This window comes from Arthrobacter sp. Soil762 (genome assembly GCF_001428335.1).
Lineage (GTDB): Bacteria > Actinomycetota > Actinomycetes > Actinomycetales > Micrococcaceae > Arthrobacter.
The window spans coordinates 225167-280536 of the sequence record NZ_LMSG01000018.1; the positions used below are offsets into that span (position 1 = coordinate 225167).

The following is a 55370-nucleotide window of genomic DNA, read 5'->3' on the forward strand; positions in this document are numbered from 1 at the left end:
CCTCATCCCCGTGGACGCGCCCTCCGAGGCTGATGCCATCATTTACCTCATGCGCCACATGCACGCCTCGGACCTGCGGTTCCTCGAATCCTTCAGGGATACCGAGGCGGGTAGGTCGGGAACCGTGAACGCCCTTGCCGTGCTGTCCCGTGCCGACGAGATCGGTGCGGGCCGCATTGATTCGCTGCTCTCCGCGGATGACATCGCTGACCGGTACCGCCGGGACCACAGACTGCGGAAGCTGGCGTTGGGGGTGGTCCCTGTGGCCGGGCTGCTGGCGCAAAGCGCACGCAGCATGCGCCAGTCGGACTTCGAGTCCATGCAGGTCCTGGCCGGCATGGAGCGGTCGGCCCGGGAGCGGATGCTGCTCTCGGCGGACAGGTTCATCAGGGCCACTGTCCCGCAAAGCCTGGGCGCCGAAGCCCGCGCCTCCCTCCTTGAGCGGTTCGGGCTGTTTGGGATACGGCTGGGCGTGGTGCTGATTCGGAATGGCTTCACGGAACCCACGCCACTGGCGCATGAACTGGCCCGGCGCAGCGGGCTGGACCCGTTGCTGCACCTTGTGGCCCGGCAGTTCCAGGCCCGCGGAGATGCCCTCAAAGCCCGCACGGCTTTGGTGGGAGTGGAAAGCTTGCTGCGAAGCGCGCCCAGGGAGGGGGTCGGCCGCCTGGCCGCAGCCTTGGAACGCCTTCAGGCCAACGCCCATGAGTTCCGTGAGCTCCGCCTGCTCGCCACTATCCGTACCACGGGAGTATCCCTCAGCGATGAATTGGCGGCGGAGGCTGAAATGCTGGTCGGCGGCTGGGGTGCGGTGCCCGCCCTGAGGATGGGGCTGGCTCCGGATGCCGGACCGGACGAAGTCCTGGCCGAAGCCCGCCGCTTCCTAAACCGGTGGCGGACGGTATCGGAAAACCCGCTGACGGAGCGCTCAGCCGTGGAGGCCTGCCGCGTGGTGATGCGCAGCTGTGAGGGCGTGGTGGCTGAATGCTCGGCCCTGCAGCTCCACCCGCAGTCTGCCTGAGGTGAGCCCTTATTGCCGCGTCCGCGTCGGCCTGACCTGCGCCGACTGGATCCGCGATGCCTTGAGCCACCCGCCCGCCGACGGCACAAAAACCGCCACCAGGCCGAAGGACGCAAGGAGTAGCTGGGCTCCCCAGAGCATCACAACGTAACTGCCGGCGTCGCCCTCGGGGACGAGGAAAGCCGCGGCCACCACCATGACCATTACCTGCCCGGCCAGCAGCGGGATCAGGAGCCAGCGGGACCAGCCGCGGCGCGCTGAGAAAATAGCCAGCGCCGCCGCTTCAAACAGCATCACCAGCAGCAGGGCGCCCAGGCTGCCCCAGAAAACAATGGCCGCGGACGTGGTCACTGCGTCAGGCCCGCCGCCGGGGGACATCTGGTCCACCACGGTGCGGAGCCGCTCCAGGTGTGAGTCGCGGGTCAGGAATGAACCTACAAGCACGGCCAGGCCTGCCACGAAGCTGAACAGCCAGAAGGTCCGCACCAGGCGGACGCTCCGCGGTGTCGGCGGAATGACAACGATGGGCGCCGGCGCGGCGTAGGACAGCCCGGGCCGCGGCGGCGGCAGAGGGGGCGTGGCAGCCCCGGCGGGTGCAACCGGCTGTTGGGATTCTCCGTCGGGGTGCTGGGCCACGTTTTACCTACTTTACGTCGCCGGTATCGTGGGTGTCCGCGTCTCCCGTACTGGCACCGCCGGCTTCGTCGTGGCCGCTCCCATCCTTGCCCCGCGTACCGGCGTTGTCCTGTCCCGTGCCAGCGGGACCGCCGTCGGCCTTGGCGTTCGCCTCAAGGTCATCCTTGAGCTTCTTGAGGCGGGCAGCCTCGGTCTGGTTGCGGCGGCGCGTTTCCAGATTGCGGAGGAAATCGGGATCATCATCCGGGGCGGTGGGATGGCTGCGTGGTTGGCGGACCGGGGCTGAGTCACGCGGACGGCCGATCAGCAGCCACAAGATGGCGCCGAGCACCGGAAGGACAATCATCACCACGATCCAGGCCGGCTTGGAGATCCCGCGGGTGAGGCGGCCGTCAGTGCGGATCACGTCCACCAGGCCATACACAAAGATGACGAGAACTGCGACAGCGAGAACCACACGGAAGAGCATGGCATTAAGTCTATCGTCCGCAGGCCGGGGGCGTTCAGGCAGGGCGGCTAAACTTGAACCGTGGCTTTTCTGAAATACTCCCTGATCCGGCTGGCGCTGTTTGCGCCGCTCTTTGTGCTTTTTATGTTCCTGGAGCTGGGGGCGGTGCTGTCAGTCATCTGCGCAGCGCTGATCGCGTTTGCGGTCAGCTACCTTTTCTTCCAGAAACAGCGCGACGCCGCCGCTGCCGCCATTCACGGCCGGCTCTCCGGCAAGGCCAAGCCGTTGCGAAGTGAAAGCGAGGTGGCCGACGCCGAAGCCGAGGATAGCCTCCTGGACGCCAACCCGGATGTCACCATCCGGAACAGCGGCCCGAAGGCACCCGAAACGAAGGCACCCGAGTCCTAGAGCCCGAGTCCTGGACCCCGCCCCGGTCCGGCCTAGAATCCGTGGCTGAGCAGCAGTCCCAGTGAGAACAGCAGGCTGTAGCCGAGGTTGATCAGGCCGGTCTGCTGCAGCACGGGAATGAGGCTCTTGCGCTTGCGGCCGTTGATCATCAGCCAGGCGGGCATCAGGCAGGCAGGGATGAGCAGCAGCACGATCAGCATCCACGGCCGCCCGGGAGCCAGGATCACCACCAGCAGGATGGCCACGGCGAGCATCAGCACGTAGCTTTCGCGGGCGTGCTTGTCGCCCAGGCGCACGGCCAGGGTCTTTTTGCCGGCCTGGATGTCGGTGGGGATGTCGCGGACGTTGTTGGCCATCAGCAGGGCGCAGGCAATCAGTCCGGTGCCGATCGCGCCGATAACGGCCGGCAGGTTGACCTGGCCGGCCTGGGTGTAGGTGGTGCCGAGCGTTGCCACCAGGCCGAAGAAGACAAACACAAAGACGTCGCCCAGGCCCATGTAGCCGTAGGGGTTCTTGCCGCCGGTGTAGCCCCAGGCGGCCATAACGCAGCCGACGCCCACCAGGATCAGCCACCAGCTCTGGGTGATCACCACCAGCGCCAGGCCGAACAGCATGGCCACGGCGAAGGCACCGAACGCCGCATATTTGACGTGTTCCGGCTGGGCGGCGCCGGAACCCACCAGCCGCAGCGGTCCAACGCGGTCCTCGTCGGTGCCGCGGACGCCGTCGGAGTAATCGTTGGCGTAGTTCACTCCGATCTGCAGCAGCAGCGCCACCAGGGCGGCCAGCACGGCATTAACGGGGCGGAACGAATCCAGCTCGTAGGCCGCGGCGGTGCCGATCAGTACCGGGGCGATGGCGGCCGGCAAAGTGCGGAGGCGGGCGCCTTGGATCCATTGTGCGGCTGTGGCCACGGTCAGTACCTCTGTTGGGTCGGGAGAACGGCGAAACGGTGGTGGCGGCCGCGAACGGGCCGCCGGTGCAGGTCTACTCTACTTTCCCTGATGCAGCGCGTTGAGCCGGTCGATCATCGCGAGGCGGTCCGGCTTGCCGTTGGGGAGCATCAGCAGTTCAGGGCCGGCCAGCACGGTTTTCGGCGCCAGGAGGCCCAGCCGCCGGTGCCATTCCTCCTTAAGTACGACGGCGTGATCCCCTGCTGGGGTGCCCGCGGCGTTGGCGGCGAGCGCAACAAACGCGGCCACGGCCTGGCCCCATTCCGTTGACGGGACGCCGGCCACAAAAGCCGAAACGACGCCGTCGGACTTTTCCAGCTCTTCCTGCACATGCGCGGCGGAGACCTTGACGCCGCCGGTGATGATGACGTCGTCGGCGCGGCCCAGCACGGTGAGCCGGCCGTCCGCGTCCAGCGTGCCGAGGTCATTGGTGCGGTACCAGCGGACGCCGTCCTCCTCGAAAAACGTGTCCGTCGCTTCGGGCGCATCCACATACCCGGCGGCCACGGTGTCGCCGCCCAACAGGATACGGCCGTCGTCGGCCACCCGGACCTGGACACCTTCCAGGGGCACGCCGTCGTACACGCAGCCGCCGCAGGTTTCGGCGGACCCGTACGTGGTGACCACCCTGACGCCGGCCTCGCGGGCGGCGTCCAGCAGCCCGGCCGACGCCGGCGCGCCGCCCAGCAGGATGCCGTTGAACCGCCGCAGGACGGCCAGGGTCTCCGGCGACGGCGCCTCAAGGAGTCGTTGGAGCTGTGTGGGCACCAGCGACGTGAAGCGGAACTTGTCGGTCAGCTCCAGTGCGCCGGCCGTGAATGCTTCGGGGGTGAAGCCGCCGGACATGTCCATGACCCACGGGCGGGTGCCGGCGAACAGCGACCGCACCAGGACCTGCACGCCTGCCACGTACTGCACGGGCAGCGCGAGGAGCCACTGGCCCTCGCCCTTGAGCGCCAGGGCGGTGGCCATGGATGAGGCCGCCAGCGCCTCGACGGTCAGGATGGTGGCCTTCGGCGCGCCCGTCGAGCCGGACGTGCGGACCACCGCCACGGCGTCATCGCAGCCGGGCGTCTCGGTGTGTCCCACCACCAGTTCGCCGTCGGGGCCCGCGGAAAGTTCGACGGCGGGTCCCTCACCGTGGAGGGCGGCGGCCAGGGCTTTGAGCACCGGGTCGATGTCCGTGGGACCGATGGTCTGGGTTCCGAGATTCATGTGCCGTCCTGCCTTTGAAGTCAGCCGGGGCCTGGGGCCGGTCGGCTTGGAAGTTTGTGCCTGGACGTGGTGCCTAGAAGTAGTGCGGGAAGCGGGACCAGTCCGGGTCCCGTTTCTCCAGGAAGGCTTCCTTACCTTCCACCGCCTCGTCCGTCATGTAGGCCAGGCGGGTGGCTTCGCCGGCGAAGACCTGCTGGCCGGCCAGGCCGTCGTCGGCAAGGTTGAAGGCGAATTTCAGCATCCGGATGGCCTGCGGTGACTGCCGGGCGATGTCCGCGGCGTATTCCAGGGCCACCTCTTCGAGGCGCTCGTGGTCCACGGCCTCGTTCACGGCGCCCATGCGGACCATGTCGTCCGCGGAGTACTCGCGGGCAAGGAAGAAGATCTCGCGGGCGGACTTCTGGCCGATCTGGCGGGCCAGCAGCGCCGAGCCGTACCCGGCGTCGAAACTTCCCACGGTGGCGTCCGTCTGCTTGAACTTGCCGTGCTGGCGGGAGGCGATGGTGAGGTCCGAGACCACGTGCAGGGAGTGCCCGCCGCCGGCAGCCCAGCCGTTCACGACCGCGATGACCACTTTGGGCATGGTCCGCATAAGCCGCTGGACCTCGAGGATGTGGAGCCGGCCTGCGCGGGCGGGGTCGATGGTTTCCGTGGTCTCGCCGTCGGCATAGCGGTACCCGTCCCGGCCGCGGATGCGCTGGTCCCCGCCGGAGCAGAAGCTGTGTCCGCCGTCCTTGGGGGAGGGGCCGTTGCCGGTGAGCAGGACGGTGGCGACGTCCGGGGTCATGCGGGCGTGGTCCATGGCGCGGTAGAGCTCGTCCACGGTGCCGGGGCGGAAGGCGTTGCGGACTTCCGGGCGGTTGAAGGCGATGCGGACCGTGGGCAGGTCCCTGGTTATTGTGCCGTCGGTGTCCCGCTCAACCTGCCGGTGGTACGTCATGTCCTGGAAGTCGTCGAATCCGGACACGGTGCGCCAGCGGGTGGGGTCAAAGACGTCGGACACCTTGGCGGGAAGTTGGTTGCTCACCGGACAAGTCTAGTAATCGGGTCAGCTGATGCAGAACTCGTTGCCCTCGGGATCGGCCATGGTGTGCCATTCGTGCGGGCCCTGGCTGGCCGTCCAGAGGAAGCTGGCGCCACGGGCTTCCAGTTCTTGCCGGACGTCGTCCTTGTCCCGGCCATCCAGCCGAACGTCCCAGTGGACGCGGTTCTTGTCGGTCTTTCCCTCCGGCGCAGTCTGGAACAGGATACGGCGGGCAGGGGCGGCTGCCTCGGTTTCCTCCACCGGGCGGATGGCGGAGCCGGTGCTCCACACCAGCTTGCCCTTGTGGACCAGCGTCTCGGCGTCCGTAGCGTAGCCCTGGCTGATCATGGAGCGGATGAAGCTTTCGTCCTGCGGTTCCACCGCCCAGTCCAGGGTTTCGGCCCACCAATCGGCGAGCTCATGCGGGTTCTTGCTGTCCACAACGATCTGGATGTTCAGTCCCATCCCACCAAAATACGACGGCGGGCGGCGGCTGGGTAGGGGTTCCCTGTGGCTGGTGGCTGGCCGCCAGCTGTCAGGGCTGGACCTGCTGCAGTTGCTCAAAGAGCTCTGGCGGGATGGCGTAGATGAAGATGACTGCCAGCAGGTTTTTCGCCGCGTGCACAAAGTAGGAGAACATCAGGTTCTTCCCGGTCCACACATAGACAAAGACCAGCGTGGCGCCCATGGCCAGGTACGGGAGCAGCGCACTGAACGTGATGGCCTCCTGGCCCGCGATGTGGATGCCGGCAAAGAGGACCACGGACAGGGCGCAGCACAGCCAGATGTTGAGCCGGCGGCTGAGCTTGCCGATCAGGAGGTGCCGGAAGATGTATTCCTCCACAAACGGGCCCACCACCACCAGGACCGGCACTATCAGCCAGGCGGGCACCTGCTGCATCAGAGCCTGCAGTCCGGCCTGGTTTGCCGACGTCTCCACTCCGCCGCCTGCCGACACCACAACCGCCGTGAGGATCATCATGGCCACCACCGCCGCGGGCACCATCAGTAGCGTGAACCACGGACGGGTGGCCAGCACGCGCAGGTCCCGGGCCACGACGTGGCGAGCGGCAGCCAGAGCCAGGATCCCGATCGAGCCATAGAAGATGAGGTTAACGGCGTACGATGCCGCGGCCGGGCTGGGAGCCAGCTGGCGGATGAACGGGGCCAGCAGTTCCCCGGCGACGGCGAAGAGTCCGGCCACGGCCACGTAGAGGCCGACGGTGGTGAAATCAAGGCTGGAAAACCGGTACAGCTCGGGCTGCGGCGCGGGTGGTTTCCGGTGTGTGGTGGCCATGTCTTCAGCCTAGCTCCCCGCCTCCCACCCGCTGAGCTATCACTTTTGGTCCCCAAACCGGGGGCAAAGCGACGAAATGTGATAGAGCAACGAGTCGTCCCGATCCATGCCTGGCCAGGTGGAAGCTACGCGATCGGCAAAGCGCCAGTTCAAGCTGCGATAAATCCGCCATATCCCGTTAACGGTCTTGGTTGCCTGGACGCCGGCCCGGTCTCACGATTCATGACGACGGGTCAACTCGCGGAGCGGCTCATGCACCGCTCCGGGTGCTTCCTGGGTCGCGGGTATGCCTGCGATCATTCCCGCCCACAACAGGTCGGTTGTCGCAACGGTCAGGGAGTCGATGGATGTTCCATCCAGGAGGTTGCCCGCGGCCAGTACAGCGGCTCCGTGCAGGCTCACGAAGCAGACGAGCGCGAGCATCTCGCAGTCGCCTGAGGCCAACTCCCCGGCGTCCATTGCTTCAGCGATGAGTGCCCTGGCAACGCGCAGGCCGTCTTCGCCGATGCTGCGCAGCTCATCGCTGGCATCGGGATGGTGCTTGGTGGAGTGCATCACGGCCAACAGGACCGGGTGGGAGACGGCAAAGTCCACATAGGCGCTGGCGATCCGGACAAAGCGTGACCGATGGTCTCCGGCAGCTTCAGACGCTCCGATTATGCGGGCGTTCATGGCGCGGAAGCCGTCAAGGGCGAGGGCGTCCAGAAGGGCCTGCTTGTCACGGAAATGCTTTCCGGGTGCAGCGTGGCTGACGCCCAGGTCACGCGCGAGCTGCCGCAGGGAAAGACCTTCGACTCCTGCTTCTTCGATGGATTCCGTTGCACGGGCGAGCAGCGCCTCGCGGAGCTTGCCGTGATGGTAGGACTGATCGGTCATGCGATCAGTATAACCAGGATGTAGTCATTGACAACAATGTAGCCAATGCCTACTATGTTGGCAGCGACTACATAAGTGGTCGCAATACGGATCGGATTCGAAATGACCACAACCATGACCTACGCCGGAACCACGGCACTCATCACTGGAGCGAGCTCCGGGCTCGGCGCCGAGTTTGCCGCACGATTTGCAGCGCGCGGCGCAAACCTTGTGCTGGTCGCACGGCGGACAGACAGGCTTGAGGATCTCGCCCGGAAGCTGCGCGTTGCCCACGGCATTTCAGTGACTACGCTCTCGAAGGACTTGAGTCGTCCGGGAGCCGGTGCGGAAGTCCGGGACGAGCTCGCCGGCCGGGGCATCCGCATCGACACTTTGATCAACAACGCGGGTTTCGCCACGAGCGGTCCGTTAGTCGAGGAAGACCCGGCGGTCATCGCCTCGGAGATCTCCCTTAACGTGGCCTCTCTTGTTGACACCACGCGGGCATTCCTCCCCGAGATGCTCGCCGCCGGGAAGGGCGCACTTATCAACGTGGCCAGCACTGCGGCATTTCAGCCGGTGCCTGGGATGGCGGTCTACGGTGCAACCAAGGCCTTTGTCCTGAGCTTCACCGAGGCGGTGGCACATGAAACGAAGGAATCCGGCCTTCGTGTGCTCGCGCTCTGCCCCGGGGCTACCCGGACCGAGTTCTTCGAGGTACTGGGGAGCCAGGCCGCCGCGGTGGGCCGGCTGCAGAGCGCCACCGAGGTCATCGACACGGCCCTGCGCGCTCTCGATCGCCGCACCACACCCGTAAGCGTCGTCTCCGGCTGGGGAAACCGCGTGCTTGCCGCAATGGCCCAGCGCCTCCCGCGACACATCTCCCTCGCCATCGCCGGCCGGGCCGTCCAGGACTAGTGCTGGAATCGCATTTCCCTTCGCCCTGTTGGCCGCCACCGCCCCCGTATTTTTACAACCCCTCGAGGATGCACCAATGAATCAGACTTCTGTTGTACTGCGTTATGCCGCCTTTACCACGACCCCTGACGGAGGAAATCCGGCGGGCGTCGTATTGGATGCAACCCATCTCGACGACGCCCAGATGCAGGTCTTCGCGGCCGATGTCGGATACGCGGAAACGGTCTTTGTCACCGAGGCGGCGGTTGGCGGAGACGCCCGTCGAAACCGTGTCCGGTACTTTTCCCCGATTGCGGAGGTGCCGTTTTGCGGCCATGCCACAATCGCTTTAGCCGTCGCCCTGTCGAGGCTTCACGGTACTGGAACGTTTATGTTCGATACGTCGGTGGGGCCTGTCGCGATCGAATCTGCGGGCCAGGGCGCTGCCCTGACGGCTTCCTTTACAAGTGTGGAGCCCCGCGTGGCCGAGTTTCCGGCCGGTGTACTGGACACTCTGCTCGGGTTGCTTGGCATGGGTCGGGACGAGTTGCACGGCGCCTACCCTCCGATGGTCGCCTTCGCCGGAAACTGGCATCCAGTATTGGTCTTCGCTGACCAAAGGAGCTTTGACTCATTCGTGTTCGACCCGGATCGCATGCGTGTGCTGATGGACGCCCAGGGCTGGGCCGGTACCGTGACGACGCTGTGCAAGGTCGGAGCGGCTGAGTTTGATTCGCGCAATCTCTTCCCGGTGGGCACCATCACTGAAGATCCGGCGACCGGTTCGGCTGCCGCCGCTTTCGGTGGATACCTCCGGCTGCTTTCGCTTGTGGAACCACCCAGCCGGGTGGTGGTGCTCCAGGGAAGCCATGTCGGCCGCCCGAGCAGACTCACCGTTGAGATTCCTCCGCTCGGCGGGATTATCGTGCGCGGAGAAGCCGTCGAGATCCGGTCGTGGACTGACCGGAGTTCTACGGTCCCTTGTCCGGATAGTGAACGCGTCGCCGGAATGGCCTGAAGTCGCCTGCGTAGGCCTGCCAGATCTTGTCGTTGATGATTTCACGGGAGGCGGTGAAGTGCCGCAGCGCACGCATCTACTGGCGGGCCCCTCCCCGCCAGCTCACCCCGCTGGGAGGGGTTGACTCAAGCCGCCAGTGCCGCTGTCAGCTCCGTGGAGACTGAAATGCGGCGGAGGCTCACTCGAGCCCAACGGCTAACAGTCACACAACGAGGGGTCGGGAGCGTTGGTTCGGGCGGGCGTCACATTGCGGGGCCAGATCAGCGTCGCGTAGAATGTTCGGTATGCCTAAATTTTTGTTTCGGCGCGCCAAAGTCGCCGCCCGAACCCTCGCCCTTGGATCGGCGGCGTTCCGCGCTGCCGGCGCCGCCGCCGTCGTCGTCGTCCTGTCCCTCTCCCTGACCGCGTGCGGGGGTGCCGCGTCAGGCAACAGCGACAGTGACAAACCGGTGGTCCTGACCACCTTCACGGTCCTGGCCGACGTCGCCCGGAACGTTGCGGGGGACAAGCTCACCGTGGAGTCCATCACCAAGGCGGGCGCCGAAATCCACGGCTACGAACCCACCCCCGGCGACATCCGCAAGGCAGCCAAGGCGGACCTCATCCTGGACAACGGCCTGAACCTCGAAGCCTGGTTCGGGCAGTTCGTGGAGGGCCTGGACGTGCCGCACGCCGTGGTCAGCGACGGTGTGGAGGTCATGTCCATCAGCGAGGACTCCTACCAGGGCAAACCGAACCCGCATGCGTGGATGTCGCCCGTGAACGTGCAGATCTATGTGGACAACATGGTGACGGCGTTCAGCAAGCTTGACCCGGAGAACGCCGCGGTATTCCAAGCCAACGGTGACGCGTACAAGGCCGAACTGCAGGCTGTGCAGGACGAGATGAAGGCAAGCCTCGCCGGCCTCCCGGAGAACCAGCGCGCCCTGGTGACCTGCGAAGGAGCCTTCTCCTACCTTGCCCGCGATGCCGGGCTCAAGGAGGTCTACATCTGGGCGGTCAACGCCGAGCAGCAGGCCACGCCGCAGCAGATCACGCGCGCCATCGAGTACGTCAAGGCCAACCAGGTTCCTGCCGTGTTCTGTGAATCCACGGTGTCCGATGCGCCCATGCAGCAGGTGGTGGGCGCCACCGGAGCGAAGTTCGGCGGCACACTTTACGTGGATTCGCTGTCCGAAGCCGACGGGCCCGTCCCCACTTACCTGGACCTGATCAGGCACGACGCCGATGTCATCACCAAGGCCCTGGCCGGCACGTCCACCGGCGCCTCAGCAGGGGCGAAGTAATGGGCACCCCGGCCATCCTCGTTGAAAACGTCACGGTCCACTACGGCGAGGTCCTGGCGCTCGATTCCGCCTCGCTCACCGTGGACGCCGCCCGGATCTGCGGCCTGATCGGCATGAACGGGTCCGGGAAATCCACCCTGTTCAAGGTGATCATGGGAATGATCAAGCCCGACGCCGGTCGCGTGCTGATCGGCGGACAGTCACCTACCAGCGCGCGAAAGGAGGGCGGGATCGGCTACGTGCCGCAGAGCGAGGATGTGGACTGGCAGTTCCCGCTGTCCGTCCGCGATGTGGTGATGATGGGCCGCTATGGGCACCAGGGTTTCACCCGGCGCCCCTCCAAGGCGGACCGCGCCGCCGTCGATCTGGCGCTGGACCGTGTGGAACTGGGCGAGTACGCGGAGCGGCAGATCGGGCAGCTGTCCGGCGGGCAGAAGAAGCGTGCCTTTGTGGCCCGCGGCATTGCCCAGGGTGCCACCATGATGCTCCTGGACGAACCGTTCGCCGGCGTGGACAAGCGCTCCGAGGCCACCATCACCAGGCTGCTGCGCGAGCTCGCCTCCGACGGCTGCACCATCCTGATCTCCACCCACGACCTGCACGCGCTGCCCAATCTGTGCGACGAAGCCGTGCTCCTCATGCGCCGGGTCCTGATGCACGGCGCCCCGGAACTGGTGCTGCAGCCGGAGAACCTCGCCATGGCGTTCGGCCTGGATGTGCTGAACCGCGACCTCCCGGAACCCGCCCACCCCGCCACCACCGAGAGCAGGGGTTGACCCATGGAACTCCTCGACATCCTGCTCGAACCGCTCAGCTACGACTTTATGGTCCGCGCCATCATCACCACCGCGCTCGCCGCCATCGTCTGTGCCGTGCTCAGCTGCTGGCTGGTGCTGATCGGCTGGTCCCTGATGGGCGACGCCGTCTCCCATGCCGTGCTGCCGGGCGTTGTGCTGGCGTACATTGTCGGCGCCCCGTTTGCCCTCGGCGCCCTGGTGTTCGCGCTGATCGCGGTGACCCTGATCGGCGTCGTCCGCAACACCAGCCGCGTGAAGGAGGACGCCGCGATCGGCATTGTGTTCACCTCGCTGTTTGCGCTCGGCCTGGTGCTGATCTCCGTCACGCCCAGCCAGACTGACCTGAACCACATCATCTTCGGCAACCTCCTGGGCGTCAGCATCCCGGACCTCATCCAGGTGCTGGTGCTCGGCGTCGTCGCGTTCGTCATCCTGATCCTAAAGCGCCGCGACCTGACCCTCTACGCGTTCGATCCCACGCACGCCCACGCGATCGGGCTCTCCCCGAAACGGCTGGGGGCTCTGCTTATGGGGCTGCTGGCGCTGACGTCGGTGGTGGCGCTGCAGACCGTGGGCGTGGTGCTGGTGGTGGCCATGCTCATCATCCCCGGCGCCACCGCCTACCTGCTCACGGACCGCTTCAACCGGATGCTGGTCATCGCCCCGGTGATTTCATCCGTGTGCTCCATCGCCGGCATCTACTTCAGTTACTACCTGGACACCGCCTCAGGCGCCATGGTGGTGCTCACGCAGGGCGTGGTGTTCGCCGCCGTCTACCTGTTCAGCCCCCGGCAGGGACTGATCGGCACCCGGCTGGCGAAGGCCCGCCGCAGGAAGGCTGCCGCACTTCTGGTTGGCTAGGCCCCGCGTTGCCTACCGGGTGGGAACGGGGGAGCGCCGCACGGTGATGTCGCCGTAGGCGCTGCGGGCGCGGATCTCCACTTTGGCGTCCGTCTCGCGTGGCCCGGTGGTGGCATCGAGTCCGTTTCGGACGCGCCCGTACTTGGTGCTGAGGTCCAGCCACGCGGCGCTGCCTTCGCGGACGCCGATGGCCAACGAACCCGCGGCGGTCTGGAGGGTGAGGGTTCCGCGGGCCACCTCGCCGACCGTGATGTCGCCGTTGGAGGCCTTGATGGTGGTGGTGTCGCCGGCGCGTTCCAGGGAGACATCGCCGTTGGCGGCACTGACCTTGAGTTCACCGGCGGCATCCACGATGTACGTGCTGCCGTTGCCGTTCTTGACGCTGGCGGTACCGTCGATTTCCCGGATCCGGATCTTGCCCGAGCCCGTCTTGATTTCGGCCCGTCCCGCGACGCGTTCCACGGTCACGTCGCCCATGCCCGTGTGGACCCGGAGTTCCGTGGAGTGGTCGAGGTGGACGTGGCCCATGTCCGTCTTCAGTTCGGCGGAGCTGAAGTCGCCCTCGCAGCGGAGATCGCCCATTCCGGACTTCAACTCCAGGCTGCAGCCGATGGGCACCTCAACGGTGATATCCACGGCGCCGCCGTCGCTGAACCAGGTGTGGCGGCGCTGGGGTCGCAGCCTTACCTGCAGGCGTCCATCCGTGTAGTCCACGGTGGTCTGCTCCGCGGCCTTAATGTCCAGGGCCCGGGTTGCCTCGCGGGGCCGGATGTTGACTACGGTGTCGGTGCGGTTGCCGGCAACAATCAGAATGTCGGCACGGACGGACACGTCCACCACGACGGCGATTGGTTGGGGGGTCTCGAAGGTTTTCATCAGCGTGCCCATCCTGTGAAGTTCTGCTCGCCGGGATCGCGGCGAATGGTGCGTTGGGTGGATTGGTTCCCGTTGAGGGCGTCCGCCACGGCCCGGATCAGCCAGGAGTTCACGGACAGGCCTTCAAGGCCGGCGGCCTCTTCAACCTGCTGCTTGAGGTGATCCGGAAGGCGGAGTGTCGTGCGGGAGGTGCTGGCGCCGTCGAACTCTTCCGGGGCCTGACGGGAAGGCTGGCTGGACCGTTCCGTCACCGCTTCGAAGTCGCTGGCGGCGGGCGGACTGGTGACCACAAACTCCGGATCGCGGCCCCGGAGCCGTACCTCCACCGACGCCGGGGCCAGCTCGAGGGTGATCTCGCTGGCAGCGTCGGAGAGGGCTTCGAGGAGGACCAGCCGGACGGTGGACTCCAGCGCGGCCGTGAGGCGGTCGCTGAGTTCCCGTGCCTCAGGGCCACCGGCTTCGGCGGCGACGCCCAGCTGATGCTGGACGGCTGATACGTATTGGTTGAGTTGCATGACACCATTCTGACGTCATGCTGGTGTCACGTCAATGCTTTCCGGCGAATGATGGTGTCACCGGTGGTGTCCCGGCTTGACGCTGGGGCTTCCGGCGGGGAAGCTGGACCGATGAAGTCCTGAGCAGCAGCCCGGCATTGCCGGGCTGTTCCCCCGAATCCAGGGCCGCCGTCGAGCACCAGTTCCGGCGGCCACACTGCGGAATCTTGCGAGGACTTGTCTTGACTGAACACCTGAACCTTTCCGGCGTCTCCCATGGCTATGGCGACCGGCTGCTGCTGGACGGAATCGGCCTGGTCATCACGGCCGGCGAGCATGTGGCCATCGTCGGCGAAAACGGCGCCGGCAAGTCCACCCTGCTCCGGATCCTGGCCGGGCTGGAAGCGCCCGACGAGGGAACTGCGGTCAGCCACGGCCGCGTTGGCTACCTTGCCCAGACGCACGGCCTGCCCGAATCCTTCACGGTGGGCGCCGCCGTCGACGCGTCCCTGGCCTCACTCCGCGGCCTCGAAGCCGAGCTTGACCGGCTCGAGGCTGGTCTCGCCGATGCCGAGGACGACGAGCTGGAAACCTACGGCCGGCTGCAGACCGAGTACCAGCTGCGGGAGGGCTACGCCGCGGAATCCCGTGTGGAGGCGGCGCTCGACCGGCTGGGCCTGGGTGGCCTGGACCGGAAGCGGACGCTGGGATCGCTCTCCGGCGGCGAGCAGGAGCGCGTGGCGCTGGCGTGTGTCCTGGCCGATCCGGCGGACATCCTGCTCCTGGACGAACCCACCAACCATCTCGATGCCCGCGGAACCGCCTGGCTGGAGGACCGGCTGGCCGCCCATCGCGGGACAGTGGTGGTGGTGTCCCACGACCGCGTGCTGCTCCGCAAGGTGGCCAGTACCGTGATTGAGGTTGATGCCGAGCGCCGTACCGTGACCCGCTACGGCAACGGCTACGACGGCTACCTCCGCGAGAAGGCCGCCGAACGCCAGCGCTGGGTGCAGCAGTACCATGAGTGGATCGACGCGATGGAGGCGGAGCAGCGGCAGGCGGACACCGTGACCGACAGGATGGGCTATGCCCGCAAGCGCGACAACGACAAGATGGGCTTCGACTTCAAGGCCGGCACTTGGCAGAAAGCGGCCACCAGCAAGGTCCGCAACGCGCAGGAACGGCTCCGGCGGCTGGAAGCGAGCCCCATTGACCGACCGCCGGTGCCGCTGCGGCTTGCGGCGGAGCTCGCCGTGGAACCGGAGGTTCCTTCGGGTGCCTCCGTGGCGGCCACCGAATCCGGGGACGACTCCCTTTTGACCGCGTCGGCGGTCCTCGTTGCCCGCGGCGTCGCGGTTCCCGGCCGCCTGGGCGTTACTGACTTCGCGGCCCGCACGGGTGAGAAGATCCTCATCACCGGCCCGAACGGCGCCGGAAAATCCACGCTGCTCTCCGTGCTGGCGGGAACCCTGGAGCCCGTCGAAGGGTTGGTTCAGCGGCCTGCGCGGATCGGCTACTTACAGCAGGAACTCGAACTGCCGCAACGGCCCACGCTCCGCCTGCTGCCGGCCTTCGCGGCGGGCCTCGGCGGCAACATTGATGAGCACGCCGAGGCACTCCTGCGCCTGGGGCTGTTCCGCACCAGCGAGTTCCACGTCCCGGTAGGCAGCCTGTCCGCGGGCCAGCAGCGCAGGCTTGCCCTGGCCCGCTTGCTGCTGGGCGGCTACGGCACGCTGATTGTGGATGAACCCACGAACCACCTGGCTCCCGTGCTCGTGGAGCAGCTCGAGGAGGCGCTCGCAGGCTTCACCGGGACCCTGGTTATGGTCAGCCACGACCGCGCCCTCCGGGACTGGTTTGCGCGGTGTGCGAAGAAGAGCGACAATTCGCGGACGGACGACGCCGGCCGCTGGATCCGGTACTCGATGGACAAGGGCGTGCTGGCCCCGGCCTGACGCAGGCGTGCAGGGCCCCGGCAACGGTGAGATTTGCGCAAAGGAAAAGTTACGCACCGACCGGCAGGCGGAAACATCGGTGGCGGAAGATAGGCCTATGCCAGTCTCCCGCCGGCCGAAAGGATCTGTCCGTGATCACCAAGAACCTTTTCCTGCAGGGCATCTTCCCGTTTGAGGGCGCGGGGCTGGAAAAACCCGTCCCCATCCATCGCGAACTCTCGCACTACGTTCCGGACGGCGTCATCAACCAAACGCTCTACTTCCGGGGCGGCAATTCCAGCAGTGAACTCATCACCGTGGTGCTGATGCGGAACGGCGTGCCCATGCGCTATTTCCCCATCGGCGCCAAGAGCGATGTCCATGTGCCGCTGCGGGTGGTGGAGGACATCGACGGCGGCTCGGTGGTGGAGCTCTATCTCGCCGCACCGGATGGTGTTGGGGGATCCGTGGTGGTGGACCTGGGCATGGTGGAACACTGATGACCAGCGTGCTGGACCGGCCGCAGGGCAGGCACGCAGGCGCCGCGCCACGCCGTCGGCTGCTGGTGGTGGGCAACGGGATGGCGGGCGCCCGGGCCGTGGAGGAGATCCTGGCCCGCGGCGGCGCCGAGCAGTTCACCATCACCATGTTCGGCGACGAGCCGTACGGCAACTACAACCGGATCATGCTCAGCCACGTCCTCTCCGGCGAGGAAAGTGACGCCGACATCTTCCTGAACGCCCTGCCCTGGTACCGCGAGAACAGCATCACGCTGCACGCCGGGGTCCGTGTTGACCGGATCGACAAGTTCACGAAGCACGTCTTTTCCAATGACGGCCGCGTGACACCGTACGACACCCTCATCATCGCCACCGGGAGCCGCTCCCACATGCCGCCGATGGACGGGCTGTACACACCTGGCGGGTCCGTGAAGCACGGTGTGTTCGGGTTCCGCACCATCGATGACACCCGCCGTATGGTCCAGCATGCGGAGCAGGAGCATCACCGGCGGGCGGTGGTGATCGGCGGCGGCCTGCTGGGCCTCGAGGCGGCCTACGGCCTGAAAAGCCACGGGATCGACGTGGAGGTGGTGCACTCCGGCGGGCACCTCATGAATGCGCAGATGGGACCCGACGGCGGCGCGGTGCTGCGGAGGAGCGTGGAGGCCTTGGGTATCCGGGTGCACACGTCCAGCCGCACCACTGCTGTCCTCGGGGGGGACACGGTCAGCGGCGTCAGCCTCCGGGACAGGGACGACATCGCCTGCGACATGGTGGTGGTGGCCGCGGGCATCCGGCCGAACGTGGACGTGGCTGTGCTGAGCGGGCTGCCGGTGGAGCGGGCCATTGTGGTGGATGACCGGCTGCGGGTCCAGGACGAAGACGATATCTACGCGGTGGGGGAGTGCGTCCAGCACCGCGGCGAGGTCTATGGGCTGGTGGCGCCGCTGTGGGAACAGGCCGTGGTGCTCGCCAACCACGTGACCGGCGTCGACACATCGTCGGCCTACCTGGGCTCCCGGACCGCCACCAAGCTCAAGGTCGCAGGTGTGGACGTGGCTTCCATGGGACTGCACGGCCCGGAACTCGACACGGACGAGCATATTGTCTTCTCGGAGCCCAGCCGCGGTGTCTTCAAGTCCATCGTGGTCCGCGACAACAAAATGGTGGGTGCCACGCTCCTGGGCGACAGCCGGAAGGTGGCCTACCTGACCCAGGCCTACGACCGCGGGCTACCGCTTCCGGAGGAACGGATCGCGCTGATGTTCGACGTCGGCGGGCCGGGTGAGGAGGCGGGCGTGGCCGAGCTCGACGACCGCGCCCAGGTCTGCAACTGCAACGGCGTCAGCAAGAAGGCCCTGGTGGCCGCCGTGAAGGGCGGCTGCACCACGGTCTCCGGCGCCATGGACGCCACCCGGGCCGGCAAGGGCTGCGGCTCCTGCAAGCTCCTGGTGAAGCAGGTGGTGGAGTGGGCCGCCGACGGCGCGGTGGAGGAGGACCCGGCCGCCAGCTACTACGTGCCCGGGATCCCGCTGGACAAGCCGGCCCTGATGGCCGCCATCCGGAAACAGGGCCTGCGCTCCGTGTCCCAGGTGTTCACGGCCCTGGCTCCGGGGAGCGCCGAGGATGCGAAGTCCAAGATGGGCCTGGCCTCGTTGCTGAAGATGATGCTCGCGGACCGGTACATCGACGAACGCGACGCCCGGTTCATCAATGACCGCGTGCACGCCAATATCCAGCGCGACGGCACCTTCTCGGTGGTCCCCCAGATGAAGGGCGGCGTGACGTCGGTGCAGCAGTTGCGCCGCATTGCCGACGTCGCCGAAAAGCACAACGTTCCCCTGATCAAGCTGACCGGCGGGCAGCGGATCGACCTGCTGGGGATCCCCAAGGAGGACCTGCCGCAGGTGTGGGCGGACCTGGACATGCCGTCCGGCTACGCCTACGGCAAGAGCTTCCGCACGGTGAAGACCTGCGTGGGCAAGGATTTTTGCCGGTACGGCACCGGCGATTCCACGAAGCTGGGCATCGAGATCGAGTCCCGGTTCCAGGGCATCGAGTCGCCGGCCAAGCTGAAGCTGGCTGTGTCCGGTTGCCCACGGAACTGCGCGGAATCGCTGGTTAAGGACGTGGGTGTGGTGGCTGTGGAGGGCGGACGGTGGGAGATTTACGTCGGGGGAGCGGCGGGGGCCCACATCCGCAAGGGCGACCTGCTGGCCACCGTGGACGACCCCGAGGAGGTCAAGCTGCTGGCCGGCCGCTTTATGCAGTACTACCGGGAACAGGCCAACTGGCTGGAACGGACGTACTCCTTTGTGCCGCGGGTGGGCATCGAGCACCTCCGCGCGGTCATCGTGGACGATTCCGAAGGCGTCGCCCCGCAACTGGACGCCGCCATGCAGGCATCCGTGGACAGCTACGTGGATCCGTGGAGTGAACGCGACGATCCACTCACGCCGGGCCAGTTCCGCACCTCCCTGCCGCTCACGGTCTTGCCCCAGGTGCCGGTCCGATGAGCGCCGATCCGATCAGCACCGAGCCCGTCAGCACCACCGAGCCCGTCAGCACCACCAGCCACATCCTGGGCCCGGTGGACCAGATCCCGTTTGGCGAAGGGCGTGCCTTCGGGGTGGACGGCGAGCAGGTGGCGGTCTTCCGGCTGCGGGACGGGACCCTGCGCGCCCTGTCCGCGGTCTGCCCCCACCGCGGCGGCCCCATCGCGGACGGCACCATCGACCGGGAGGTGGTGATGTGCCCGCTGCACCAGCACACGTTCAGCCTGGAAACGGGCTGCTCCAGCACCGGTGCCGAACCTTTGCGCACGTACAGCGTCCAGGAGGATGCCGAACAGAACATTGTTCTGAAGTATCCCCAGATTCGTGGCAATAGTTTGGCTTAACCGGGCCCGGGTGTAGCCCGCGTCACGTGCTGCGGTTTGAGTCTTGTAGGATGGAAAGGCCGCGCGAACTTCGACGTACTGTGACTTTCCATACAGAAAATTCCTTGAAACATCAAGAAACAGAATTTTCGGGATGGAGAAGTCCCTGCCAAGAGGTGCCGGCCAATCCCCTACCCACAAGGAATTGTTGTGCCTCAAAGTACCCCCACAGAACTCGTGAGCCCGACGGCGCAATCCGCCGTCGTCGACTCCACCCTCAGCGCCGAGGGCTACAAAAAATCCCTGAGCGGACGCCAGGTCACCATGATTGCCATGGGCGGCGCCATCGGCGTCGGCCTCTTTATGGGTGCCGGCGGACGCCTGGCCTCCACTGGCCCTGCGCTCATTTTCTCCTACGCCATTGCCGGCGTTATCGCCTATCTGCTGATGCGGGCCCTGGGCGAGCTGATCATGTACCGCCAGACGTCGGGTTCCTTCGTCAGCTACGCCGGTGAGATGTTCGGCAAGAAGGGCGCTTACCTGTCCGGTTGGATGTACTTCATCAACTGGGCCATGACCGGCATCGCTGAACTCATCGCGATCGGACTGTACTTCCAGTTCTTCTTCCCCAACGTGCCCGTTGAACTGTCCGCCATCGCCGCGCTGCTGCTGCTCGTGGGCGTCAACCTCATGAGCGTCAAGGCGTTCGGCGAGGTTGAATTCTGGGCCTCCTGCCTCAAGGTCGGCGCCATCGTGATCTTCCTTGCCGTGGGCACCTTCATGGTGGTCACCAACGCCCAGGTGGGCGACGGCAACGCCTCGGTGAACAACCTCTTCGCAGCCGAAGGCGGAATGTTCCCCAAGGGTGCGCTGGTGATGATCCTCGTCCTGAACGCCGTGATTTTCGCCTACAACGGCATTGAACTCGTCGGCATCACGGCCGGTGAAATGCAGGACCCCGCCAAGGAAGTTCCCAAAGCGATCCGCGCCGTCGTCTTCCGCATCGTGGTGTTCTACGTCGGTTCCGTGACGCTCCTGGCGATGCTGCTTCCCTCGGACCAGTACGTGGCCGGCACCTCGCCGTTCGTCACCGTGTTCGGCCAGATGGGCCTCGGCTGGATGGGCGATGTTATGAACATGATCGTCATCACCGCCGCGCTGTCCTCCTGCAACTCGGGCCTGTACTCGATCGGCCGGATCTTCCGGACCATGGCCAACAACGGGCACGCCCCGGAGTGGCTGACCAGGATGTCCAAGAGCCACGTGCCGTACGCCGCCATCCTGGCCATCGGCGCCGTCTACCTCGTTGGCATCCTGCTGAACATCTGGCTGGGCGGCTCACACGCCTTCGACCTGGCGCTCAACTCGGCATCGATCGGCGTGATCTTCACCTGGGGCGCCATCTTCGCCAGCCAGATCGCGCTGCGCCACAAGAAGGGCAAGGTCTCCTCCCTGCCCGCGCCCGGCGGAACCTGGAGCAGCTGGGCCGGACTCATTGCGCTGCTGGCCATCACCGTACTCATCGGCTTCGACACCATGACCAGCAAGACCGGCGAGGTATTCCACCTCGGTCTCTGGACCCTGGCCACCATCCCGTTCTTCGCCCTGGTCCTGTGGCTGGGCTGGCAGAAGGTCAAGCACAACGAGCCCAAGAGCGAGCTCTTCTGCTAGGTCTTTTCGCCTCAGCAGCCGGACGCTCAGCGCCCGGACGCTAAGAAGTCCGACGACGGCGGGTCACCCTTTCGGGGGCGGCCCGCCGTCGTCGTCGGTGGTTAACCCCATCGAGTGCTCCGTAACCGCCGTTATGGGGCCCCAAAAGGGCGCCTACGGAGCAATCGATGGGGGTCGGTGGGCATCCACGCTCTTGAGGTGCCGGGCGAAGTGGTCGTTGATCCGCTGCCAGGCTTCGGGGGAGGACTCCGGGTCGGGGCCGATGCCCATGACCCGCATCAGCGGCCGGAAAACCGCCGGGCCCAGGTCGATTTCATTGAGGAACGCGTGGCCGGCGGTGGGAAATTCCTTGACGCTGTTTTCGATGCCGAGGTTGTCCAAGGCGGTCTCAAGCTTGCCGGCCGCGCCCTTGAGAGTGATGTCGCGGCCGCCGAAGTTCGCCACGATGGGGCAGGCGCCGCGGAGGCTTTCCTCGAGATTGCCGGGCAGGCGGCCGTAGTTGACCGAGGCCGCGTCGAAGCCGTCGCGGGCCACCAGCAGCGCGAATCCTCCGCCCATGCAGAACCCGATCACCCCGGTCTTGCCGGTGGACAGCGGCGAAGTGGCCAGCCAGAAGCGGGCGGTGGCGAGGTCGGTGAACGCGCGGCCGCTCCCCCTGAGCATGCTCCGCATGGTTCCGACCAGGCAGCGGCGCGGGCCGCCGTCGCTGAACAGGTCCACCGCCAGCGTCAGGTACCCGGCTCGGGCCATCCTGTCTGCATGCCCGCGAACGAGGTCGTTCAGGCCGAAGGCTTCGTGGATCATCAGGACCGCGGGAAACGGATCTGGCCCGGATGGCGTGGCGAGATATCCGCCGAGCGAAGGCGAACCGCCGGCAGCGGCACTCTGGGCACTCAGGTCCACATAAGTCATGGGCCAAGGGTAGCCGCCGAGCTCAATCCGTCCACCCACTGCTCCGTAGACGCCCTTATGAGGCCTCAAAAAGGCCCGTACGGAGCAGTCGATCGGCGGACACGAGAACGGCGGCGGATCCCCCATGGGAATCCGCCGCCGTTCGACTGTGGGAGGACTAGTCCTTGAAGGTGTCCTTGACGTTTTCGCCGACCTTCTTGGCGTCAGCCTTGACCTGGTCCGCCTGGCCTTCGGCCCTAAGTTTGTCGTTGTCCGTGGCGTTGCCGGCCGCTTCCTTGGCCTTGCCGCCCAGGTGCTCTGCTTCGTTGCTGATCTTGTCTCCGAGGCCCATGAGTCTGGCCGCCTTTCGTTCCGGTTGATCTGACAATGCTTTTTTAGCCTAACACAAAGCATGCTTACCATTTCGGGGAACCCGATTTTCGGCGGCCTGTCGAATGTCAGAGCCCCCGACTAGGCTCGATGCATGGAACACAGTACAAGCCTGACCCAGCACATTCATGCCACGCCGGAAAAGGTCTGGGCGGTCATCTCGGACATCCCGGGTTCCGCCTCCACCCTGTCCGGCATCGACGCCGTGCAGATGCTCAGCGACGGGCCCTACGGCGAGGGAACGCGCTGGAAGGAAACGCGGACCATGATGGGCCGGGCGGAAACGGTGGAGATGTGGGTGGCGCAGGCCGATCCTCCCCGCAGCACCACGGTCAAGGCCCTCCAGGGCGGCGCCGATTACACGTCGCGCTTCAGCCTGGCCGAGCGCGACGGCGGGACGGACCTGACGCTGACCTTCGGCGCCGACGTCGTCAAGCCCACCCTGCTCAGCAAGGTCAGCATGACCCTCTTCGGCAAGCTGGGCATGAGCATGACACGCAAGGCGCTCACGAAGGACCTGGCGGAAATCGCCGCCAAAGCGGAATCGCTCTAGTGGCGGCAAAGGCCCCCAAGGTAACCGCTCCCCGGCTCTCGCCGGTCAGTCTGGAGGATGTCACGGATGATCCGGCCCCGGACTTCCAGCGTGGTGAAAGGTACGACGGCGTCCGGTACAGCCGGGCGGTCGCCGACGGTCTGGAGCTGAGCGGCACGGATTTTGCCGAGTGTGAGTTCCAGGGCGTCTCCTTTAATGACACCCAGCTCCGCGGGGCCACGTTCCGGGACTGCATCCTGTCCGAGCTGTACGCGCCGGTGTTCCGGGCCGCCCGCTCCACGTGGCGGGACGTGCAGTTGAACAATCCCCGGCTGGGCTCCGCTGAGCTGTATGAGACCGGCTGGCAGTCGGTCCGGATCGACGGCGGCAAGCTGGACTTCCTGAATCTGCGCGGCTCCAAGCTGACGGACGTTGTCATCAGCGACTGCATCATCAACGAATTGGACCTCGGTTCCGCCTCCGGGACGCGCGTGGCGCTCAAGAACTGCACCATCGGCACCCTGGATCTCACAGGCTCGCGGCTGAAGGACTTTGACCTTCGCGGCACGGATTTCCGGACCATCAGCGGCCTCGGCAGCCTGGCCGGCGTGGTGATCGACGACTATCAGCTCAGCCTGCTGGCGCCGCTCCTGGCTGGGCACCTCGGCGTCCTTGTCCTGTGAGTGTAGTCTTTATAGAACGAACGGTCGGTAAATAGGGCGGTCACTGGACGGCCCCGAAGATTCCGGCTCCCTGGCGTAAAGGATTTGTTCTTATGGTCGAGGCTTTTCTTGTTGGCGGCGTCCGCACTCCCGTGGGCAGGTATGGCGGTGCGTTATCGGCGGTCCGTCCTGATGATCTGGCTGCACTGGTGGTCCGGGAGGCCGTGTCCCGAGCGGGCCTGGACCCGGACAGTATCGAGGAAGTCATCCTGGGCAACGCAAACGGCGCTGGCGAGGAGAACCGCAACGTGGCCCGGATGGCAGTCCTGCTGGCCGGGCTTCCCCTCCACATCCCGGGAATCACCGTCAACCGGCTGTGCGCGTCGGGGCTGAGCGCCATCATCCAGGCCAGCCAGATGATCAAGTCCGGCGCTGCGGACGTGGTGATCGCCGGCGGGGTAGAGTCCATGAGCCGTGCGCCGTGGGCCCAGGAAAAACCCGCCACGGCGTTCGCGAAGCCGGGCCAGATCTTTGACACGTCCATCGGCTGGCGCTTCGTCAACCCCCTCTTCCAGAAGGGCGGGCTGGCGCGTGGCGGCAAGATGACTTACTCCATGCCGGAAACAGCCGAAGAAGTGGCCCGCGTGGACGGCATCACCCGCGAGGACGCCGATGCCTTCGCGGTCCGCTCCCACGAGCGTTCCCTCGCCGCCATTGCCGCGGGCCGCTTCAGGGACGAAATCGTGGCCGTGACGGTCAAGTCCCGCAAGTCCGAAACCGTGGTGGACACCGATGAAGGCCCGCGTGCCGGCACCACCCTGGATGTCCTGGCCGGGTTGCGCCCCGTGGTTCCGGGCGGTTCAGTGGTCACGGCCGGGAACTCGTCCACGCTGAACGACGGTGCTTCGGCCATCATCGTCGCGTCCGAGGCCGCCATCGCCCGGCTGGGCCTGACGCCGCGTGCCCGGATCATCGACGGCGCCTCCGCCGGCTGCGAACCAGAAATCATGGGCATCGGCCCGGTCCCGGCGACGCAGAAAGTGCTCGCACGGAGCGGCCTCAGCGCTGGTGACCTGGGCGCCGTCGAGCTTAACGAAGCGTTCGCCACGCAGTCGCTCGCGAGCATGCGCCGGCTCGGGCTGGACCCGGAGATTGTGAATAACGACGGCGGCGCCATCAGTTTGGGGCATCCGCTCGGTTCCAGCGGATCACGGCTTGCCATTACCCTGTTGGGCCGGATGGAACGCGAGGACGCCAAAATCGGCCTGGCTACGATGTGCGTCGGCGTGGGCCAGGGCACCGCGATGCTGCTGGAGCGTGTCTGATGCCCGCCCCGGACGGCGCGAACGGACACTTAAGCACCGTTGCATTCCGCACGCTCCTGGTCGAGGAGCGGGAGGACCGCGTGGTGGTCCTCCTCAACCGACCGGAAGTCCGGAATGCCATCGACCAGCAGATGGTGGACGAACTGCACGTGGTCTGCGCTGCGCTGGAGCAGAATCCCAAAGTCCTGATCATCTCAGGGGTCGACGGCGTCTTCGCCTCAGGTGCGGACATCGCCCAGCTGCGCGAGCGGCGCCGCGATGATGCCCTGCAAGGCATCAATTCCACGATCTTCGTGCGGATCGCCAAGCTGCCCATGCCGGTCATTGCCGCCCTGGACGGGTACTGCCTGGGCGGCGGCGCCGAGCTCGCCTACGCCGCAGACTTCCGGATCGGAACGCCCAGTGTCCGGATCGGCAACCCTGAAGCAGGGCTGGGGATCCTGGCCGCGGCCGGGGCCAGCTGGCGTTTAAGGGAGCTGGTGGGGGAGCCGCTGGCCAAGCAGATCTTGCTCGCGGGCTTGGTGCTCCGGGCGGAGGAGGCCCTGGCTGCCAGCCTCATCACCGAAATCCACGAGGCGCCGGACCTGATGGATGCCGCGCACAACCTGGCGGACCGGATCGGCCGCCAGGACCCGCTGGCCGTGCGGATTACAAAGTCGGTTTTCCACGCCCCGGCCGAAGCCCACCCGCTGATTGACCAGCTGGCACAGGGGATCCTTTTTGAATCCCAGGCCAAGTTTGAACGCATGCAGGCTTTCCTCGACAAGAAATCAGAGAAGAAACCATGACGAACCCGAATCTTCCTTCCACCGTTGGCGTCCTCGGCGGCGGCCGCATGGGCGCGGGGATCGCCCACGCCTTCCTGATCAGCGGGGCCAACGTCTTGGTGGTGGAGCGCGATGAAGCGTCCGCCGTAGCCGCCCGGGAACGCGTGGAATCCGCAGCCGCCAAGAGCATCGAACGTGGAGCTACTGACGGCAACCTGGATGAGATGGTGTCGCGCCTCGCCGTCACGGTCGATTACGACGACTTCAAGGACCGCCAGCTGGTGGTAGAGGCCGTTCCCGAAGACTGGGACCTGAAGGTCACCTCGCTCCGCGGCATCGAGGAGCGCCTGGCCGATGACGCCTACCTGGCCTCCAACACGTCGTCCCTGTCCGTCAACGGCCTGGCCCGCGAGCTCAAGCGGCCGCAGAACTTCCTGGGCCTGCACTTCTTCAACCCCGTCCCCGCCTCCACCCTCATCGAAGTGGTGCTCGGCGAACAGACCTCCCCGGGCCTGGCTGCCGCGGCGAAAAAGTGGGTCGAGGCACTCGGCAAGACCGCCGTCGTCGTCAATGACGCACCGGGCTTTGCCTCGTCACGGCTGGGCGTGGCCATCGCATTGGAGGCGATGCGCATGGTGGAGGAGGGGGTGGCCTCCGCGGCGGACATCGACGCCGCCATGGTCCTGGGCTACAAGCACCCCACCGGCCCGCTGCGAACCACGGATATCGTGGGCCTGGACGTGCGGCTGGGCATCGCCGAGTACCTGCATTCCACGCTGGGGGAGCGGTTCGCGCCGCCGCAGATCCTCAAGGATAAGGTGGCCCGCGGAGAGCTTGGGCGGAAGACCGGCAAGGGATTCTTCGACTGGGCTGAGTAGGATTTCCGGGTGACCCTCTTTGAACCCCTCACTCTGACCGGCCGGCACGTGATTCTTGAGCCGCTGAAGCACGATCACCATGATGATCTGGTGGCGGCCGCACAGGATGGCGATCTGTGGAAGCTCTGGTACACGTCTGTCCCGGCGCCGGACGGGATGGCGGCGGAGATCGACCGCAGGCTGGCGATGCAGGAGCAGGGGTCCATGCTGCCGTTCACCACGCGGCTGATCGATCCTGCCACCGGCGGCCCGGGCCGGATCATCGGCATGACCACCTACATGAATATCGACGCCGGCACGCCCCGCGTGGAGATCGGCTCCACCTGGAATGCGGCGTCAGTTCACGGCAGCGGCACCAACCCGGATTCCAAACTGCTGCTGTTGCGCCACGCCTTCGAAACGCTGGGCTGCGTGGCTGTGGAGTTTTGTACGCACTGGCTGAACCACCAGTCCAGGGAGGCCATCGCGAGGCTCGGTGCGAAGCAGGACGGCGTGCTGCGCAGCCACCGTCGGACCAGCGACGGCGTCCTGCGTGACACCGTGGTGTTCTCTATCCTGGAGCACGAATGGCCGATGGTACGGAACGGGCTGGAGCACAGGCTCGCCAAGCGCCGGTAGGGGCGCTTGGCGAGCGTGTTGGCGGAGCGGGTTAGCGGCGGGCGAGCGCCTGGAGGTTCACCGCGGCGGTGAGGGCGTCGGCGTATGCCTGATGTCCTTCTGCGTTGGGGTGGAAATTCTGGAGGGCAAAGGGGTCGGCCGGATTGAAGTTGATCCACGGCACGGCTGAATTAATTGCGTGTCCGGCGAACTCCTCAGTGACGTCGACGTACACGGCGTTGGCCTTTGCTGCGGCGTTGGCGGTAGCCACGGCTTGGGTGATGGTGTAGTTAAGAGCCATCGTGCCTGCGTTGACCAGCCTTTGCGCGTCCGGGGTCAGGAGCGTCGGCCCGCCTGCGGGATCAAAAAGGAGCGGGTAACCAGACACCACAATTTTGGTGCGCGGGGCTGCCTGGTGGATGGCGGTCAGCGCTTCCACCAGGTCGGCTTGAATGACGGGAAACCTGGTCTGGCCTGCTTGTATCGTCTGGAGGCAGACATCGATGGTGGACACTGCGCAGACAGCCAACGGTGTGGTGAAGTCAAGGTCATTGGCCCCGGCAGTCAACGTGACCAGTTCGGTCCGGCCGGAGAGTCCCTCGGAAGCGTCGAGGGCCGCTATCTGCTCCATGACGCTAGGTATGCCCCCGGGTCCATCATCCGGAATGATCGCTCCGCCGCATGCCCCGTTGCTGACAACGTCGTCAACAATGGCCAGGGCTGTCAGGATGTTGACGTAACCTCCGTCGGTTTTCACACACGGGGGAGGCGTTATGTAAGACCCCGCACCCACCCCGGCCGTGTAAGAGTCGCCGACCGCCACGAGGTCGACATCCGGAACCGGCGCCGCTTCGGCCGGGATGGCCGCGAAGCCCAAAGCCATTGCCACGGTGGCGAGGCCTGCTGCAAAAGCCGAGCGTCGCCGTCGTACTGCTGAAGCTGTCATCGATTTTCCCCTTTTTGACTATCCAATTGAATAATTAACACAGGCATGCAACAGTCAACCTACGCCACGCTCACAAGCACGTCACGGGCACGGAGTACTTGTTTTTCAGCGCGGCTCCCTGCCCGACTACCTGCCCCGCGCGTGCGGGCAGTGGCGGCTGTGTGGTTAGCTGTCCGGGTGGAGACGACAGGGGGAGCCGTGAGCTGGGACGGAGCCGTGAATGCCTGGCACGTTGCCGGCCGCGTTTACCGGATGGGGCGCCGCGAATGGCTCACCGAGACAGGCTGGCGGCAGGCGTACGACGACGGCGTCCGCACCGTGATTGATCTCCGTAACTCCCGTGAAGCGCAGCGCCGGGACACCGACCCTGCCGTGACCGAAGCGGCCTGGTCCGGCGTCACGATCGTCGCCGCACCCACTGAAGAACCCGATGATCCGCGGTTCACGGCCGTCTGCGGACCGTACCTCAAGGATCCCGCCCATTATCTGCACAACGTCCGGCTCTACCCGGAGAAGTTCGTGGCGGTGTTCCGCGCTGTCGCGGCAGCCGAAGCCGGCGCCGTCGTCATTCATTGCGCGGCGGGCCGGGACCGCAGCGGCATGGTGGCGGCCATGCTGCAGGACCTCGCCGGCGACCCGGACCAGCTCATTGCGGACGGCTACGCCAAAGCCGCCCGAGGCATCAACGAACGCTTCCGGACGCACGGCCCGCCCCATGCAGGCGAAGGCCACATTGACGACGCTGAACTGACGCCCTTGCTGGAGCGGCGCGGCCGGGCCGTGGTGGAGTTTGTCCGGGAGTTGGGCACGCGCACCTTCCTGCTGCGGAACGGACTGTCCGAGGCCGAACTGGGCGCCGTCCTGAGCCTGCTCGGCAGCCGGGTGGCGCCATGAATTCCATGAAGTATGTGGCGGCGTCGCTCGCGGTGGCGGGAGTCGCCGCGTACATGGCACGGCGGAGCAATACAGATGAATAGAACGAAAGCGATGGCACACAGTTTGAAATGCGTATTTGCGGCAGCAGCGGCTGCCGGAGTGGCACTTTCCGTGGGGCTCGGGGCCGTGCCGGCCTGGGCTGTTGAGCAGCCGGCCGTTGAGCCGTTGCCGGCCGCTTCGCCGCCCGCTCCGTCGCCGGCCCCTTCCTCGGCGGACGCTGCGGAACGCCCGACGGCGGGAGGTTCCGGAGGCGGTGACGCGCAGCCCAGCGACGCCCACCCCGGCGACGCCGGCCTTCGGGAAGCTGCCCTCCGCGATCTTGGCCTGACCCCCGAAGAGTTCGCGGCTGCGGGCCAGCTGGGCAAGCAGGCCGCGGACGTTGTGGCGGCCCTGCAGGATATCTCCGGCTACCTCGGAACACGGATCCACGATGGCCGCATTTTGGTTGCCGGCACCGGGGCCGAGCTCAAGGCCGAGATTGCCCGGCTCAGCGCGACCATCCCGGCCGTGACCCTTGACGCTCCACCTGCCGCGCCGCCGTCGGACGCTCCGACTGAGGACACTGACGCGCCGGCCGCGACGGGCACCCAGGCGACCGGCACTCCGGCGACCGGCACCGAACTGGCCCGGAGCACCCAGGAGCTGTACCAGGCGTACCTCCGCGACGTGGGCGCGGCTGGGTTGCAGGCCGTGGCGTTCACTGGCAGCAAGTTCGTAGTCCGCACGGGCGGCATCAACGGGTCCGAGGCCACGGTGCCTGATGCGGCCGACGACGCCGGAAATTCGAGCCTCACCGGCCCCAGCCTCACCAGCCCAAACTCGGACGGCAAGATCTCGCCCGCCGAGTTTGTGGCCCGCTACGCCAACGTGCAGCTCGACGCCGGGGCGCCGCTCGCGCCGCAGGCCGACCTTTCCGGTGGCCAGGGCTACTTCACCGACATCGGAGAAATCTGCTCCGCTGGCTTTTCAGTTTTTGACCCGGCAGGCCTGCCGGGCGTCCTCACCGCCGGACATTGCACTGATGACGGCGCCGCGGCAACGGCCACCGTGGAATTTCCGCAATGGAACCGTAGCGACCTGTTGGGGACCTTCGGGTTCAGCCAGTTCGGCGGACCCGGAAACACCTCGGTCCTGCGCCCCGGCAACGATGATGACCCCGGCAACGTCGGCACGGACATCGCCGTTATTGGTCAGCTTCGCGCCGACCTCGATCCACTGCCCGCCGCCAGCACATGGAACGATCCCTCGCAGGCCGGCAGGGACGTCAAGATCATCGGAACGGCCGCCCCGGTGATCGGCATGCCGGTCTGTCGCTCCGGCCGAACCTCAGCGTGGTCCTGCGGATCCATCGACGAGGTGGGGATCTATGTGGCAGGCGGGCTCAACTATGCGACGGATCCGACAGACCTGCGGGCCTTCAACGGTTTCCTGTCCTTCGATGTCCAGTCCAGCGGCGGCGATTCCGGCGGGCCCTGGGTCAGCGGCAACTACGCGGTGGGCACCCACTCGGCAGGAGAAGAGGCACCCAAACCAAACGAAGCGCCGCCGGTAAACTTCGCCGTGGCCGCCACGCTGCAGGACTCATTGACGGTACTTCCCGGCTACCAGCTGGAACTCTTCCTCAACAAGCCGACGGTGACGTCGCCCGCGGCGGGGGCAACGTTCGACGCCGGCCAGACCGTTACCGGCATGGTGGCCGCGGCTCCGGCGTCGGCTGTCGCGGCGGGTTCGAAGGTCAGGATCACCGTGAGTGGGCAGGGGCCTCTTGAGGTTCCCGTGGATGCTGGCGGTGCGTGGTCCTTTACTGCCCCCGCGGTGGCCGGCCCGCTGCGTTTCACGGCCGAAACGGTCAACGGATTCAGCACATCCGGAGCCGTGGCCTTCGACTTCGCCCCGGTCAGCCAGCCCTCCCAGCCAGCCCCGCAATCTCAGCCCCCGGCCGAGGTGCCGGCCACGAACGGTGCGCTGCCCCCAAAACGTGACAGCGCCGCCGTCGTACGTCCGCTGGGTGACAGCCGGGCCGCTGACCTGGCCAACACCGGCGCCTCCGGGCTGATTCTGTTCGCCGGTCTGGCGGCTGGGGCGCTAGCCGTCGGCGGTGTGTTCCTGGTGTTGGCGAAGCGGCGGCGGATTCGGCAGCGCCCCACCCCAACTGACTAGCATTTGACGTCGTCAAACCCGTGAATGACGACGCTAAATGCGACCTACTTGGGGGTGGGAGGGCTACTTCTTCTTCATCAGCAGGTTGGTGATGCGCAGGGTGCAGAGGCGCTGGCCGGCGTCGTTGGTGATCAGGACCTCGTGCGTGGTCAGGGTGCCGCCGAGGTGGATGGGCGTGGCGGTGATGGTGATCTGACCCTCGCGCGCGGAGCGGTGGTGCGTCGCGGAGACGTCCACTCCCACGGCAGTTTTCCCCAACGTGCTGGCGTGGATGACCGCCGCCCAGGAGCCCACAGCTTCGCCCACCGCCAGCGACGCGCCGCCGTGCAGCAACCCGAACGACTGCCTGTTGCCCTCCACAGGCATCGTCGCCACCACGCGCTCGACCGACTCCTCCAGGATTTTCACGCCCATCTTCTCGTCGAGCTCGCCGAGGACGATCTTCCACGGCGTGGCGCCCGGGGTGGTGTCCGGCGCAGCGGCGTCGGGGGATAGGGCGGTCATGGGTCTCCTTTTGCGAGGCTGAACTTCCAGTGTGCGGCACGGCACAGTCATGTACTGTAGACATATTACCGAACGGACGGTCAGTAAAGCCCTGGCCGCGTTTTGTCCCCGCCTTGGAAGGACCCGTCAACGATGACCACCACTGCAGAAACCACAGTCGACACCGTCCAGACCGTTCCCAGTTTTGTGCAGGATTCCTGGTGGACTCCCGACGCCGGTTCGGCAGCATCCGCCGTCCCCGTCCGGGATGCGAGCACCGGCGAAGTCCTGGCCAAGGTGAGCACCGACGGCCTGGATCTTGCCGCCGTCGTGGATTACGGCCGCACCACGGGACAAACGGAACTGGGCAAGCTGACCTTCCACCAGCGCGCGCTCAAGCTCAAGGAGCTGGCACAGTACCTGAACGCCCGGCGCGAGCACTTCTACACGTTTTCGGCCCAGACCGGTGCCACCAAGATCGACTCGATGATCGACATCGACGGCGGCATCGGCGTCCTATTCACGTTCGGCTCCAAGGGCCGGCGCGAGCTGCCCAATTCGCAGGTGGTGGTGGACGGTCCCATGGAGGTGCTGTCCAAGGACGGCTCGTTCGTGGCCGAGCACATCTACACGCGCATCCCCGGCGTCGCCGTGCAGATCAACGCGTTCAACTTCCCGGTCTGGGGCATGCTGGAGAAACTCGCGCCCGCCTTCATCGCCGGGGTCCCCACCATCGTCAAGCCGGCCACCCCCACCGGGTATGTGGCCGCGGCCGTGGTGAAGGCGATCATCGAATCCAACATCCTGCCGAAGGGCTCGCTGCAGCTGATTTCCGGCTCCGTCCGCGGCCTCCTGGACCTGCTGGACTACCGCGACCTGGTGGCCTTCACCGGCTCCGCGTCCACCGCGCTGTCCCTGAAATCACACCCCAACGTGGTGCAGGGCGGCGTCCGGTTCACGTCCGAAACGGACTCACTCAACGCCGCCATCCTGGGACCGGACGCGGTGGAGGGCACGCCGGAATTCGACGCGTTCATCAAGTCAGTGGTCACCGAAATGACTGTCAAGGCGGGCCAGAAGTGCACGTCCATCCGCCGCGCCATCGTCCCGCAGGAGCTGGTGCCGGCGGTGATCGCCGCTGTCGGCAGGCGCGTGGATGAGCGTGTGGTGCTGGGGGATCCCCGCGCCGACGGCGTCACGATGGGCGCTTTGGCGTCGCTCGAGCAGCTCACCGACGTCCGCGCCGCGGTGCAGTCAATGCTCGACGCCGGCGGTGAGCTCGCGTACGGAACGCTGGATTCGCCGTCGGTCACCTCTGCCGGCGGCGCCACGGGCGTAGTGGATGCTGGCGCCTTTATGTCGCCGGTGGTGCTGAGCTGGGCTGACGCGGAGACTGACGCGATCCACTCGCTGGAGGCGTTCGGCCCGGTGGCCTCCGTGATCGGATATAAGGACCTGCCCGACGCCGTCCGCCTCGCCGCCCGGGGCGGCGGCTCCCTGGTGGCGTCGGTGTGCACCAACGATCCGGCCGTAGCCCGCGAACTCGTCACCGGGATCGCCGCCCACCACGGCCGTGTCCTGATGCTCAACCGCGAAGACGCCCGCAGCTCCACCGGCCACGGTTCGCCGGTGCCGCACCTGGTCCACGGCGGGCCAGGCCGCGCCGGCGGCGGCGAGGAGCTGGGCGGCATCCGCTCGGTCATGCACCACATGCAGCGCACCGCCATCCAGGGCTCGCCCAACATGCTCACCGCCGTCACCGGCCTCTGGCATACAGGGGCGCACCGGAACTTCACGCTGGAGTCCGAGGGGATGCACCCGTTCCGGAAGTCGCTTGCTTCGTTGCGGATCGGCGACGCCGTCCGGTCCGACCTGCGTCAAGTGTCCCTGGCGGACATCACCGCGTTCGCCAACTCCACCGGCGACACCTTCTATGCCCACACCAACCAGGAAGCGGCCGAAGCCAACCCGTTCTTCCCGGGCATCGTGGCGCACGGGTACCTGCTGCTGAGCTGGGCCGCCGGGCTGTTTGTGGAACCGGCGCCGGGCCCGGTCCTGGCCAACTACGGCCTGGAGAACCTCCGTTTCATCACGCCTGTGGCTGCCGGGGATTCCATCCGGGTCACCCTGACGGCCAAGAAGATCACGCCGCGCGAAACCGACGAGTACGGCGAGGTGGCCTGGGACGCGCTCCTGACCAACCAGAACGACGAGATCGTGGCCACCTACGACGTCCTCACCCTCGTCGAAAAGTAGCCCCACCCCGGACGCTCTCTCACTTAATGTACGGTTTCCGGCGACGCTCTCTCACTTTCTTGAGGAAAGTGAGAGAGCGTCGGGGGTTTTCCCGCATTATGTGAGAGAGCGTTTGGATCTTTCCGGGTTGCTGCGGCGTAAAATTTCCTCCGTAGGAGGTGGCGAAATGAACCTAGCCCTGAACACAGCCACAACCATCCTGCCTGTCGATGACGCAGCGCGCGCCCGCAGTTTCTACACCGAAAAACTGGGCCTCCCGCACCGCGGAATGACAGACAATGGAAGCGAATTACTCGGTAGCGACGGCGGCCCGATGCTGCAGTTGTTGCCGGTCTCGGACGGGAAGCACTCCGAGCACACAGCCCTCAGCTTCGAGGTGCGTGACATTGAGCGGATCGTGCAGGACATGGAGGCCAAGGGCGTCCGGTTCCAGGATTACGACCTGCCCAACCTGAAGACCGAGAACCACATCTGCACCACGGACTCGGAGAAGTGCGCCTGGTTCATGGACACGGAGCACAACATCCTCTGCGTTCACGAGACGTTGGGCATGCAGGCCGAATACCAGCTCTGACCGCCACGGCGAGTCGCACAACACGGTCGCGCTCAGCAGGCCGCAGCATTCCCTAGTGCTGCGCGTGGAGCCCGTCGAACGCGATGGTGATGACGTCGTCGGCCAGTTTTTCCGGCGTGAGGGAGCCGCCCGGTTTGTACCATTCCACGATTGAGTTGATGGTGCCGAACAGCAGTCGCGTGACGGTGCGCGGATCGATGTCCTGGCGCAGCGAGCCTTCGTCGCGGGCTGCGGAAATCAGGGCGGCCACCTCGTGATCAAACGCGCGACGGCGTTCCAGGGCGTCGCGCTCAATGTCAGTGTTGCCCCGCAACCGTAGGAGCAGCGTGACAAACGGCAGCCGCTCCACCAGGACGGCCACGGTCTGACGCAGGACAAATTCCAGCCGTGCGTCCGCCGCGCCGCTTTGCGCCCCGGGTTGTTCGAGGATTGATTCCAGGCCACCTAGCGCATGGTCCAGGGCGAGCTTCAGGAGGTCGCCCTTGGACGGCACGTGGTGGTAGATGGCCGATTTCGAGATGCCCAGGTTCTCGGCCAGGATACCCATGGACGTGGCGTCATAGCCGTGCCGGTTGAAGACGTCGACGGCGATGAGCAGCACCGACTGCTGGTCGTAACCGGGACGGCCGCGCTTGCTGGGGACTGCTGTAGTGGGCATACCGGCTATTTTCCCACGAACGTTCGGTAATCCCTGTAGCGGCGCAGCCCAACACGTTCGCGCACGACGCTACTGGGCCCTACGCCTTGGGACGGAGGTCGTAGATCCGGCGCAGCTTGCCGTTTGACCGCTCCAGTGAACCCGGTTCCACCACGTCAACGGCGCACGAAGAACCCACGTGGATCTTGATCTGCTCCTGCAGGGTGCGTGCCGCCGTCGTACTCTGCTCAACTGTCACCGCGTCCCGGCGCTCGATCTTGACGGTCAGCTGGTCCATCCGCTGGCCCTCGGGGCGGGTGAGTTCGAGCTGGAAGTGGGGGCTGAGTTCGGGGATGCGCAGCGCGATTTCCTCGATCTGGGACGGGAAAAGGTTCACGCCGCGGAGGATGATCATGTCGTCGCTGCGGCCGGTGATGCGGCCCATCCTGCGGTGTGCGGGGCGGGCGGTGCCGGGCAGGAGGCGGGTGAGGTCCTTGGTGCGGTAGCGGATGATCGGCAGGGCTTCCTTGGTGAGCGAGGTGAAAACGAGTTCGCCGTGTTCGCCGTCGCGCAGGACGTTTTCCTTGCCTACTACGGGGTTGAAGGCGTCGATGATTTCGGGGCGGAAATGGTCCTCCCAGATGTGGCTGCCGTCCTGGGTTTCCACGGCCTCGCCGGCGACGCCCGGGCCCATCACTTCGGACAGGCCGTAGATGTCGCAGGCCTTGATGTTCATGGTGACTTCGAGTTCGTGCCGCATCTCCTGCGTCCACGGTTCGGCGCCCAGAACTGCGTACTTAAGCGAGGTCGATGTCGGGTCGATGCCCATGTGGGCCATGGCGTCGGCGATGGTGAGCAGGTACGTGGGCGTGGCCAGGATGGCGTCCGGCTGGAAGTCCTGGATGAGCTGGATCTGGCGTTCAGTCTGCCCGCCGGACATCGGGATGACGGTGCAGCCCAGTGCTTCAGCGCCGGCGTGCGCGCCCAAACCGCCCGTAAACAGGCCGTAACCGTAGGCGTTGTGGACCTTCATTCCGGGCCGGACGCCTGACGCGCGGAGGCAGCGCGCCACCAGTTTGGCCCAGTCGGCCAGGTCCTGTTTGGTGTACCCGACGACGGTGGGCCGGCCTGTGGTGCCCGAACTTGCGTGCACGCGGGCTACTTCGCTCTGCGGCACGGCGAACATGCCGAACGGGTATTCGGCGCGGAGGTCATCCTTGGTGGTGAAGGGGAAGTTGCCGAGGTCGCTCAGTTCGCGGAGGTCCGCGGGGTGGATGCCGGCGTCGTCGAACTTGCGCTTGTACAGCGGCACGCGGTCGTAGGCGTAGGCCACCGTGTGCTGCAGGCGGGTGAGCTGCAGGGCTTCAAGTTCGTCGCGGGAGATGGTTTCCTCGCGGTCCAGGATGGGATCTGTGCCCTGGGACGTGGACTGCGGCATGGGGGTTTCGGGGGCGTGGAGGGTCATGGTTTCCTACTTCTTGGGAATGGTGCGGCTGCGTCCGCGGAACTCGGCGATGAGTTCCCCCGGGTTGCCGGAGCTGGGAATCGAATCGGGCTGGGCACCGTGCTGCGTATCGGCGTCGGCCGCGAAAATCTGGATGTCGTACAGCCCGCTGCGCCCTGAGCTGGACCGGCGGTCCGCGACGGCGGTGATCACCTGGCCGCGGTAGGCCGGCTTGAGGAAGTTGATGTCGACGCCGGCGGCAACTGTGATGCTGTCGGCCTCTTCCGGGGTGGGATTGACCGGATTGCAGGCAAGGGCGAACGCGGAATCGGCGAAGGCGAAGATCATTCCGCCGTGGGCCATACCGAACCCGTTGAGCATTTCCTGCCGGAGTGTCATTCGGATGGTGGCGTGCCCGTCGCTGACGGCGAGGACTTCGATGCCCATCCATTCGGAGGCGTAGTCGTTTTCCAGGATGGGGTGGGTGGCCCCGGAGAGTGCTGCTTCAGCCATGCGTCATTGCCTCCAGCTTTATATACCGAATGTTCATTAGGTAATCCCATATGCAGGTCCGGTGTCAAGGGCAGACCGGTCTTTGGGTACCCCTGATCGGTGGGACCCCCGGCACGGAAGTGCAAGGATGGAGGGACCGGCACCACGCACAGCAAAGGGCGGACCATGGCCAAAGGCATCTACGTCAGCGCGACCACCCCGGGGTCGGGCAAATCGCTCGTGGCCCTGGGCCTCGCGGACACGCTCCACCGGCACGCGGACCGGATCGGCTTCTTCAAGCCGGTGGTCCACGGCCCGGACGCCGCCAGCGACCCCATGGTGGCGCTGATGAAATCACGCTTCGCGCTCGACGACGACCGTTGCCGTGGCGGCCTGACGTCCACCGAAGTGCGTGCCCTACTGGCAGACGGAAAACGCGCCGACATCGATGCCCGCTGCGTGGAGATCTTCGCCGAGATTGCCAAGCATTGCGACGTGGTGATCGTGGAGGGGACGGACCTCACCGGCCAGGACGCCGCCGTCGAGTTTGACCTCAACGCCCGGCTGGCCAACAACCTGGCCGCGCCGGTGGTTGCCGTGGTGGGCGCAAAGGGGCTCAGCGTCGCGGAGGCCGCGGCCGCCGTCGAGGTTGCCCGCAAGGAGCTGGTGGCGGAAAAGTGCACGCTGCTGGCCATCATGGTTAACCGCGCGGACCCAAACCGGGTGGAGGAAATCGCGGCCGCCATCAAACCGGGCGCATCCAACCGGCCCGTGTATGTCCTGCCGGAGCTGGAGGAGATTGCCCGGCCCACCACCGGCGAGGTTGCTGCGGCGCTGGGTGTGCGGCAGATTGCCGGTCTTGCGGACATGGAACGCGACGTCCGGGACATCAAGGTGGCGGCCATGAATGTGGGCAACTTCCTGAACGTGCTGGACGAGGGTGCCCTGGTGATCGTTCCCGGCGACCGCGCGGACGTGATGGTGGCCTGCCTGGCGTCGTCGTTCTCGCCGGAATTCCCCGTGCCGTCGGCGCTGATCCTGACCGGTGGGCTGGCCCCGGACGCCAACATCTACCCGCTCCTGGCGCAGGCGCCGTTCCCGGTGTTTGCCGCCAGCCAGGACACCTACACCACGGCCAAACGGGTCTCCGAGGTCCGCAGCGAGATCTGGTCCGGGCACCGCCGCAAGGTGGCCTCCGCCCTGGGCCTGTGGTCTAAGCGGGTGGACGAGGCCGAACTTGTGGAACGTCTCCACCTGCCGCGCCCGGAACGGATGACCCCGCTGCGGTTCCTGCACGACCTGATCGAACGGGCCAGGGGCCAGCGCCGGCACGTGGTGCTGCCGGAGGGAACGGACGTCCGGATCCTGCAGGCCGCCGAAATCCTGCACCGCCGCGATGTCTGCGATCTCACCCTGCTGGGCCGGGACAGCGACGTCCGCGAGCTGGCCGCGGCCAACGGCATCGACCTCGCCGGGATCAACATCGTGGACCCGGCCACCTCGGAACTGCGGCAGGGGTTCGCGGAGAAGTACGCCGAACTTCGCGCGCACAAGGGCGTGGACCTGCCCAAGGCGCTGGAGATCATGCAGGACGGCAGCTACTTCGGCACCATGATGGTCCAGCTGGGCGTGGTGGACGGCATGGTGTCCGGCGCCGCGCACACCACCGCGCACACCATCCGCCCGGCGCTGGAGTTCGTCAAAACGCGCGACGGCGTGAAGATCGTGTCCTCCGTGTTCCTGATGCTGATGCCGGACCGGGTGCTGGTCTACGGCGACTGCGCCGTGAACCCCGATCCCAACGTGGAGCAGCTCGCGGACATCGCCCTCGCCTCGGCCGAAACCGCGGTGCAGTTCGGGGTGAAGCCGCGCGTGGCCATGCTGTCCTACTCCACCGGCGGCTCGGGCTCCGGCGAGGCCGTGGACGAAGTCCGGCAGGCCACCGAACTGGTGCGTCAACGCCGCCCGGATCTCGCCGTCGAAGGCCCCATCCAGTACGATGCCGCCGTGGACGCCTCCATCGCGGCCTCCAAAATGCCCGATTCGTCGGTGGCAGGGCAGGCGACGGTGTTCATCTTCCCGGACCTGAACACCGGCAATAACACGTACAAGGCGGTGCAGCAGAGCTCCGGGGCGGTCGCCGTCGGGCCCGTTCTGCAGGGCCTGCGCAAGCCGGTCAACGACCTCTCCCGCGGCTGCACCGTGGAGGACATCGTGAACACCGTTGCCATCACGGCCATCCAGGCGCAAGACAGCAACGCGGGGTCACTTAAAGCCCCTTCCGGAGGGAATTTTGGGCTTTAAGTGACCCCGCGTTGGTGTCAGGATCCATCTCGCGGAGGTGGGCCTAGCTGTTTTCCGGCTTGGCCACGCTGTCCGGGTCCTCCTGCTGGGCCGGCTCATCGGAGAGTCCCTCAGGAGTGAGGTCCAGGTTTTGCGGATCCTCGGGCTGCTCCGGGGCCTCGCCCACTTCCTCGGCTTTGGGGCTTCCGGTGTCGTCCAGGGCAGGGTTGGCACCCTCGACGCCGGTGGGGTCCTTGGTGCCTGGCGTGTCAGATTCTGCGGCCCCGGGTTCGGTGTTGTCGGGCTGAGTGGTGTCGTTCGGCATGGAAGTCCCTCTCTGCATAGTGCAACGTGTCCGCCGACTCTAGGCGCCTGCCGCGGCTGACGCAACGGGCCCCTGACGCAACGGCAGGCGCGGGGTGAGCCGGTCCGCAGCCTCAGCCCTGACGGGCCTTCATCCTCGGGTTCTTTTTGTTGATCACAAACGTGCGGCCCCGGCGTCGGACGATCTGGGCGCCGGGAATCTTCTTCAGGGCGCGGAGGGAATTTCTGACTTTCATGGGCTTGCTCCTTGTTGTTGGTGGCGGTTGGTGGGTGGCGTTTTGACCGCTGGCGCGGTGTGAAAGGGGGCCGGGGCCCGGGCCGTTCAGTTCGGGGCGGGGTCGAGCTGGAACGGATCGGTCAGCCCGGCGAACCCGGCCTCCATTTCCGCGTCGGTGAGTTCGCAGGCGGAGAGCAGCTGCCCAATTTCCGCCGTGTCCATGCCCTCTCCGGTCGCGGCCAGCACGCTTCCGCGGTCCCCGTGTTCCGGATGCCAGTCCAGGTGGGCGTCCACATGATTGAGTGGATCGGGCGCCGCACCCGCCTCCTGGTCTGCCAGCCACGGTCCGGTATTTTCGAGCCAGACACGCGGCCCGATGCCCTGGATGGCGATCCGGCACTGCGGTGCGGCGGCGATCCACAGGCGGCCCCGCAGCCAGCAGCACCCCTCCGCGAGGGACGCCAGGGCGTGCCGGAACCGCTCCGGGTGCAGCGGACGCTGGGCCCGGTGCGTGACAGTGGTGAACGGTGAGGTTGAGGACGACGCCGGGATCCGCACCGAACCGGGGACCGTCCGGCTCAGGGCGTCGTGGTAGTCGTGGCGGCCGGGGCGGATGAGGCCGGCGTTTTCAGCCACGTCAGCGTGCGGGGCCAGTTCCCGCACCAGTTGCACGCCGCGAACCCGCAGGGCGGGGTCGGCCGGAAACAGGTCCACCTCCGCCAGCAGGACGGTGTCATTGAACGACAGCTCGCCGATGAGGAATTCACCCGCCGTGCGCTGGTCCTCCGGGACCGGCGTGAATCCGGATTCAAACAGGGTGTGGTGGTCCCAAATGTGGTCCTCCAGGGTGTCAGGGGCGCAGGCAAGGACAGCGGAATCAATCGTCACCGGGCGGGAAAGGCCACGCCGCAGCGCCCCGATCGCGGCCTCCGCAGAGACCGCTGGCGGGAGCCCGATGATGGCCTGCGTCTCCCCGCGTTCCAGCAGCCGCTCGATGGTGGGCACCAGGTCCAGCCGCACGGTGCAGCTCAGGCAGCCGTGTTCCAGCTGCGTCTCGGCGCGCTCCACGAGCCCGGACTGGCTGGAGATCCTGCGGATGACCACGCCGTTCTCCAGCAGGTCGTGCAGGACAACCACGGCGCCGGGATTGGCCGCGGCCGCGTCCTGGCAGGCTTGTTGGCGGCACAGGGCGTCCAGGGAGCTGATCACAGTGAGATGCATGCCGATCACTCTAATGAGAATCATTATCATTTACAAGCCAGCGTACCCAGGAGGGCAACTTATAGAGTGGTTCCCAGGGAGCCCTGCGCCAGGCTCCGGCACCACCCCTCGTTAGCTGTGCCCGCGGTACCAAGGCTTCAGGAGGCCCCATGCTTGTGCTCGTCATCAACTCCGGTTCGTCCTCGCTCAAGTACCAGGTCCGTGACGTGGCCGCCGGCATAGTCCTGACCGAAGGGCTGATCGAGAAGATCGGCATGGGCAACGGCGGTGATGGCGACGGCGAAATCGAGGGCCCCCGGGACCATGCGGAAGCGCTGGAACTCGTAGATGCCGCGATCCATGCCGAGCTCGGGGACCTCGAGCTGGCAGCGGTGGGTCACCGCGTGGTGCACGGCGGCGAACGGTTCGCCGAGCCGGTGCTGATCGACAACGAGATCACCCGCGCCATCGAGCGCCTCAATCCGCTGGCGCCGCTGCACAACCCCGCCAGCGTCCTGGGCATCCGCGCCATCAGCAGGAAGTGGCCGGACCTGCCGCAGGTGGCCGTGTTCGACACCGCCTTCCACCGCACCTTGCCAGAGCACGCCTGGCGCTACGCCGTCCCGGACGAGCTCTACACCAACCATGGCATCCGCCGCTATGGCTTCCACGGCACCTCGCACGAGTACGTCACCCACCGCGCCGCCGCGCTGCTGGATCTGCCCGTGGACGAGTTCGACGGCGTGATCGCCCACCTGGGGAACGGCGCCTCCGTCACGGCCATCCGCCGCGGCCATTCGGTGGACACGTCCATGGGCTTCACCCCGCTGGAGGGCCTGGTGATGGGCACCCGCTCGGGCGACCTCGATCCCTCCATCCTGGTATTCCTGGGCCGGAACGGGTGGACGCCGGAGGACATTGACACCATGCTCAACCGCGAATCGGGGCTGAAGGGGCTCGCCGGGAACAACGACATGCGCTCGGTGGTGGAGGCGGCAGAGGCCGGCGATGCCAAGGCTTCGATGGCGCTCGCGGTCACGTCCTACCGGCTGGCAAAGTACATCGGCGGCTACCACGTGGCCGTCGGCGGAGCCAAGGCGCTCGTGTTCACGGCGGGGATCGGCGAAAACTCGCACCAGTTCCGCACACTCGTGACCGACAGGCTGCATGCGCTGGGCATAGAGCTCGACGCCGGCCTGAACAGTCAGCGGTCCAAGGAACCGCGCGTGATTTCCACGGCTGCGTCCGTCATCCCCGTTCTGGTGGTGCCCACCGACGAGGAGCGCGCCATCGCAGAGGCGACTGCCGCCGTCGTCCATTCATCGATTGCTCCGTAACGGCCCTTCCGGGCGCTCAAAACGGCGGTTACGGAGCAATCGATGGGGCATGGCGTAGCCTCAGTCCATGCCTGAGATCACTTTGCCCATCCGCAGTGAGCGTTTGGTCCTGCGGAGGTTCGAAGGTACGGACCTGGACGCCTTCCATGCCTACCATTCGCTGCCCGACACCGCCCGGTTCCTGCCAGGGGAGGCCAAGAGCTACACCAAGTGCATGGAGTCCGTGGGAAAGTACGCCAACTTCGTCTTCGAGCAGGAGGGTGACTGGATATGCCTGGCCGTCGAGCCGAAGGGATCGCCGGGGCTGCTGGGCGAAGTGGTGCTGAAGTGGCTTCCGGGCCGTGGGCAGGGCGAAATCGGATGGACCCTGGCGCCGGCAGCGCGGGGCAAGGGCTACGGGGCCGAGGCCGCGGATGCGGTGCTGAAGCTGGGGTTCGAGGAACTGGGGATGCACCGGATCGAGGCAAAGCTCGACGCCCTGAACACCGCCTCCGCTGCTCTATGCGAACGGCTGGGCATGCGGTTGGAGGCCCGGCTGGTGGACAAATGGCATTACAAAGGCCAGTGGGCCACCGAGCTGGGCTACGCGATCCTCGAGGACGAATGGCGCGCCCGGCGCCGGTGATCGACGCATTCGGTGATCGAGCCTGTCGAGATCCGATCGGTTGCTCCGTAACGGCCCTTTTGACCCCTGAAAACGGCGGTTAGGGAGCAACCGATGGGTTATCTCAGGCCATTGACTGCCTGCTGGGCCAAGGCCAAACTGGCGTTGTGCCTAGCTGCCGGCCATGCCGCGCTGGCAACAGGCGTGTCCAAGGAGAATCCGATGCCCACCGTGGAAGAAAACGTCTACATTGCCCGCCCGCCACAGGAAGTCTTCAATTTCCTGTCAAAGGGCGAAAACATTCCAGTCTGGGACTCCTCGGCGGTCCATGCCGAAACGGTCGGGACCGAGCCTGTTGCAGTCGGCACCCGGGTCAAGGGCGCCAGCAAGGTGGTGGGCAGGAAATTCGACTGGACTACGGAGGTCATCGAATTCCAGCCTCCAACCCGCTTTGTATCCCGCTCGGTGGAAGGAAAGCTGGAATTCACTGTCACCAATGTCCTGGAACCTGAAGGTGACGGGACCCGCCTGAATTTCCGGATCGATGCGGCATCTGGCCTGGGCGGCGTGTTCGGCAAACTGGCCGACCGGTTCGTGGAACAAGCCCAGGCCCGGACTGTCCGTGCCAACCTCGAGACACTGGCCGAACTGCTGGTCGAGCACCCCGAATATGGCAGGGATGACGGCTGAGCCGCGAGATCCGATCGGTTGCTCCCCACCGGCACCCTAGCCTCGCAAGCCCGGCCAGGGAACCCTGCCGGCGTGGGCCCACGGCCCTTTTGACGCTGAAAACGGCGGTTACGGAGCAACCGACGGGATTATTTGAGGCCAGCCCCCGGCAGCAGGTCCTTGGCGCCGAGGGAGTCGGCGATGAACGCATAGTCCCACGCCCTCTCGCGCCACTGGACGTAACGCCCGGACGCGCCGCCGTGGCCGCCGTCCATTTCGATCTTCATCACCACGGGCTCCGTGCCCGTGGTCTTGTTCCGCAGTTCCTGGACCCATTTGGCCGGCTCCACGTACAGGACGCGGGTGTCGTTGAAGGACGTCACCGCGGCCACCTTGGGGTAAGCCACTGAATGCACGTTCTCGTACGGTGAATAGGACTTCATGTAGGCGTACACCTCGGGGTCCGTGATGGGGTTGCCCCACTCCTCCCATTCCAGCGCGGACAGCGGAAGCTCCGGGTCCAGGATGGTGGTGAGGGCATCCACAAACGGCACCTGCGCCACCACCGCGGCGTACTTTTCCGGTGCCAGGTTGGCCACCGCGCCCATCAGCAGCCCGCCTGCCGAGCCGCCCAGCGCCGCAACCCGGGCCGGATCCACCCACCCGGAATTGGCCAGCCAGTCGGTGGCGTCCACAAAGTCGGTGAAGGTGTTCTTCTTGGCGAGCTTCTTGCCGTCCTCATACCAGTGCCGGCCCAGCTCGCCGCCGCCACGGATGTGCGCGATCACAAACACCACACCGCGGTCCAACAGCGACAGCCGGGCGATGCCGAAACCGGGGTCCATGCTCAGCTCGTAGGAGCCGTACCCGTAGACCAGGCCAGCCGCCGTCGAATCCTGTTTGACGTCCTTGTGCCGCAGCACAGACAGGGGGATCCGCGTGCCGTCCGCGGCGTTTGCCCATTCGCGGGTTGCCACGTAATCGCTGCCGTCGTAGCCGCCCAGCACCGGGCTTTCCTTGCGCAGCAGCAGTTCGCCGGCGGGCTGCGCCGCGGTGGGCAGCACAAAGTCGTAGACGCGCGACGGCGTGAAGTAGGACGTGTAGCCCAGCCGGATGACCGGTGCCTCGTAGTCCGAACCGCCGACGCCGGCCGTGTACAGCTCCTCGTCGAACGCCGGTTCCACCGGGGCTTCCTGTGTGGGCGTACCGAGGCCGGCCAGTCCCATCACCTGGACGCGTTCGATGGTGTCTTTGCGGACGGACACAATCAGGTGCGTGGAGGTGACGCCGGCACCGTTGACGCGGACGTCGTCGGAATGCTCGACGACGGTGCTCCAGTGCTGCTCGGCCAACGGCTTGGCGAGCTCGGCGGGGTCCGCCAGGGAGACCATGGAGTTGATGGCACCGCGGTTGTGGGTGAGCAGAATACGTTCTGATTTTTCGCCGTCAGGACCGGTGAGCAGGAACGGCTCGGCCTCGTAGAGGACGCGCTCGTCCCGCGAAATCACGGTGGTGAGGGCCGCCGTCGGGTCATCGAAACGCAGCAGGCGGGTCTCGCTGTACTCGGAGCAGCCGATGCCCAGCACGAGGTGGCGCCTGTCAGAGGAGAGCTCAAAGCCCAGCCACATGGCGACGTCGTCCTCCTGGTAAATCACCTCATCGTCGGAGACCGGCGTGCCCAGGACGTGGGACTTGACCTGGTAAGGGCGCCACGAATCGTCCACCACGGTGTAGAAAATGCGCGTGCCGTCGGGGGAGAAACTGACGCCGTAGAAGATGTTCTCGATGACGTCCGGGAGGAGTTCACCGGTGCGGAGGTCCTTGATGCGGAGGGTGAAACGTTCGTCGCCGGCATTGTCCACGGCGTAGGCGTAGAGGTTCCCGTCCACCGTGACGGCCGAGCCGCCCACCGAGAAGAACGGCTTGCCTTCGGCCTCGATGTTGCCGTCCAGCAGCATTTCCTCGCCGGGCATTTCGACGCCGGCCTCCACGGCGGGGGGAGTCCAGTCGGCCACGGGGTTGCCGGTGTCCTGGGCGCGGACGCGGCACTGGATGCCGTACTCCTTGCCTTCGACCGAGCGGCTGAAGTACCACCAGCCGTCCTTGCGGTTTGGGACAGACAGGTCTGTCTCCTGCGTGCGGCCCTTGATTTCCTGGAAGATGGCCTCGCGCAGCGGCTCCTGGTGGGCGGTGACGGCCTCCTGGTAGGCGTTCTCGGCCTTCAGGTGCTCAACCACCTCGGCGGATTCCTTCTCGCGCAGCCATTCGTAGTTGTCCACGAAAGTATCGCCATGGTGCGTCCGCTCGTGCGGGACCTTCTTGGCCACTGGGGGCGTGGGGGAGGAAGCGGCGGACGAAGTGGCGGAATCCTGCAGCGGAGTCTGGGTCATGCCTTCAATATATAGAGCCGGGCGGACAAAATGGCCGCCGTTCGCTACCGGGGTAGCGCCGCCAAACGCTCTCTCACTTTCGTTGCCTAAATGCCCAACGCTCTCTCAGTTCCCGCCGCACGGAGCGATCGCCAGTGAGAGAGCGTCGCTGGAAAGCCTGCATTAAGTGAGAGAGCGTTCGGACGGGCTGCTAAGTTACCGGCCGGAACCCCTTGAACCGACCTCCGCTGGGTGCTAAAACGGCATTACCGGGAGGATCCGGACGCGTTCTTTTTCATCTGCCTCTTAGGGCGGTTAGCCGTTTCGGCACGCCACAGCGCCAGATAGCGCATCGGCAGTCTGCGGGCGACCCTTCCGATACGGTGGCCCCCGGCATTGCCGGGGGTCACTTTTTGGCGCCCCCAGCTAATCCGGTGTGGCTAGCCTGGCCATGCCTTTGTGGGTTGCCACAGGACCCTGGACAGGGACCTTGACAGGGCGTCATTATCGCGGGCTAATTGGAAGCACTCTTAGTAATTTTTGGGGGCGATGATGCGAAACTTAATTCCGAAAGGCATCCTCCGGAAGGTGCTCCTGCCGCCCACATACGGCTTGCACCTGACACCCGGCGCAGAGTTCACGGTGCTCTCCGTCGAAGTCTGGAGCACGTGCCTTGTGGTCAACATCCATGTGGAATCCGCTGCCGGCAGAGCGGTCCCCGAAATTACTATCGAAGATCATTGGGGCACGCTCTACACCTTGCGGGATTCAGCCAGCATAGGCTCCCGGAACCTGCAGGTTTTCACTCCGTCCCTGCCGCCCGGCACCAGAAGCCTGACCATCAGGTCCACGGACGACGCCAACGCTCGCCTGGTGGTGAGCTTCGCCGTCCCGCTGATGCGGGAAGCCGGCGAAGCAGCCAAGGCGCCGGTTTCCCGCCCGGTCCGACTGCGCCGTCCGGCCTAGGAGCAGGCCAATCAAGAACGCACTCACTGCAGGGATTGAGAGAGGGTTCGGGAAATTTCTGCAGGATGTGAGAGAGCGTTGATGGCGGGCAGGCGTATCCTGATCACGCAAAGGCGTACCCGCCCAGCGTGAGAGGGGAAGTTCCATGACCATCCCGCCAGTGCACGAACCAGAGCCGTTCCCGCCGGAACCAGGCCCGGACCCCTTCAATCCGGAGCCCACCCATCCCGGCCACCCGGGACCGGACAGGCCCAGCCCCATCCCGACGCCGGAACCGCCAGGCCCGCTGCCCGTCCCGGATCCCGGGCCCGCACCGCTGCGCCCGGACCCCACCCGGAGTTAAGTCACCGATGAAACGGCCCCTGGCACAGCCGGGGGCCGTTTCACTTGGTGCCCGCTAGTACCCGGACCGTGTTGCCCGGCGCACTACCCGCCCGCGTACTCGGGCAGCCGGCCTTCGCGCATTGCCGCGGCCACCTGGGCGATCCCGCCATAGTCCGGGAACACCACCGACGCCCCACCTGGTGCCGTGCCCACCCCGGCTGTCGGCAGCGTGAGCGAAACAACGGCGTTGGGGTCGATGCCGCGCATGCCGTAGGCCAGGACCGCGACGCCCACAGGATCAAAGCCCTGGTCCACGGTGAGGTAGCCGGATGCGAAATTCACCAGCGCCCGCACCGCAGTCACATCGTGCAGGGCGCCGTCGCTGGTGAGCCGGGCGAGGATGGCGCGGAGGAACGTCTGCTGGTTCCTGACCCGCTGGAAGTCGCCGTCGACGAAGGCGTAGCGCTCGCGGACGAATTCCAGCGCCGCCTGGCCGTCGAGGTGGTTCACCCCCGGTGTGAAGACGTGCTGGGTTTCGTGGGTGGACTGGAACGGCACGGTGACGTTCACGTCGATTCCGCCCAGCCCGTCGGTGAGCGTCCTGAAACCGTGGAAGTCCAGCATGACGGTGTGGTCGATGTGGGTCCCCATCAGGGACTCCACCGTGCGGGTCGCGAGCGGTATGCCGCCCACCTGCAGGCTGTCGTTGATCTTGGCGTAGCCGTAGTCGGGGATGCTTACGTACAGGTCGCGCATGAGAGACACCACATGCACGCTGTGGCGGTCGGCCGGGATGTGGACCAGCATGAGCGTGTCGGCGCGGTGGTCCTGCGATTCGCCCGTGGCTGCGGTGTGGGCTGCCTGCTCCCGGGCGTTCGCGCGGCTGTCACTGCCGATCACCAGGATGTTCATCGGTGCCGCCGGGAGTTCCGCGATGGGTTCGGGCGGCGGGGGTGGGGCAGGTGCCGGTGGCGGTGGCAGTGTCGTCTCCGAAGGAGTCGGGGTGGCGGTGTCAGTGGTGGTGGGCACCGGGGCCGCAACTTCCGCGGCAGGCTTGGTGAACAGCAGGGCGGACACGGCGACGACCGCAACCAGTACCAGCGACAGCACCGCAGCGATCATTCGGCGCCGTTTCAGCGCGGCAGGCGCAGCAGGCTCGGGGCCGGAATTGCCGGGGCCGATCGGATCAGGACCGCTTGGGTTGCTCACCATGACTTAGTGTCCGCCCTCGGACCCGGTTCCGGCTACAACGCGGGGCGTGTCGTTTCCATGCTGTAACGTACGACGGCGGCTCGCCGGGTTCACTGGAAAGCCCCGCAGTGCGGGGCGGACTAGGCTCTTGGTCAGGAACGGGATATCTGTGGGGGATCTGATGGAAAATACGAAGCCGGTTCTGCTTGTCACCAGCCGGGCGGCCTGGGAGAAGCGGTACGAGCGTTACAAGCGAATGGGCAAGCGGCTGAATACGGTCCAGGGGCTGCTCTTCATCCCATTCCTGGCCAGCCTGCTGTTTCTGGCAGGTGTGCTCTTCCCCCTGGTTGCAGGGGACATTGCGTTTGGCCACCCGGGCTACTACTGGTACCGCGCGGCAAGCGACACGGCATTGCTGATCGGCGCCATATCCTTCGTGCTCTACGCCGGGAACGGCTTTCTTCACCGGCATTTGGTACGCAGGGCTCATCTTGCCCTGGGGCTGAAGGCAGACGGCACGTTCGTGGAAGTGCGTGAAGTTACTCCCGAGGCCGCGCCTGCCCCTCGCTAACGCCGGCTTGCCCGGGAGCGTTTAGGCGGGAGTGTTCAGGCGCGCGTGCCGCAGAATGGAAACGATGGCCGGGGCCAGTTCGTCCTCCATCTGGTGGTAGATCTCGGGGCTGCGCCGGTAGGGGTCGATGATGTCGTTTTCGGAAGAATCCGCGGGCAGTGACAGGTGCCGGACGGACGCGGCGCGCGCGGGCAGCCCCCGCCAGAAGGCGGTGTTGGCACTGAGTGGACTGCCGCCGTCGTCCGCTACCGGAACGTTTGCGGCGCTGTCCGCACGTTCGTCCAGGACGTCGAGCATCCGGGCGAATTCGCGGATGGTGAAGGTGCGCTTAAGCAGGGAGGCGTCCAGCTGGAGCACTTCGCCGCGGTGGCCGGAGGTCATGGTGAGCACCAGGTCCACACCGCGCAGGATCTTGCTGGTCAGCTGCCGCGAGACGAAACCGTCCGGGTTCCCGCCAAAAGTTCGCACAATGTCGCCGGACAGCGGCTGCATCGGATCGCCCACCATGGCCCGCGTTCCGGCGCTGGTGACCTCAAATCCGCACGGCATCACCTGGTCCAGCCCGGCCTGCAACAGCCTTTCGGCCACGGGAGAACGGCAGATGTTGCCGGTGCAGACCGTCAGGATCCTCACGGGTGCGGGGGCAGATGCGGGGGATTCCACGGAACTTCTCTTTCCAGCCGATGCGCCGGACCCGGTGCGGCCCGTCGTACCTTTCAACTTAACACGCGCAGGTGCCGCTGCCGCCGAGCACCGGATGCCGCCGTCGTGCTTTTTCGGGTGACGACCCATCCGTGAAGGCGTGGTGGTACGAATCACACTCGACCACCGGGATTCCCCGTGGGCGCTGACCAAGGAGTGAATCGTGAAACGGAATACAAAGTTGGTTTTTGGTGGTGCCGGTGTGGCACTGCTGGCGGCTGCGTCGCTGGGTGCCCTACCGGTGATGGCTCAGGGCCCAAAGTCGGAGGAGAAGACAGTCACGCTGAGGGCCAACCTCACGGAGCTTAATGGCTCCGGGGCTTCGGGCACAGCCACCGCTGTTGTCCGCAACCAGAAGATCCAGCACATCGAGGTCCACGCCACCGGGTTGACGCCCGATGCCCCGCACGCCCAGCACATCCATTACGGCGAGCAGGCCCTGAACGAATGCCCCACGCTGGCGCTGGACAGCAACGGTGACGGACGGCTGAATACTGTCGAGGGTGTTCCGGCCTACGGCCCTGTTGTGGTCTCGCTCAACACCACCGGCGACACCACACCGGCCAGTTTCCTGGACGTTTCCCGGTTCCCCGTCTCCCATGACGGCAGCTATGACTACAGCCGGGACAACATCGAATTCACGGATGTGGCCGGGACCGGCTACCCCGGTGCCGGCGGGCTCGGTACCGCCAAGCAGATCGCTGACGCCATCCGCGACGGCGAGGGCGTGCTGGTGATTCATGGGCAGGACTACGACGCCAACGGAACCTACAACTTCAGCGATCCGGAAGGCGCCAGCGAGCTTGACCCGAACCTGCCGGCAGAGGCCACCGACCCTGCCGCCTGCGGCCTCCTGCACTAAGGGAGCACTTCCCCGCCCTTAGGGCCCAGCAATGCTGAAACCCCAGTGCCGTGCTTGGCTTGAAGGCGGAAATGAACGGCAACAGGTAGGGCCGGTCCGCGTAGTGCGGGCCGGCCCCACCTGCTGCTCCTAAAGGGTGGCCAGCAGGCCCTTCATCTCCTGGATTTCGGTTTCCTGGGCGGTCGCAATGCCTTTGGCCAGCTGGACCGCTTCAGGGTTCTTGCCGGCGGTGCTTTCGGTCTTGGCCATCACGACGGCTCCCTCGTGGTGGGCGGGCGGCCGCGCGCTCGCCCTACCGCCAGAACGGTCAGCCGTGGCTGGGCTCCCCGGTGACGGTGTGGTCGGCGTGGTTCAGGCCTTCCAGGACAAGCCGGGCCAGGTGGCCGTCCGCGATGCTGTAGACCACCCTGCGGCTGACCTTCTGCGTGCTGACGAGGCCGCTGAAGCGGAGTTTGGCCAGATGCTGGCTGACTGAGGTCCGGGAGGCTCCGGTGCGTTCCACCAGGGTGGTGACGTCCGCCGGTTCCTGGGTTAGGAGCCAGAGAACGTGCAGGCGGGTGGGATCGGAGAGCATCCGGAAGGTGGCCGTCGCGGCATCCAGCCGGCGGGCATCGGGGAGCCCGGGGTGGTGAAGGCTCGGTGTGTTGACGCCCTGGGCTTCTTGCACCGGATCACCCTTTCCTGATGGCCGGTTCTGAGCCGGTTCTGGACGCAGCAGGCCAGAATTTCAGGGCCGCTGCTGTACTGATCATAGCCACCACAGCCAGGACTGCTGCGGCCGCGGGCTGGCCAGCGGACGCGCCGATCCAGCCAGCTACAGGGTAAGTGATGATGAAGCACGCGTGGGAGAGGGAGAACTGGGCGGTGAAGATGTAAGTCCGGGTGCTTTCCGATGCGGAGCGGCGCAGCAGCCGGGCCGACGGCGTGCTGATCATCGAGGTCCCGGCCCCCAGGGCAACCCAGAGACCCAGCAGGATGGGCCACGGCCCGGCAGTGGCCAGCAGCACAAACGTTCCGGCCAGTCCAAGGCCAAGAAGCGCGGCTCCGGACATCATCAACGAACGGTCCGCGATTCGGTCCAGCGCCCTGGGTGCGCTGAGGGCAGCAGCCATCGAGCCGGCGCCGTAACAGGCCAGGGCGACGGCGACGTCGGCGTTGGAACCTGCGAACAGGTCCCGGGCATAGACCACAGTGTTGACCAGCACCAGGGCTGTAGCGGCCGCCACGGCCAGATTCAACGCGAGGAGGCCGCGAAGTTCCGGCGTCTTCGCAAAGATCCGTGCACCGAGCGTGGTCCGCCGCCAGAGTGATCCTTCCTGACGGGCTGCCGGTGCTGCAGGCAGGCTGGTGGTCACCACCAATGCAGCAGAGAACATAAAGCCTGCCACGGTGCCGAGGAAAAGTTCGTGGAATGTGAGTACGGACAGGAGTACCGCGGCCAGGGCCGGACTGATCAGGGATTCCAGGTCATAGGCGAGCCGGGAGAGCGACAAGGCCCGCGTGTACTGCCGTTCATCGGGGAGCACCACCGGGATCAGGGACTGGAAGGCCGGCGTGAACGTAGCCGAGGCACTCTGCAGGACAAAGACCAGCACATAGATTTGCCAGGCCTGATCCACCGCGGGCAGTATCAAGGCGATTCCTCCACGGACCAGGTCCGCAGCCACCAGGACCGGCTTTTTCGGCAGCTTTTCCACCAGCGCCACCATGACTGGCGCGACGAAGACGTAGGCCAGCATTTTTATGGTCAGCGCTGTCCCGAGCACGGCCCCGGCCTGCGCTCCTGCAAGGTCGAACGCCAGCAGCCCGAGGGCCACCGTCAGTAAACCCGTGCCCAGCAACGCAACAATCTGGGCTGAGAAGAGCTTCCGGTAGGCGCGGACGGCCAGAACTTCGATCATGAGGATCCCTCAATCAAAAAACAATATGTGCGTACCTATGCACCTATTGTAGACGGCTAAACTCCAGCGCCGTGCAGGGCCAACCTCGAGCGGGTGCGCAGGAAACTCTTGGTCACCAGCTCTATTTCCCGAATCTAGACTAAGACTTGCTTACTGTGCCCCTGTTTTTAGATAAAGAAGTCTTTCTGTTCATTAGTGTTACGCGGGTCACAGAGAAGGAAGGACGCCGTAGCAATGACTGCAACAAAAGCACAAAACGTATCCCGCTCCTCAACAGGTGCCCTGCTTGCCTCAAACCCGTCCTGGACCGAGCTGAAACGGGCCGCCGGAGAACTGCAGCGGATCCAGGTGAAGGACGGCTCGATACCTGATCCGGGGGACCATGACCGCGCCCTGTACGAGGTCGCCACGATCACGGCTTCACTCAGGGATTTGGCCCCCTCGTTCCCGCACGATGCGGAGTATCTGGCCCGGCTCGAAGTTGACTTCGAGCGGTGGGCTGCCTCCTCGTTCGGGGTCCCGGACTTCCTGGATTCCCTGCTCGCATTCCAGCCACAGCAGCACCGAATCGACGGACTGCCGCACCTGGTGGTCTTCCCTATGTATACGCAGAACGGCAGCCCGAATCGATTCGTGGAGGCTGTGCTGTTCGAAGTAGTGTGGCCGGAGTTCATCGCTGAACTCGAAGGTGCAGAGTATTCGAACCAGCTGTTCGTACCCGTCCGCTTCATCGACTTCACACCCGGCTATGACACGAACTCGGCCGTGCTGTTTCCCGAGAGCGTAGCCGTCCGTGAAACCCCGCAGTTCACCTGGGGTGGTATTTTCGCGGATCGCGAGGCTGAGCGGTTCCGGAGGGTGGTGGCAGCAGCCAGCGACATCACGTCCCTCACTCTCCCCGACTGTGCGCGGCGGCTGCTTGAAGACCCTCAGCTGGCCATGGAAACCTTCGTGATGTGGGACCTGATCCATGACAGGACGCACATGCGCGGGGATCTGCCGTTTGATCCGTTCATGATCAAGCAGAGGATGCCGTATTTTCTCTACACCCTGGAAGAGCTGCGGTGCGATCTGACGGCATTCCGTGAATCCGTGCGTATCGAGAGGGATGAGAACGCGCCGCCGGAGGCGCGAAACCACGCGAAACTCGTCCAGTATGCCGTCATCTTCGACCGGATTTTCCGGTTCGCGATGACAGGAAACCGGGTCCGCAATTACGACGGCCTTGGCGGTCAGCTCCTTTTCGCCTGGATGCACCAGCACAAGGTGCTTCATTGGACGGACTCGAAACTGTCCATCGACTGGTCGGAAGCGCCCGAAGTAGTGATCGAACTAGGCAAGCGGATCGAGGAGCTGTACTGGCGTTCAATTGACCGCCCGAAAACCGCTCACTGGCTTGCGGCTTATGAATTCATCAGCGCCACAGTCACCCCGAACCCCGCATCGCTCTGGGCCAAGGGGCCCGAGGCGCTGGCCCTTGATGGCCCTCCTCGGGGCCTGACCGACCAGGTGCTCGATGACGAGTTCCCCCTTTCAATGTTCTACGAAGCACTGGAGAAAAAGATGAGAAACGTCATCGAATCCACGGCCGGAATCACCGGTGAGCCCAACGGCCGCAACAGCCGCAAGGACGCGGCATGATGGCTCCCGACGGACCCAGGACCGTCATGGTGGCCGGCTCCACCAGCGAAGCCGGGACCGCCGTCGTATCGGCCCTCAGCGGCGCCGGATTCCGCGTCGCCGCCGTGGACCTGGACACTGAACGCGTGCAGAACCTCGCACAGTCCTGGCCCAACGTCACCGGCTACACCTGCAACCTCGCAGAACCCGCGGCCGTCCGGGAACTGGCGTCCTCGGTCCGCCGGGACCTTGGACCCCTCGATGGCCTGATCCACCTGGTGGGCGGCTGGCGCGGCGGCGACGGCATACCGGGGCAGGAGGACTCTGACTGGGACTTTCTGCACACCAGCGTCCTGACGACACTGCGAAACACCAGCCGCGCCTTCTACGACGACCTTGAAAAGTCCCCGGCGGGCCGGCTGGCCATCGTGTCTGCCCAGGCAGCTGCCAATCCCTCAGCAGGTGGTGCCGCCTACGCGGCGATCAAGGCCGCTTCCGAGGCCTGGACTCTGGCGGTGGCCGACGGCTTCCGCAGCTCACAATCCGGCAGCACGAACCACCGGGAACCGCAGCGGTCAGCTGCCGTCGTGTTCGTGGTCAAGGCCCTCGTCGACGACAAGATGAAGGCTTCCCAGCCCGACCGCAAATTCCCGGGATTCACCCATGTGAAGGATCTCGGAGCCGCTTCGGCCGCCCTGTTCAGCAGGTCCGCTGCCGAACTCAACGGTTCCCGCCTACCCCTGGTCTGATCCTTCACCTATCCGTACCGGGAAGCAGGTAGGGAGATCGACCAAGCGCCAGTACAGGCGCGCCCGCACGCCGACGTGCGTGCAGGCAGTCAGAAACAATCCCATTCATGGGCCACACCAACCAAGAGGTAAACAATGTCGTTTTCTCCGTCCAAGAGGACAAAAGCACTGGCGAGTCTCGCCATCGGCCTTCTTTCTCTGACCGGTTGCACCAATGCATCACAGATCTCGGGGGGAGCTGCCCCGGGTTCCACTGGCTTTGATCCCGCCTCTGTGGCCAGGGACGATGCCCTCGCCGCGAGCGTCCCTGAGGCCATCAGGAGCAAGGGCACCCTCACGGTGGGTGCCGACACAACGTACGCACCTGCCGAATCCCTGGGCGGCGCCGATGGCCAGACCCCGGTGGGCTACAACGTGGATTTCGCCAAGGCCATCGGTGCGA

58 protein-coding genes and 1 pseudogene (2 of these 59 running past the window's edge) are annotated in these 55370 nt (G+C 65.9%); 33 read left to right on the forward strand and 26 right to left on the reverse strand.

From position 1 onward, the window contains the following. Window positions 1-1021, forward strand: the 3' portion of a protein-coding gene (locus ASG77_RS13660; RefSeq protein WP_056346361.1) for a dynamin family protein. It extends 473 nt beyond the left edge of the window; 1021 of the gene's 1494 nt are visible here — the last part of the coding sequence; its start codon lies beyond the left edge, outside the window; it ends in the stop codon at window positions 1019-1021. A 9-nt stretch (window positions 1022-1030) separates the two neighbouring features. Here ASG77_RS13660 and ASG77_RS13665 read toward each other — a convergent pair whose 3' ends face one another. Continuing rightward, window positions 1031-1657 (reverse strand): hypothetical protein, encoded by a 627-nt coding sequence (locus ASG77_RS13665; protein WP_235564541.1) that lies wholly within the window; start codon window positions 1655-1657, stop codon window positions 1031-1033. Between the two features lie 7 nt (window positions 1658-1664). Continuing rightward, window positions 1665-2126, reverse strand: a complete 462-nt coding sequence (locus ASG77_RS13670) for a PLD nuclease N-terminal domain-containing protein (protein WP_056346363.1) — start codon at window positions 2124-2126, stop codon at window positions 1665-1667. A 60-nt stretch (window positions 2127-2186) separates the two neighbouring features. Between ASG77_RS13670 and ASG77_RS13675 the strand changes: the two genes are divergently transcribed. Then, window positions 2187-2513 (forward strand): DUF4229 domain-containing protein, encoded by a 327-nt coding sequence (locus ASG77_RS13675; protein ID WP_056346365.1) that lies wholly within the window; start codon window positions 2187-2189, stop codon window positions 2511-2513. A 32-nt stretch (window positions 2514-2545) separates the two neighbouring features. On the opposite strand, the gene ASG77_RS13680 is transcribed toward ASG77_RS13675, so the two are convergent. From ASG77_RS13680 to ASG77_RS13705, 6 genes are all read right to left on the reverse strand, one after another. Continuing rightward, window positions 2546-3427: a 1,4-dihydroxy-2-naphthoate polyprenyltransferase gene (locus tag ASG77_RS13680; protein ID WP_056346367.1), complete on the reverse strand. Its 882-nt coding sequence runs from the start codon at window positions 3425-3427 to the stop codon at window positions 2546-2548. 78 nt (window positions 3428-3505) lie between these two features. After that, window positions 3506-4681, reverse strand: coding sequence for an AMP-binding protein (locus ASG77_RS13685; RefSeq protein WP_056346369.1), 1176 nt, complete (start codon window positions 4679-4681; stop codon window positions 3506-3508). 73 nt (window positions 4682-4754) lie between these two features. Next, window positions 4755-5708, reverse strand: a complete 954-nt coding sequence (locus tag ASG77_RS13690) for a 1,4-dihydroxy-2-naphthoyl-CoA synthase (RefSeq protein WP_056346371.1) — start codon at window positions 5706-5708, stop codon at window positions 4755-4757. Between the two features lie 21 nt (window positions 5709-5729). Then, window positions 5730-6170, reverse strand: a complete 441-nt coding sequence (locus tag ASG77_RS13695; protein WP_056346373.1) for a VOC family protein — start codon at window positions 6168-6170, stop codon at window positions 5730-5732. 70 nt (window positions 6171-6240) lie between these two features. Then, window positions 6241-7002 (reverse strand): CPBP family intramembrane glutamic endopeptidase, encoded by a 762-nt coding sequence (locus tag ASG77_RS13700; RefSeq protein ID WP_056346375.1) that lies wholly within the window; start codon window positions 7000-7002, stop codon window positions 6241-6243. A gap of 213 nt (window positions 7003-7215) precedes the next feature. Continuing rightward, on the reverse strand, window positions 7216-7878 hold the full coding sequence (locus ASG77_RS13705; protein ID WP_056346377.1) for a TetR/AcrR family transcriptional regulator: 663 nt from the start codon (window positions 7876-7878) through the stop codon (window positions 7216-7218). Window positions 7879-7980: 102 nt separating this feature from the next. Between ASG77_RS13705 and ASG77_RS13710 the strand changes: the two genes are divergently transcribed. The 5 genes from ASG77_RS13710 to ASG77_RS13730 all read left to right on the forward strand — a co-directional run bounded on the left by ASG77_RS13710 (window position 7981) and on the right by ASG77_RS13730 (window position 12716). Further along, window positions 7981-8775 carry an SDR family NAD(P)-dependent oxidoreductase gene (locus ASG77_RS13710; RefSeq protein ID WP_056346379.1) on the forward strand — a complete coding sequence of 265 codons (795 nt, stop codon included), beginning with the start codon at window positions 7981-7983 and terminating at the stop codon, window positions 8773-8775. Between the two features lie 28 nt (window positions 8776-8803). Beyond that, window positions 8804-9772 (forward strand): PhzF family phenazine biosynthesis protein, encoded by a 969-nt coding sequence (locus ASG77_RS13715; protein ID WP_327019624.1) that lies wholly within the window; start codon window positions 8804-8806, stop codon window positions 9770-9772. A gap of 284 nt (window positions 9773-10056) precedes the next feature. Then, window positions 10057-11058 carry a metal ABC transporter substrate-binding protein gene (locus tag ASG77_RS13720; protein ID WP_056346381.1) on the forward strand — a complete coding sequence of 334 codons (1002 nt, stop codon included), beginning with the start codon at window positions 10057-10059 and terminating at the stop codon, window positions 11056-11058. Further along, window positions 11058-11834, forward strand: coding sequence for a metal ABC transporter ATP-binding protein (locus ASG77_RS13725; protein ID WP_056346384.1), 777 nt, complete (start codon window positions 11058-11060; stop codon window positions 11832-11834). Before ASG77_RS13720 ends, ASG77_RS13725 begins: the two co-directional genes overlap by 1 nt. 3 nt (window positions 11835-11837) lie before the next feature. Beyond that, a complete protein-coding gene (locus ASG77_RS13730) occupies window positions 11838-12716 on the forward strand; it encodes a metal ABC transporter permease (RefSeq protein WP_056346386.1) in 879 nt (292 codons plus the stop codon). A 12-nt stretch (window positions 12717-12728) separates the two neighbouring features. Here ASG77_RS13730 and ASG77_RS13735 read toward each other — a convergent pair whose 3' ends face one another. Together ASG77_RS13735 and ASG77_RS13740 are read right to left on the reverse strand one after the other, a co-directional pair. After that, window positions 12729-13592 (reverse strand): DUF4097 family beta strand repeat-containing protein, encoded by an 864-nt coding sequence (locus ASG77_RS13735; RefSeq protein ID WP_056346543.1) that lies wholly within the window; start codon window positions 13590-13592, stop codon window positions 12729-12731. Then, on the reverse strand, window positions 13592-14107 hold the full coding sequence (locus ASG77_RS13740) for a hypothetical protein (RefSeq protein WP_056346390.1): 516 nt from the start codon (window positions 14105-14107) through the stop codon (window positions 13592-13594). The genes ASG77_RS13735 and ASG77_RS13740 overlap by 1 nt, the downstream gene beginning before the upstream one ends. A gap of 221 nt (window positions 14108-14328) precedes the next feature. Here ASG77_RS13740 and ASG77_RS13745 point away from each other — a divergent pair, with 221 nt between their 5' ends. The 5 genes from ASG77_RS13745 to ASG77_RS13765 all read left to right on the forward strand — a co-directional run bounded on the left by ASG77_RS13745 (window position 14329) and on the right by ASG77_RS13765 (window position 21069). Further along, window positions 14329-16041: an ABC-F family ATP-binding cassette domain-containing protein gene (locus tag ASG77_RS13745; protein ID WP_056346392.1), complete on the forward strand. Its 1713-nt coding sequence runs from the start codon at window positions 14329-14331 to the stop codon at window positions 16039-16041. Window positions 16042-16172: 131 nt separating this feature from the next. After that, window positions 16173-16520, forward strand: a complete 348-nt coding sequence (locus ASG77_RS13750) for a hypothetical protein (RefSeq protein WP_056346394.1) — start codon at window positions 16173-16175, stop codon at window positions 16518-16520. After that, window positions 16520-19036, forward strand: a complete 2517-nt coding sequence (gene nirB, locus ASG77_RS13755) for a nitrite reductase large subunit NirB (protein ID WP_056346395.1) — start codon at window positions 16520-16522, stop codon at window positions 19034-19036. The genes ASG77_RS13750 and nirB overlap by 1 nt, the downstream gene beginning before the upstream one ends. Then, window positions 19033-19419, forward strand: coding sequence for a Rieske (2Fe-2S) protein (locus ASG77_RS13760; protein ID WP_056346397.1), 387 nt, complete (start codon window positions 19033-19035; stop codon window positions 19417-19419). Before nirB ends, ASG77_RS13760 begins: the two co-directional genes overlap by 4 nt. A gap of 189 nt (window positions 19420-19608) precedes the next feature. Further along, the gene (locus ASG77_RS13765; protein ID WP_056346399.1) at window positions 19609-21069 is read left to right on the forward strand and encodes an amino acid permease; all 1461 of its coding nucleotides are present in this window, start codon (window positions 19609-19611) and stop codon (window positions 21067-21069) included. Window positions 21070-21222: 153 nt separating this feature from the next. On the opposite strand, the gene ASG77_RS13770 is transcribed toward ASG77_RS13765, so the two are convergent. After that, window positions 21223-21981: a dienelactone hydrolase family protein gene (locus ASG77_RS13770; protein ID WP_056346401.1), complete on the reverse strand. Its 759-nt coding sequence runs from the start codon at window positions 21979-21981 to the stop codon at window positions 21223-21225. A 157-nt stretch (window positions 21982-22138) separates the two neighbouring features. After that, on the reverse strand, window positions 22139-22312 hold the full coding sequence (locus tag ASG77_RS13775; RefSeq protein WP_056346403.1) for a CsbD family protein: 174 nt from the start codon (window positions 22310-22312) through the stop codon (window positions 22139-22141). A 132-nt stretch (window positions 22313-22444) separates the two neighbouring features. On the opposite strand from ASG77_RS13775, the gene ASG77_RS13780 reads away from it, so the two are divergent. The 6 genes from ASG77_RS13780 (at window position 22445) to ASG77_RS13805 (ending at window position 27132) form a co-directional block, all read left to right on the forward strand. Further along, a complete protein-coding gene (locus tag ASG77_RS13780; RefSeq protein WP_056346406.1) occupies window positions 22445-22903 on the forward strand; it encodes an SRPBCC family protein in 459 nt (152 codons plus the stop codon). Continuing rightward, a complete protein-coding gene (locus ASG77_RS13785) occupies window positions 22903-23565 on the forward strand; it encodes a pentapeptide repeat-containing protein (protein WP_056346408.1) in 663 nt (220 codons plus the stop codon). The genes ASG77_RS13780 and ASG77_RS13785 overlap by 1 nt, the downstream gene beginning before the upstream one ends. Before the next feature lie 92 nt (window positions 23566-23657). Further along, window positions 23658-24869, forward strand: a complete 1212-nt coding sequence (locus ASG77_RS13790; RefSeq protein WP_056346409.1) for a thiolase family protein — start codon at window positions 23658-23660, stop codon at window positions 24867-24869. Then, window positions 24869-25657 (forward strand): enoyl-CoA hydratase/isomerase family protein, encoded by a 789-nt coding sequence (locus tag ASG77_RS13795; protein WP_056346411.1) that lies wholly within the window; start codon window positions 24869-24871, stop codon window positions 25655-25657. Before ASG77_RS13790 ends, ASG77_RS13795 begins: the two co-directional genes overlap by 1 nt. Continuing rightward, entirely contained in the window at window positions 25654-26514 is an 861-nt protein-coding gene (locus ASG77_RS13800) for a 3-hydroxyacyl-CoA dehydrogenase family protein (protein WP_056346413.1), read from the forward strand. The genes ASG77_RS13795 and ASG77_RS13800 overlap by 4 nt, the downstream gene beginning before the upstream one ends. Before the next feature lie 9 nt (window positions 26515-26523). Next, on the forward strand, window positions 26524-27132 hold the full coding sequence (locus tag ASG77_RS13805; RefSeq protein WP_056346415.1) for a GNAT family N-acetyltransferase: 609 nt from the start codon (window positions 26524-26526) through the stop codon (window positions 27130-27132). 31 nt (window positions 27133-27163) lie between these two features. On the opposite strand, the gene ASG77_RS13810 is transcribed toward ASG77_RS13805, so the two are convergent. Then, the gene (locus ASG77_RS13810) at window positions 27164-28057 is read right to left on the reverse strand and encodes an SGNH/GDSL hydrolase family protein (RefSeq protein ID WP_082576042.1); all 894 of its coding nucleotides are present in this window, start codon (window positions 28055-28057) and stop codon (window positions 27164-27166) included. Window positions 28058-28255: 198 nt separating this feature from the next. Here ASG77_RS13810 and ASG77_RS13815 point away from each other — a divergent pair, with 198 nt between their 5' ends. Continuing rightward, entirely contained in the window at window positions 28256-28951 is a 696-nt protein-coding gene (locus ASG77_RS13815; RefSeq protein WP_235564542.1) for a tyrosine-protein phosphatase, read from the forward strand. Between the two features lie 93 nt (window positions 28952-29044). Beyond that, window positions 29045-31153, forward strand: a complete 2109-nt coding sequence (locus tag ASG77_RS13820) for a S1 family peptidase (protein WP_082576043.1) — start codon at window positions 29045-29047, stop codon at window positions 31151-31153. Window positions 31154-31216: 63 nt separating this feature from the next. Here the strand turns inward: ASG77_RS13820 and ASG77_RS13825 are convergent, their stop codons facing one another. Next, window positions 31217-31657: a PaaI family thioesterase gene (locus ASG77_RS13825; RefSeq protein ID WP_056346423.1), complete on the reverse strand. Its 441-nt coding sequence runs from the start codon at window positions 31655-31657 to the stop codon at window positions 31217-31219. 132 nt (window positions 31658-31789) lie between these two features. On the opposite strand from ASG77_RS13825, the gene paaZ reads away from it, so the two are divergent. Continuing rightward, window positions 31790-33892: a phenylacetic acid degradation bifunctional protein PaaZ gene (paaZ, locus tag ASG77_RS13830; protein WP_056346426.1), complete on the forward strand. Its 2103-nt coding sequence runs from the start codon at window positions 31790-31792 to the stop codon at window positions 33890-33892. A gap of 166 nt (window positions 33893-34058) precedes the next feature. Then, window positions 34059-34466, forward strand: coding sequence for a VOC family protein (locus tag ASG77_RS13835; protein ID WP_056346429.1), 408 nt, complete (start codon window positions 34059-34061; stop codon window positions 34464-34466). Between the two features lie 52 nt (window positions 34467-34518). Here ASG77_RS13835 and ASG77_RS13840 read toward each other — a convergent pair whose 3' ends face one another. From ASG77_RS13840 to ASG77_RS13850, 3 genes are all read right to left on the reverse strand, one after another. After that, window positions 34519-35124, reverse strand: a complete 606-nt coding sequence (locus ASG77_RS13840; RefSeq protein WP_056346431.1) for a TetR/AcrR family transcriptional regulator — start codon at window positions 35122-35124, stop codon at window positions 34519-34521. A 79-nt stretch (window positions 35125-35203) separates the two neighbouring features. Further along, entirely contained in the window at window positions 35204-36568 is a 1365-nt protein-coding gene (paaK, locus tag ASG77_RS13845) for a phenylacetate--CoA ligase PaaK (protein WP_056346433.1), read from the reverse strand. A 6-nt stretch (window positions 36569-36574) separates the two neighbouring features. Further along, window positions 36575-37060, reverse strand: a complete 486-nt coding sequence (locus ASG77_RS13850) for a hotdog fold thioesterase (protein WP_056346436.1) — start codon at window positions 37058-37060, stop codon at window positions 36575-36577. 165 nt (window positions 37061-37225) lie between these two features. On the opposite strand from ASG77_RS13850, the gene pta reads away from it, so the two are divergent. Beyond that, complete coding sequence (pta, locus tag ASG77_RS13855; RefSeq protein ID WP_056346438.1) at window positions 37226-39343, forward strand: phosphate acetyltransferase; 2118 nt, start codon at window positions 37226-37228, stop codon at window positions 39341-39343. 43 nt (window positions 39344-39386) lie between these two features. On the opposite strand, the gene ASG77_RS13860 is transcribed toward pta, so the two are convergent. From ASG77_RS13860 to ASG77_RS13870, 3 genes are all read right to left on the reverse strand, one after another. Continuing rightward, window positions 39387-39647, reverse strand: coding sequence for a hypothetical protein (locus ASG77_RS13860; protein WP_056346440.1), 261 nt, complete (start codon window positions 39645-39647; stop codon window positions 39387-39389). A gap of 112 nt (window positions 39648-39759) precedes the next feature. Beyond that, a complete protein-coding gene (gene ykgO, locus ASG77_RS13865) occupies window positions 39760-39882 on the reverse strand; it encodes a type B 50S ribosomal protein L36 (RefSeq protein ID WP_011693081.1) in 123 nt (40 codons plus the stop codon). Between the two features lie 86 nt (window positions 39883-39968). Beyond that, window positions 39969-41084, reverse strand: coding sequence for a GTP-binding protein (locus ASG77_RS13870; RefSeq protein ID WP_056346544.1), 1116 nt, complete (start codon window positions 41082-41084; stop codon window positions 39969-39971). A 149-nt stretch (window positions 41085-41233) separates the two neighbouring features. On the opposite strand from ASG77_RS13870, the gene ASG77_RS13875 reads away from it, so the two are divergent. The 3 genes from ASG77_RS13875 (at window position 41234) to ASG77_RS13885 (ending at window position 43694) form a co-directional block, all read left to right on the forward strand. Continuing rightward, window positions 41234-42400 carry an acetate kinase gene (locus ASG77_RS13875; RefSeq protein WP_056346443.1) on the forward strand — a complete coding sequence of 389 codons (1167 nt, stop codon included), beginning with the start codon at window positions 41234-41236 and terminating at the stop codon, window positions 42398-42400. A 67-nt stretch (window positions 42401-42467) separates the two neighbouring features. Further along, complete coding sequence (locus ASG77_RS13880) at window positions 42468-43025, forward strand: GNAT family N-acetyltransferase (protein ID WP_056346445.1); 558 nt, start codon at window positions 42468-42470, stop codon at window positions 43023-43025. A 201-nt stretch (window positions 43026-43226) separates the two neighbouring features. Next, window positions 43227-43694, forward strand: coding sequence for an SRPBCC family protein (locus ASG77_RS13885; RefSeq protein WP_056346448.1), 468 nt, complete (start codon window positions 43227-43229; stop codon window positions 43692-43694). A gap of 128 nt (window positions 43695-43822) precedes the next feature. Here ASG77_RS13885 and ASG77_RS13890 read toward each other — a convergent pair whose 3' ends face one another. Next, complete coding sequence (locus tag ASG77_RS13890) at window positions 43823-46063, reverse strand: S9 family peptidase (protein ID WP_056346450.1); 2241 nt, start codon at window positions 46061-46063, stop codon at window positions 43823-43825. A gap of 531 nt (window positions 46064-46594) precedes the next feature. On the opposite strand from ASG77_RS13890, the gene ASG77_RS13895 reads away from it, so the two are divergent. Further along, the gene (locus tag ASG77_RS13895) at window positions 46595-47008 is read left to right on the forward strand and encodes a hypothetical protein (protein ID WP_235564544.1); all 414 of its coding nucleotides are present in this window, start codon (window positions 46595-46597) and stop codon (window positions 47006-47008) included. 145 nt (window positions 47009-47153) lie between these two features. Further along, the gene (locus ASG77_RS21415; RefSeq protein WP_082576045.1) at window positions 47154-47351 is read left to right on the forward strand and encodes a hypothetical protein; all 198 of its coding nucleotides are present in this window, start codon (window positions 47154-47156) and stop codon (window positions 47349-47351) included. An 83-nt stretch (window positions 47352-47434) separates the two neighbouring features. Here the strand turns inward: ASG77_RS21415 and ASG77_RS13900 are convergent, their stop codons facing one another. After that, window positions 47435-48541: an LCP family protein gene (locus ASG77_RS13900; protein ID WP_056346547.1), complete on the reverse strand. Its 1107-nt coding sequence runs from the start codon at window positions 48539-48541 to the stop codon at window positions 47435-47437. A 151-nt stretch (window positions 48542-48692) separates the two neighbouring features. On the opposite strand from ASG77_RS13900, the gene ASG77_RS13905 reads away from it, so the two are divergent. Then, entirely contained in the window at window positions 48693-49094 is a 402-nt protein-coding gene (locus ASG77_RS13905) for a hypothetical protein (protein ID WP_156380325.1), read from the forward strand. Window positions 49095-49115: 21 nt separating this feature from the next. Here ASG77_RS13905 and ASG77_RS13910 read toward each other — a convergent pair whose 3' ends face one another. Continuing rightward, window positions 49116-49757: an arsenate reductase/protein-tyrosine-phosphatase family protein gene (locus ASG77_RS13910; protein ID WP_056346456.1), complete on the reverse strand. Its 642-nt coding sequence runs from the start codon at window positions 49755-49757 to the stop codon at window positions 49116-49118. A gap of 202 nt (window positions 49758-49959) precedes the next feature. Here ASG77_RS13910 and ASG77_RS13915 point away from each other — a divergent pair, with 202 nt between their 5' ends. Further along, window positions 49960-50658 carry a hypothetical protein gene (locus ASG77_RS13915; protein WP_056346458.1) on the forward strand — a complete coding sequence of 233 codons (699 nt, stop codon included), beginning with the start codon at window positions 49960-49962 and terminating at the stop codon, window positions 50656-50658. 129 nt (window positions 50659-50787) lie between these two features. Here ASG77_RS13915 and ASG77_RS21420 read toward each other — a convergent pair. From ASG77_RS21420 to ASG77_RS13925, 3 genes and pseudogenes are all read right to left on the reverse strand, one after another. Then, window positions 50788-50931, reverse strand: a pseudogene (locus tag ASG77_RS21420) (DUF305 domain-containing protein); the annotation flags it as partial. 34 nt (window positions 50932-50965) lie between these two features. Then, window positions 50966-51325, reverse strand: coding sequence for an ArsR/SmtB family transcription factor (locus ASG77_RS13920; RefSeq protein WP_056346459.1), 360 nt, complete (start codon window positions 51323-51325; stop codon window positions 50966-50968). A 4-nt stretch (window positions 51326-51329) separates the two neighbouring features. Beyond that, a complete protein-coding gene (locus ASG77_RS13925; RefSeq protein WP_056346461.1) occupies window positions 51330-52559 on the reverse strand; it encodes an MFS transporter in 1230 nt (409 codons plus the stop codon). A gap of 234 nt (window positions 52560-52793) precedes the next feature. Between ASG77_RS13925 and ASG77_RS13930 the strand changes: the two genes are divergently transcribed. From ASG77_RS13930 to ASG77_RS13940, 3 genes are all read left to right on the forward strand, one after another. Next, a complete protein-coding gene (locus ASG77_RS13930; RefSeq protein WP_056346464.1) occupies window positions 52794-54200 on the forward strand; it encodes a DUF6421 family protein in 1407 nt (468 codons plus the stop codon). Next, on the forward strand, window positions 54197-54928 hold the full coding sequence (locus ASG77_RS13935) for an SDR family NAD(P)-dependent oxidoreductase (protein ID WP_327019625.1): 732 nt from the start codon (window positions 54197-54199) through the stop codon (window positions 54926-54928). The genes ASG77_RS13930 and ASG77_RS13935 overlap by 4 nt, the downstream gene beginning before the upstream one ends. A 273-nt stretch (window positions 54929-55201) precedes the next feature. Continuing rightward, window positions 55202-55370, forward strand: the beginning of a protein-coding gene (locus ASG77_RS13940) for an ABC transporter substrate-binding protein (RefSeq protein ID WP_235564546.1). It continues 623 nt past the right edge of the window; 169 of the gene's 792 nt are visible here — the first part of the coding sequence; the start codon lies at window positions 55202-55204; its stop codon lies off the right edge, out of view.

Excerpts from the sequence above, each read along its gene's own strand:
- ASG77_RS13670 (WP_056346363.1), bottom strand. The coding sequence starts at position 2,126 with ATGCTCTTCCGTGTGGTTCTCGCTGTCGCAGTTCTCGTCATCTTTGTG.
- ASG77_RS13685 (WP_056346369.1), bottom strand. The coding sequence starts at position 4,681 with ATGAATCTCGGAACCCAGACCATCGGTCCCACGGACATCGACCCGGTG.
- ASG77_RS13695 (WP_056346373.1), bottom strand. The coding sequence starts at position 6,170 with ATGGGACTGAACATCCAGATCGTTGTGGACAGCAAGAACCCGCATGAG.
- ASG77_RS13700 (WP_056346375.1), bottom strand. The coding sequence starts at position 7,002 with ATGGCCACCACACACCGGAAACCACCCGCGCCGCAGCCCGAGCTGTAC.
- ASG77_RS13705 (WP_056346377.1), bottom strand. The coding sequence starts at position 7,878 with ATGACCGATCAGTCCTACCATCACGGCAAGCTCCGCGAGGCGCTGCTC.
- ASG77_RS13710 (WP_056346379.1), top strand. The coding sequence starts at position 7,981 with ATGACCACAACCATGACCTACGCCGGAACCACGGCACTCATCACTGGA.
- ASG77_RS13720 (WP_056346381.1), top strand. The coding sequence starts at position 10,057 with ATGCCTAAATTTTTGTTTCGGCGCGCCAAAGTCGCCGCCCGAACCCTC.
- ASG77_RS13725 (WP_056346384.1), top strand. The coding sequence starts at position 11,058 with ATGGGCACCCCGGCCATCCTCGTTGAAAACGTCACGGTCCACTACGGC.
- ASG77_RS13730 (WP_056346386.1), top strand. The coding sequence starts at position 11,838 with ATGGAACTCCTCGACATCCTGCTCGAACCGCTCAGCTACGACTTTATG.
- ASG77_RS13735 (WP_056346543.1), bottom strand. The coding sequence starts at position 13,592 with ATGAAAACCTTCGAGACCCCCCAACCAATCGCCGTCGTGGTGGACGTG.
- ASG77_RS13740 (WP_056346390.1), bottom strand. The coding sequence starts at position 14,107 with ATGCAACTCAACCAATACGTATCAGCCGTCCAGCATCAGCTGGGCGTC.
- nirB (WP_056346395.1), top strand. The coding sequence starts at position 16,520 with ATGACCAGCGTGCTGGACCGGCCGCAGGGCAGGCACGCAGGCGCCGCG.
- ASG77_RS13760 (WP_056346397.1), top strand. The coding sequence starts at position 19,033 with ATGAGCGCCGATCCGATCAGCACCGAGCCCGTCAGCACCACCGAGCCC.
- ASG77_RS13770 (WP_056346401.1), bottom strand. The coding sequence starts at position 21,981 with ATGACTTATGTGGACCTGAGTGCCCAGAGTGCCGCTGCCGGCGGTTCG.
- ASG77_RS13775 (WP_056346403.1), bottom strand. The coding sequence starts at position 22,312 with ATGGGCCTCGGAGACAAGATCAGCAACGAAGCAGAGCACCTGGGCGGC.
- ASG77_RS13780 (WP_056346406.1), top strand. The coding sequence starts at position 22,445 with ATGGAACACAGTACAAGCCTGACCCAGCACATTCATGCCACGCCGGAA.
- ASG77_RS13790 (WP_056346409.1), top strand. The coding sequence starts at position 23,658 with ATGGTCGAGGCTTTTCTTGTTGGCGGCGTCCGCACTCCCGTGGGCAGG.
- ASG77_RS13795 (WP_056346411.1), top strand. The coding sequence starts at position 24,869 with ATGCCCGCCCCGGACGGCGCGAACGGACACTTAAGCACCGTTGCATTC.
- ASG77_RS13800 (WP_056346413.1), top strand. The coding sequence starts at position 25,654 with ATGACGAACCCGAATCTTCCTTCCACCGTTGGCGTCCTCGGCGGCGGC.
- ASG77_RS13810 (WP_082576042.1), bottom strand. The coding sequence starts at position 28,057 with ATGACAGCTTCAGCAGTACGACGGCGACGCTCGGCTTTTGCAGCAGGC.
- ASG77_RS13820 (WP_082576043.1), top strand. The coding sequence starts at position 29,045 with ATGGCACACAGTTTGAAATGCGTATTTGCGGCAGCAGCGGCTGCCGGA.
- ASG77_RS13825 (WP_056346423.1), bottom strand. The coding sequence starts at position 31,657 with ATGACCGCCCTATCCCCCGACGCCGCTGCGCCGGACACCACCCCGGGC.
- paaZ (WP_056346426.1), top strand. The coding sequence starts at position 31,790 with ATGACCACCACTGCAGAAACCACAGTCGACACCGTCCAGACCGTTCCC.
- ASG77_RS13835 (WP_056346429.1), top strand. The coding sequence starts at position 34,059 with ATGAACCTAGCCCTGAACACAGCCACAACCATCCTGCCTGTCGATGAC.
- ASG77_RS13840 (WP_056346431.1), bottom strand. The coding sequence starts at position 35,124 with ATGCCCACTACAGCAGTCCCCAGCAAGCGCGGCCGTCCCGGTTACGAC.
- paaK (WP_056346433.1), bottom strand. The coding sequence starts at position 36,568 with ATGACCCTCCACGCCCCCGAAACCCCCATGCCGCAGTCCACGTCCCAG.
- ASG77_RS13850 (WP_056346436.1), bottom strand. The coding sequence starts at position 37,060 with ATGGCTGAAGCAGCACTCTCCGGGGCCACCCACCCCATCCTGGAAAAC.
- pta (WP_056346438.1), top strand. The coding sequence starts at position 37,226 with ATGGCCAAAGGCATCTACGTCAGCGCGACCACCCCGGGGTCGGGCAAA.
- ASG77_RS13860 (WP_056346440.1), bottom strand. The coding sequence starts at position 39,647 with ATGCCGAACGACACCACTCAGCCCGACAACACCGAACCCGGGGCCGCA.
- ykgO (WP_011693081.1), bottom strand. The coding sequence starts at position 39,882 with ATGAAAGTCAGAAATTCCCTCCGCGCCCTGAAGAAGATTCCCGGCGCC.
- ASG77_RS13870 (WP_056346544.1), bottom strand. The coding sequence starts at position 41,084 with ATGCATCTCACTGTGATCAGCTCCCTGGACGCCCTGTGCCGCCAACAA.
- ASG77_RS13875 (WP_056346443.1), top strand. The coding sequence starts at position 41,234 with ATGCTTGTGCTCGTCATCAACTCCGGTTCGTCCTCGCTCAAGTACCAG.
- ASG77_RS13880 (WP_056346445.1), top strand. The coding sequence starts at position 42,468 with ATGCCTGAGATCACTTTGCCCATCCGCAGTGAGCGTTTGGTCCTGCGG.
- ASG77_RS13885 (WP_056346448.1), top strand. The coding sequence starts at position 43,227 with ATGCCCACCGTGGAAGAAAACGTCTACATTGCCCGCCCGCCACAGGAA.
- ASG77_RS13890 (WP_056346450.1), bottom strand. The coding sequence starts at position 46,063 with ATGACCCAGACTCCGCTGCAGGATTCCGCCACTTCGTCCGCCGCTTCC.
- ASG77_RS13895 (WP_235564544.1), top strand. The coding sequence starts at position 46,595 with ATGCGAAACTTAATTCCGAAAGGCATCCTCCGGAAGGTGCTCCTGCCG.
- ASG77_RS21415 (WP_082576045.1), top strand. The coding sequence starts at position 47,154 with ATGACCATCCCGCCAGTGCACGAACCAGAGCCGTTCCCGCCGGAACCA.
- ASG77_RS13925 (WP_056346461.1), bottom strand. The coding sequence starts at position 52,559 with ATGATCGAAGTTCTGGCCGTCCGCGCCTACCGGAAGCTCTTCTCAGCC.
- ASG77_RS13930 (WP_056346464.1), top strand. The coding sequence starts at position 52,794 with ATGACTGCAACAAAAGCACAAAACGTATCCCGCTCCTCAACAGGTGCC.
- ASG77_RS13935 (WP_327019625.1), top strand. The coding sequence starts at position 54,197 with ATGATGGCTCCCGACGGACCCAGGACCGTCATGGTGGCCGGCTCCACC.